Origin of the sequence: Pseudomonas piscis, from assembly GCF_009380155.1 — a bacterium.
Taxonomy (GTDB): domain Bacteria; phylum Pseudomonadota; class Gammaproteobacteria; order Pseudomonadales; family Pseudomonadaceae; genus Aquipseudomonas; species Aquipseudomonas piscis.
Map to the genome: position 1 here is coordinate 1,409,326 of NZ_WHUV01000002.1, position 57,245 is coordinate 1,466,570.

General features: G+C 63.6%; 49 protein-coding genes and 1 pseudogene (2 of these 50 only partly in view). 21 read left to right on the forward strand and 29 right to left on the reverse strand.

Features of this window, described 5'->3' with window-relative positions; genetic code table 11:
- From GDH07_RS16380 to GDH07_RS16405, 6 genes are all read right to left on the reverse strand, one after another.
- On the reverse strand, positions 1-499 hold the 5' portion of the coding sequence (locus GDH07_RS16380) for an EcsC family protein (protein WP_343038264.1). Its footprint begins 341 nt before the window's first position; 499 of the gene's 840 nt are visible here — the first part of the coding sequence; the start codon lies at positions 497-499; its stop codon lies beyond the left edge, outside the window.
- Between the two features lie 119 nt (positions 500-618).
- Positions 619-3,174 (reverse strand): valine--tRNA ligase, encoded by a 2,556-nt coding sequence (gene valS / locus GDH07_RS16385; RefSeq protein WP_152898197.1) that lies wholly within the window; start codon positions 3,172-3,174, stop codon positions 619-621.
- A gap of 75 nt (positions 3,175-3,249) precedes the next feature.
- Complete coding sequence (locus tag GDH07_RS16390; protein ID WP_343038265.1) at positions 3,250-3,537, reverse strand: barstar family protein; 288 nt, start codon at positions 3,535-3,537, stop codon at positions 3,250-3,252.
- A gap of 36 nt (positions 3,538-3,573) precedes the next feature.
- On the reverse strand, positions 3,574-4,425 hold the full coding sequence (locus GDH07_RS16395) for a hypothetical protein (RefSeq protein ID WP_152898198.1): 852 nt from the start codon (positions 4,423-4,425) through the stop codon (positions 3,574-3,576).
- Positions 4,426-4,569: 144 nt separating this feature from the next.
- Complete coding sequence (locus tag GDH07_RS16400; protein ID WP_152898199.1) at positions 4,570-5,352, reverse strand: alpha/beta fold hydrolase; 783 nt, start codon at positions 5,350-5,352, stop codon at positions 4,570-4,572.
- Positions 5,353-5,412: 60 nt separating this feature from the next.
- Positions 5,413-5,796 (reverse strand): PaaI family thioesterase, encoded by a 384-nt coding sequence (locus GDH07_RS16405; RefSeq protein ID WP_152898200.1) that lies wholly within the window; start codon positions 5,794-5,796, stop codon positions 5,413-5,415.
- 113 nt (positions 5,797-5,909) lie between these two features.
- Between GDH07_RS16405 and GDH07_RS16410 the strand changes: the two genes are divergently transcribed.
- Entirely contained in the window at positions 5,910-6,902 is a 993-nt protein-coding gene (locus GDH07_RS16410) for a GlxA family transcriptional regulator (protein ID WP_152898201.1), read from the forward strand.
- A gap of 4 nt (positions 6,903-6,906) precedes the next feature.
- Here GDH07_RS16410 and GDH07_RS16415 read toward each other — a convergent pair whose 3' ends face one another.
- Positions 6,907-8,103: an MFS transporter gene (locus GDH07_RS16415; protein ID WP_152898202.1), complete on the reverse strand. Its 1,197-nt coding sequence runs from the start codon at positions 8,101-8,103 to the stop codon at positions 6,907-6,909.
- A 245-nt stretch (positions 8,104-8,348) separates the two neighbouring features.
- Between GDH07_RS16415 and GDH07_RS16420 the strand changes: the two genes are divergently transcribed.
- From GDH07_RS16420 to GDH07_RS16435, 4 genes are all read left to right on the forward strand, one after another.
- Positions 8,349-9,239: a LysR family transcriptional regulator gene (locus GDH07_RS16420; protein ID WP_152898203.1), complete on the forward strand. Its 891-nt coding sequence runs from the start codon at positions 8,349-8,351 to the stop codon at positions 9,237-9,239.
- 61 nt (positions 9,240-9,300) lie between these two features.
- A complete protein-coding gene (locus tag GDH07_RS16425) occupies positions 9,301-9,828 on the forward strand; it encodes an AAA family ATPase (RefSeq protein WP_152898204.1) in 528 nt (175 codons plus the stop codon).
- 111 nt (positions 9,829-9,939) lie between these two features.
- Entirely contained in the window at positions 9,940-12,144 is a 2,205-nt protein-coding gene (locus tag GDH07_RS16430) for an OsmC domain/YcaO domain-containing protein (RefSeq protein ID WP_053136362.1), read from the forward strand.
- Positions 12,145-12,526: 382 nt separating this feature from the next.
- Positions 12,527-13,249, forward strand: a complete 723-nt coding sequence (locus GDH07_RS16435; RefSeq protein WP_022643722.1) for a FadR/GntR family transcriptional regulator — start codon at positions 12,527-12,529, stop codon at positions 13,247-13,249.
- A 48-nt stretch (positions 13,250-13,297) separates the two neighbouring features.
- Here the strand turns inward: GDH07_RS16435 and GDH07_RS16440 are convergent, their stop codons facing one another.
- Genes GDH07_RS16440 through GDH07_RS16470 form a run of 7 tightly spaced genes read right to left on the reverse strand, consistent with a single transcriptional unit; the run spans position 13,298 to position 18,559 of the window.
- The gene (locus tag GDH07_RS16440) at positions 13,298-14,122 is read right to left on the reverse strand and encodes a transporter substrate-binding domain-containing protein (protein ID WP_022643721.1); all 825 of its coding nucleotides are present in this window, start codon (positions 14,120-14,122) and stop codon (positions 13,298-13,300) included.
- Positions 14,123-14,182: 60 nt separating this feature from the next.
- Positions 14,183-15,190: a trans-3-hydroxy-L-proline dehydratase gene (gene lhpH, locus GDH07_RS16445; protein WP_152898205.1), complete on the reverse strand. Its 1,008-nt coding sequence runs from the start codon at positions 15,188-15,190 to the stop codon at positions 14,183-14,185.
- Positions 15,191-15,215: 25 nt separating this feature from the next.
- Entirely contained in the window at positions 15,216-16,169 is a 954-nt protein-coding gene (gene lhpI, locus GDH07_RS16450) for a bifunctional Delta(1)-pyrroline-2-carboxylate/Delta(1)-piperideine-2-carboxylate reductase (RefSeq protein WP_152898206.1), read from the reverse strand.
- Between the two features lie 23 nt (positions 16,170-16,192).
- The gene (locus GDH07_RS16455; RefSeq protein WP_031321487.1) at positions 16,193-16,921 is read right to left on the reverse strand and encodes an amino acid ABC transporter ATP-binding protein; all 729 of its coding nucleotides are present in this window, start codon (positions 16,919-16,921) and stop codon (positions 16,193-16,195) included.
- Between the two features lie 41 nt (positions 16,922-16,962).
- The gene (locus GDH07_RS16460; RefSeq protein ID WP_152898207.1) at positions 16,963-17,697 is read right to left on the reverse strand and encodes an amino acid ABC transporter permease; all 735 of its coding nucleotides are present in this window, start codon (positions 17,695-17,697) and stop codon (positions 16,963-16,965) included.
- A gap of 2 nt (positions 17,698-17,699) precedes the next feature.
- Positions 17,700-18,374 carry an amino acid ABC transporter permease gene (locus tag GDH07_RS16465; protein ID WP_152898208.1) on the reverse strand — a complete coding sequence of 225 codons (675 nt, stop codon included), beginning with the start codon at positions 18,372-18,374 and terminating at the stop codon, positions 17,700-17,702.
- A complete protein-coding gene (locus GDH07_RS16470) occupies positions 18,362-18,559 on the reverse strand; it encodes a hypothetical protein (protein WP_022644134.1) in 198 nt (65 codons plus the stop codon). Before GDH07_RS16470 ends, GDH07_RS16465 begins: the two co-directional genes overlap by 13 nt.
- A 441-nt stretch (positions 18,560-19,000) precedes the next feature.
- Between GDH07_RS16470 and GDH07_RS16475 the strand changes: the two genes are divergently transcribed.
- On the forward strand, positions 19,001-19,696 hold the full coding sequence (locus tag GDH07_RS16475; RefSeq protein WP_152898209.1) for a tRNA (adenine(22)-N(1))-methyltransferase: 696 nt from the start codon (positions 19,001-19,003) through the stop codon (positions 19,694-19,696).
- Positions 19,697-19,879: 183 nt separating this feature from the next.
- On the forward strand, positions 19,880-20,407 hold the full coding sequence (locus GDH07_RS16480) for a glyoxalase superfamily protein (protein ID WP_053136372.1): 528 nt from the start codon (positions 19,880-19,882) through the stop codon (positions 20,405-20,407).
- A gap of 70 nt (positions 20,408-20,477) precedes the next feature.
- Here the strand turns inward: GDH07_RS16480 and GDH07_RS16485 are convergent, their stop codons facing one another.
- From GDH07_RS16485 to GDH07_RS16515, 7 genes are all read right to left on the reverse strand, one after another.
- Entirely contained in the window at positions 20,478-22,610 is a 2,133-nt protein-coding gene (locus GDH07_RS16485) for a TonB-dependent receptor (RefSeq protein ID WP_152898332.1), read from the reverse strand.
- Positions 22,611-22,834: 224 nt separating this feature from the next.
- Positions 22,835-23,836: a siderophore ABC transporter substrate-binding protein gene (locus tag GDH07_RS16490; protein ID WP_152898210.1), complete on the reverse strand. Its 1,002-nt coding sequence runs from the start codon at positions 23,834-23,836 to the stop codon at positions 22,835-22,837.
- On the reverse strand, positions 23,833-24,609 hold the full coding sequence (locus GDH07_RS16495; protein ID WP_152898211.1) for an iron ABC transporter ATP-binding protein: 777 nt from the start codon (positions 24,607-24,609) through the stop codon (positions 23,833-23,835). Before GDH07_RS16495 ends, GDH07_RS16490 begins: the two co-directional genes overlap by 4 nt.
- Positions 24,606-25,550, reverse strand: a complete 945-nt coding sequence (locus GDH07_RS16500) for an iron chelate uptake ABC transporter family permease subunit (RefSeq protein WP_152898212.1) — start codon at positions 25,548-25,550, stop codon at positions 24,606-24,608. Before GDH07_RS16500 ends, GDH07_RS16495 begins: the two co-directional genes overlap by 4 nt.
- The gene (locus tag GDH07_RS16505) at positions 25,547-26,488 is read right to left on the reverse strand and encodes an ABC transporter permease (RefSeq protein ID WP_053136382.1); all 942 of its coding nucleotides are present in this window, start codon (positions 26,486-26,488) and stop codon (positions 25,547-25,549) included. Before GDH07_RS16505 ends, GDH07_RS16500 begins: the two co-directional genes overlap by 4 nt.
- Positions 26,488-28,239 (reverse strand): ABC transporter ATP-binding protein, encoded by a 1,752-nt coding sequence (locus GDH07_RS16510; protein WP_152898213.1) that lies wholly within the window; start codon positions 28,237-28,239, stop codon positions 26,488-26,490. The genes GDH07_RS16505 and GDH07_RS16510 overlap by 1 nt, the downstream gene beginning before the upstream one ends.
- A complete protein-coding gene (locus tag GDH07_RS16515; RefSeq protein WP_152898214.1) occupies positions 28,233-30,023 on the reverse strand; it encodes an ABC transporter ATP-binding protein in 1,791 nt (596 codons plus the stop codon). Before GDH07_RS16515 ends, GDH07_RS16510 begins: the two co-directional genes overlap by 7 nt.
- Positions 30,024-30,208: 185 nt before the next feature.
- On the opposite strand from GDH07_RS16515, the gene GDH07_RS16520 reads away from it, so the two are divergent.
- From GDH07_RS16520 to GDH07_RS32320, 5 genes are all read left to right on the forward strand, one after another.
- Entirely contained in the window at positions 30,209-30,832 is a 624-nt protein-coding gene (locus GDH07_RS16520) for a TetR/AcrR family transcriptional regulator (RefSeq protein ID WP_152898215.1), read from the forward strand.
- 48 nt (positions 30,833-30,880) lie between these two features.
- Positions 30,881-31,294, forward strand: coding sequence for a hypothetical protein (locus GDH07_RS16525; RefSeq protein WP_152898216.1), 414 nt, complete (start codon positions 30,881-30,883; stop codon positions 31,292-31,294).
- Between the two features lie 564 nt (positions 31,295-31,858).
- The gene (locus tag GDH07_RS16530; protein ID WP_152898217.1) at positions 31,859-32,725 is read left to right on the forward strand and encodes an oxidoreductase; all 867 of its coding nucleotides are present in this window, start codon (positions 31,859-31,861) and stop codon (positions 32,723-32,725) included.
- A 179-nt stretch (positions 32,726-32,904) separates the two neighbouring features.
- Positions 32,905-33,378, forward strand: a complete 474-nt coding sequence (locus GDH07_RS16535; RefSeq protein ID WP_053136398.1) for an RrF2 family transcriptional regulator — start codon at positions 32,905-32,907, stop codon at positions 33,376-33,378.
- Between the two features lie 229 nt (positions 33,379-33,607).
- Positions 33,608-34,102: an OsmC family protein gene (locus tag GDH07_RS32320; RefSeq protein ID WP_178124071.1), complete on the forward strand. Its 495-nt coding sequence runs from the start codon at positions 33,608-33,610 to the stop codon at positions 34,100-34,102.
- 262 nt (positions 34,103-34,364) lie between these two features.
- Here GDH07_RS32320 and GDH07_RS32860 read toward each other — a convergent pair whose 3' ends face one another.
- On the reverse strand, positions 34,365-35,228 hold the full coding sequence (locus GDH07_RS32860) for a methyl-accepting chemotaxis protein (RefSeq protein WP_425502122.1): 864 nt from the start codon (positions 35,226-35,228) through the stop codon (positions 34,365-34,367).
- A gap of 57 nt (positions 35,229-35,285) precedes the next feature.
- Positions 35,286-36,284: pseudogene (locus GDH07_RS32865) on the reverse strand (methyl-accepting chemotaxis protein); the annotation flags it as partial.
- Between the two features lie 667 nt (positions 36,285-36,951).
- Between GDH07_RS32865 and GDH07_RS16550 the strand changes: the two are divergent.
- The 5 genes from GDH07_RS16550 (at position 36,952) to GDH07_RS16570 (ending at position 43,296) form a co-directional block, all read left to right on the forward strand.
- Positions 36,952-38,466, forward strand: a complete 1,515-nt coding sequence (locus GDH07_RS16550; RefSeq protein WP_152898220.1) for an ABC transporter substrate-binding protein — start codon at positions 36,952-36,954, stop codon at positions 38,464-38,466.
- Positions 38,467-38,480: 14 nt separating this feature from the next.
- On the forward strand, positions 38,481-39,422 hold the full coding sequence (locus tag GDH07_RS16555) for an ABC transporter permease (RefSeq protein WP_152898221.1): 942 nt from the start codon (positions 38,481-38,483) through the stop codon (positions 39,420-39,422).
- Positions 39,419-40,273, forward strand: coding sequence for an ABC transporter permease (locus GDH07_RS16560; protein WP_152898222.1), 855 nt, complete (start codon positions 39,419-39,421; stop codon positions 40,271-40,273). Before GDH07_RS16555 ends, GDH07_RS16560 begins: the two co-directional genes overlap by 4 nt.
- A gap of 2 nt (positions 40,274-40,275) precedes the next feature.
- Complete coding sequence (locus GDH07_RS16565) at positions 40,276-41,904, forward strand: dipeptide ABC transporter ATP-binding protein (RefSeq protein ID WP_152898223.1); 1,629 nt, start codon at positions 40,276-40,278, stop codon at positions 41,902-41,904.
- Between the two features lie 108 nt (positions 41,905-42,012).
- On the forward strand, positions 42,013-43,296 hold the full coding sequence (locus GDH07_RS16570; RefSeq protein ID WP_152898224.1) for an OprD family porin: 1,284 nt from the start codon (positions 42,013-42,015) through the stop codon (positions 43,294-43,296).
- A gap of 140 nt (positions 43,297-43,436) precedes the next feature.
- Here the strand turns inward: GDH07_RS16570 and GDH07_RS16575 are convergent, their stop codons facing one another.
- On the reverse strand, positions 43,437-44,315 hold the full coding sequence (locus tag GDH07_RS16575) for a GntR family transcriptional regulator (protein ID WP_152898225.1): 879 nt from the start codon (positions 44,313-44,315) through the stop codon (positions 43,437-43,439).
- Between the two features lie 143 nt (positions 44,316-44,458).
- Here GDH07_RS16575 and GDH07_RS16580 point away from each other — a divergent pair, with 143 nt between their 5' ends.
- Positions 44,459-45,958, forward strand: a complete 1,500-nt coding sequence (locus tag GDH07_RS16580) for a serine hydrolase domain-containing protein (protein ID WP_152898226.1) — start codon at positions 44,459-44,461, stop codon at positions 45,956-45,958.
- Positions 45,959-46,208: 250 nt separating this feature from the next.
- Here the strand turns inward: GDH07_RS16580 and GDH07_RS16585 are convergent, their stop codons facing one another.
- From GDH07_RS16585 to GDH07_RS16605, 5 genes are all read right to left on the reverse strand, one after another.
- Positions 46,209-47,024: a heparin lyase I family protein gene (locus tag GDH07_RS16585; protein ID WP_152898227.1), complete on the reverse strand. Its 816-nt coding sequence runs from the start codon at positions 47,022-47,024 to the stop codon at positions 46,209-46,211.
- 353 nt (positions 47,025-47,377) lie between these two features.
- Positions 47,378-50,212 (reverse strand): TonB-dependent receptor, encoded by a 2,835-nt coding sequence (locus tag GDH07_RS16590; RefSeq protein ID WP_152898228.1) that lies wholly within the window; start codon positions 50,210-50,212, stop codon positions 47,378-47,380.
- A gap of 98 nt (positions 50,213-50,310) precedes the next feature.
- Positions 50,311-51,276 carry a DUF4880 domain-containing protein gene (locus GDH07_RS16595; protein ID WP_152898229.1) on the reverse strand — a complete coding sequence of 322 codons (966 nt, stop codon included), beginning with the start codon at positions 51,274-51,276 and terminating at the stop codon, positions 50,311-50,313.
- Positions 51,273-51,779: a sigma-70 family RNA polymerase sigma factor gene (locus GDH07_RS16600; protein ID WP_152898230.1), complete on the reverse strand. Its 507-nt coding sequence runs from the start codon at positions 51,777-51,779 to the stop codon at positions 51,273-51,275. The genes GDH07_RS16595 and GDH07_RS16600 overlap by 4 nt, the downstream gene beginning before the upstream one ends.
- A 205-nt stretch (positions 51,780-51,984) precedes the next feature.
- Complete coding sequence (locus GDH07_RS16605; RefSeq protein WP_022643714.1) at positions 51,985-52,425, reverse strand: Lrp/AsnC family transcriptional regulator; 441 nt, start codon at positions 52,423-52,425, stop codon at positions 51,985-51,987.
- 139 nt (positions 52,426-52,564) lie between these two features.
- Here GDH07_RS16605 and GDH07_RS16610 point away from each other — a divergent pair, with 139 nt between their 5' ends.
- From GDH07_RS16610 to GDH07_RS16620, 3 genes are all read left to right on the forward strand, one after another.
- Positions 52,565-55,612 carry an aminotransferase class III-fold pyridoxal phosphate-dependent enzyme gene (locus tag GDH07_RS16610; protein ID WP_152898231.1) on the forward strand — a complete coding sequence of 1,016 codons (3,048 nt, stop codon included), beginning with the start codon at positions 52,565-52,567 and terminating at the stop codon, positions 55,610-55,612.
- A gap of 208 nt (positions 55,613-55,820) precedes the next feature.
- Positions 55,821-56,609, forward strand: coding sequence for an ABC transporter substrate-binding protein (locus tag GDH07_RS16615; RefSeq protein WP_152898232.1), 789 nt, complete (start codon positions 55,821-55,823; stop codon positions 56,607-56,609).
- A 63-nt stretch (positions 56,610-56,672) separates the two neighbouring features.
- Positions 56,673-57,245 carry the 5' portion of an amino acid ABC transporter permease gene (locus GDH07_RS16620; RefSeq protein ID WP_152898233.1) on the forward strand. 75 nt of this gene lie beyond the right edge of the window, so the window shows 573 of its 648 coding nt (coding positions 1-573); the start codon lies at positions 56,673-56,675; the stop codon falls past the right edge of the window.

Genomic DNA, 57,245 nt, shown 5'->3' on the forward strand with positions numbered 1-57,245 from the left:
GGGTGGTGAAGCTGCGGGTCAGGTAGTAACCGGTTTCGCTGGCGTCGTCGGCCTCGCTGTTGCCGCCCATGGCGAACACTTCGATGCACGCCTGCTTGGTGGCGAAGTCCGTCAGGTCGAAACCTTCGCTGCGCGCCACATCGGCCACCGAGCGCATCATGATGGTGGTGGACACCGGTAGCTCGACGAACAGCGAAGCAAAACCGAAGGCGCCTCCCAAGGCCCCCGACGCGGCCGCATACAACTTGTGCAAGCGCGGCGAGGCCTGTTTCTTCGGCTGGTTGTCCAGGCTCCACAAGGCCGCATCGGCGGAACTGTGCAGTGCGGCCACCACCGCGCCGTTGATCTTCTGCGACACCACCGCCGGCAAGGCCTTGACCGCACTCTCGATGGGCGAACCCAGCAAGCCCGACAGGCGTGCGGTCAACGATGGCGACTCCAAGAGGCCCACGGCGCGCTTGAGGTCCCTGTAGTCTTGCAGGTTGTCTTGGATATTCACTGAAGCTTCCCTTGGCAGGCGCTGGTACGGGCGAGCATTTTGGCAGCATCGACCCGGGAAAATAAACCGCCCGCCCAGCGATGCAGGAACAGCGCCGGGCGGGCGGAAGTACAGGGGGGTCAATCCTGCAACCAGACCCGTACCTGCCGCTCGGGGCCTTCGATGAACAGCAAGTGCGCCACCTGGCCCGCTTCCAGCAGGTCCTGGCGGGCCTCCTGCAAACGCTCCAGGGACGGCGCCTGGTCCACCAGCTCGACCCGCGCCACCGGCGCCTTCATCGATTGCCGGGCATCGGACTTGGCCTTGCGGATCGCCGCCAGCGTCGCACTGACCGCCTCCAGCAACGACTCCACATCAGCCTCGACCGCACAGGTTTCAGGCCAGGACGCACGGTGCACCGAACCCGGCTGCCAGCAACGCCAGACCTCTTCGCAAACGAAAGGCAGGAACGGCGCGAACAGCCGCTGCAGGCTGCTCAAGGCTCGGGCCAGGGCGTTGCGCGCCGAGTGCCCTTCGGGCCGATAGGCGCGGCGCTTGACCAGTTCGACGTAGTCATCGCAGAACCACCAGAAGAATCCCTCGATGCGTACCAGGGCAGCGCTGTAGTCGTAGCCTTCCAATGCCTGCCGGGCCTGGCCGGCGACACTTCCCAGGCGTTGCAGCATGGCCTGGTCCAGCGCCTGCGATACCGGCCCGGCGGGGTCGCCGGGCAAGCCGAACACCAGCTTCGAGACATTGAACAGCTTGAGCGCCAGGCGCCGGCCGATCTTCATCTGCTGCTCTTCGAAGGCGGTATCGCTGCCCGGCCGCCCCAGGGCCGCCCAGTAGCGCACCGCGTCGCTGCCGTATTGCTCCAGCAGCGCCAGGGGGGTGACTACATTGCCCCGAGACTTGGACATCTTCTTGCGATCCGGATCGAGGATCCAGCCCGACAACGCCACATGGCGCCAGGGCACGGCGGCCTGCTCGAAGTGACTGCGAACCAGGGTCGAGAACAGCCAGGTGCGGATGATGTCGTGGCTCTGGGGCCGCAGGTCCATGGGAAAGACCTGCTCGAACAGGCCATCGCCCTCCTCCCAGCCCGCGGCGATCTGCGGGCTCAGGGAGCTGGTGGCCCAGGTATCCATGATGTCCCGCTCGCCGATGAAACCATGGGGCTGGCCGCGCTGGTCCGGCTCGTAACCCGGCGGGGTGTCCAGGGTCGGGTCCACCGGCAGCGAGTCTTCGCTGGCGGCGATCGGCCGGTCATGGTCCGGTTCGCCCCGGGCATCCAGGGGGTACCAGAACGGCAGCGGCACGCCGAAGATCCGTTGCCGGCTGATCAGCCAGTCGCCATTGAGGCCGCCAACCCAATGCTCGTAGCGGCTGCGCATGAATGGCGGATGCCAGGCCAGGGCCCGGCCACGCTCCAGCAGTTGCTGGCGCAGCTCGGCATCGCGCCCGCCATTGCGCAAGTACCACTGGCGGGTGGCGACGATCTCCAGCGGCTGGTCCCCTTTCTCGAAGAACTTCACGGCATGGCGGATCGGCCGTGGCTCACCGAGCAGGCCGCCGCACCCGCGCAGCAATGGCAACAACCGCTGGCGCGCCTGGGTCAGGCTGCAACCGGCCAGTGCGGCATAGGCCTGGCGTCCGGCGGGATCGGCCAGCCACTCAGGCGCCTGCGCCAGCAAGCGACCGTCGCGACCGATGATGCAACGGGTCGGCAGCTGCAATTCACGCCACCAGAGCACGTCCGTCAGGTCGCCGAAGGTGCAGACCATCGCCAGCCCCGTGCCCTTCTGCGGATCGGCCAGCGGGTGGGCGAGCAACGGCACCGGCACCTCGAACAGCGGCGAGCGCAATTGCTGCCCGAACTGCCCCTGGTAGCGTGGATCGTCGGGGTGCGCCACCAGCGCCACGCAAGCCGCCAGCAACTCCGGACGCGTGGTGGCGATGCGCAGCGCCTGGCCCCCGTCTCCCCGGAACACCAGGTCGTGCCAGGCTCCCGGCTGCTCGCGATCCTCAAGCTCGGCCTGGGCCACGGCGGTCTGGAAGGTCACGTCCCACAAGCATGGCGCCTGCTGGCTGTAGAGCTCGCCACGCTGGTAGTTGCGCAAGAGCGCGCGCTGGCTGACCCGCTGCGCCCGCTCATCGATGGTGGCGTAGGTCAGCCCCCAGTCCACCGACAACCCCAACTGCACGAACAGGTTGCGAAAGGCCTGCTCATCGATGGCGGTCAGGCGATGGCACAGCTCGACGAAATTGCGCCGGCTGATCGCGAGATACTCGCTGCGGCGCCGGGCTACCGTAGTCGGCGGCTGGAACTGCGGTTGGTACGTGGCATCCGGGTCACAGCGCACGCCGTAGTAGTTCTCTACGCGCCGTTCGGTGGGCAGGCCGTTGTCATCCCAACCCATGGGATAGAACACAGTCTTGCCGCACATACGCTGGAAGCGGGCGATGATATCGGTGTGGGTGTAGCTGAACACATGGCCGACGTGCAGCGAGCCGGAGGCCGTGGGTGGCGGTGTGTCGATGGAATAGACCGCGTCCCGTGGGGCATTGCGGTCGAAGGCGTAGGTGCCTTCTTCGAGCCAGCGCTGGGACCAGCGTGTCTCGAGATGTTCAAGCGAGGGGGTGGGGCAAATCGTCAGGCTTTCACGTTTAACGGTGACATAGCTTCCTCCTGTCATCGGCAGATGGCGCGCAGTGGTGCGCGCCGCAAGGCCGATTTATAGAGCAAGGACACGGATTAGTAAATCGCCCTTTCAAAGCCATTTCACCTGCGGCGCCCACTGCGGGTACTCCGCGCGCATGCGCTCCAGGCACTGGGCCAGCAGTCGGGCATCGTCGGGCAAGCGCTGGCTCAATGCCGACCCGCCGTGGAACGACAATTGCCGTGGCATCTCCACCAGCCCGGTGATCGCGTCCCAGAACGCATCCCAGTTGCAGCCGTACCAAGCGGGAAACCCCAGGGCGTCGCGCAGCAGGATATGCAATTCAGCCGAACTGCCCACCGCGCTCAAATCGATATCCAAGCGCTGCAAACCGGTCACCTCCAAGCGGCTCCTGGATTCAGGCACCCGCACCGATCACTGGCGGACATACTGCACCTGCTTGCCATCGAAGACGTAGCTGACGTCATCGGCATCATTCATCTTGCGCGTCTGGGTGTCACCCGCAGAGGTGGTGCCGCTGAACTTGACCAGCAAGCGCGGCATCGGCCCTTGGGCCGCCACGAAATTCAGCTCACCCTGGTTGGCGATGCAGGGGATCACCGTGCCGTCGTCGCAGGCCGCCGAGTTGTCCTCGCCGCTGAAGACCTGGCCCAGGTAGCTCCAGACCCAGCCGTCCTGGTCCGGGGTCTTGTTCGGGTTGAACACGAACACGGCATAACCACTGATGCCGTAGCCGCTGTCGAAGGTGGCCGTGGGCACCGCCAGCACCAGGCGGCCATCGTTGGTGCGGTACTCCAGGGCCTGGCGGCTGGTGTCCACTTCCTCGGGCTGCTCGCGGGCGCCGAAGAAGCCGATCTTGCGCTCGATGCTGCGAATATCGTAAGGCTGCTTCTGACCCGGGCGAGCCAGTTCGAAGGTCGCGTCCGCCAGCCGGACCTTGACGTCCGGGGCGATGAAGTCCTCACCTTCACGGGCCGCGCGGTCACGAGTGAACCAGGAGAACGTCGCGTAATAGTGCTTGCCGCCCAGGTCGATCTCGCGGCCATACCAGAAGTTGGACACCACGCCATCTTCCAGTTCGAAGGTTTCGGCCTGGTCATCGATCTGGACGTTGTTGATCACCGCCAGCACCGCGCCAGGCGGGATCAAGGGATCCTTGGCATAGCCGGCCAATGGCGCCGCGAGGGCTGCGGTGGCCAGGGCCAGGGCCGTCAGTGCCCGGCCCAGGCGGCCGGTCTTGTGCGCAGCGTCGAACCTGCTTTTCATGCGTTGAACATCCCTGTAGTGCCTTGCTGGACCGCCTGCCGAAGCGGCCTGCGGTATGGGGCTGGAATCATATAAGCAGGTTTTTGCCAGCCACAAGATGCTGGCACATGGCAATCGCGACGCCTGCTTGCGTCCAGGCGGACCTCAGGCCGCCAGGAAACCACCAACCTGCTCCAGCACCGCTTGCGGATACTGGCGATGGGGAACATGGCCGCACTCGGCGAACACCTGCACCTGGGCGACGACCGCCGCCCGCGCGGCGATGCGTTCCGGCTGCGCCAGCGAACCGTATTCGTCGTGATCACCATGCAGCACCAGCAGCGGGCAGCGTACCTGCGCCAACTGCGCGTCCAGGGTCCACTGGCCGAAGGCCGGGTCCAGCCAGGTGTCGGTCCAGGCCCGCAGGACCCAGGCGGCCTTGTCCCCGTGGTACTTGTGCAGGCGCGGCAGTTGTCCCGGCTCGGCGAACTGGCGTTGGGCCTGACGGATGCCATCCAGGGTCCGCTGTTCGACAAAAGCCTGGGCCGACTCGGTGACCAGCCCCATGCACTGTCGTGGATAGGCCCCGGCGCAGCCAACCGCCATGCCACCGCCGACACTGTGGCCGAACACCACGAACCGCTCGACACCCAAGGCCTGGCATACGACCTGGAAATCGCCATGGGCCTCATCCTCGATGAAGGTCGCTGCGGGCAAACCACTGCGGGCCGCCGAGCGCCCGAAGCCCAAACGGTCATAGGCGATCACCCGGCGCCCGCTGGCCTGGGCCAGGCACAGGGGAAAGTCCCGCCACAAGGCCACGCAACCCAGGGAATCGTGCAGCAGGACAATGGGCGGCAACTGCTCCTGGCCGTGGCTCCAGCATTGGGCGAACAGTTGCCCGTGGGGAGTGTCGATCCAGTGTTGCCGGGTACTGATGGGAGGCATGGCCGGTTCCGTGTGCATGGCGCCCAGCGCCGTTCAAGGGAGGTGCATCTTGCCCCAGGCTCATTGGCCGAGGCGATAGGCCGAAGCGCTGAACAGGGCGATGCGCAAACCCTGGTCGTCGGTCACCAGCACCTGGTAATGGGCGATGTTGCGACTGCCGCCCATCCAGGTGGCGGTGGCGGTCAGTTCGGCGCCACGGGCGCGGGCCATGTAGCGCATCTCGGCCTGCAGGCCGATGTACAACGCCTGCCCGGCATTGCATGCGGCGGCGAAGGCAATATCGGCCAGGGCGAAGATCAGCCCGCCATGGACACCGCCCAGGGCATTGAGATGCTCCGGCGCCAATCGCAGCCGGCATGCGGCCTGCTCGACACTCGCGTGCAGATGCTCGACGCCCAGCAGACCGGCAAAACGGTCCACTTGCCTGGTAGGGGTTGCTTGCATGTCTGGCTCCTGTTCCTGGTCTTCTTCAAGGCTGCCCATCCTAGCCTTGCACCTGGCCGATTTCGGTGTTCTAAAGGGCTGATCGATAGTCCGATCGGGCCATGGGGAGAGATATGAACGAGGTGGCGATACTGGCCTATGACGGCTGCTGGGGCATGGGGTTGTTCTCGGCGACGGATTTCTTTCGCATCGTCGCACTGCTGGAGCGCCATACCGGCCTGGCCCAGGGCTACCGGGTCCGGGTGCTGTCGGCGGACGGCGCGCGGATCGCGCTCGCCAGTGGCCATGTCATCCAGCCGGACGCTGCATTGGAGGAACTGGGCGCCGGCGACCTGATCGTCATCCCGCCCATCGAAGGGCCGCGCCTGGCGGCAGGCTTCAACCCCGATCCCCGAGCCCTGGAGTGGCTGGCCCGCAACCGCGAACAAAGGGCGCGAATCCTGGCCATGACCACGGGGGTCTGCTACCTGGCGGCAGCCGGGCTCGGTCAGGGGCTGCTGGCCACCCACTGGGCCTTCGTCCGGCCACTGAAGCTGCGCTATCCGGCCTGGGACTTCAGCGCCCACCCGTCCTTCCTCCAGGCACAGGGCATCTGGAGCAGCGGCTCCCTGGGCGGCGGCTTCGATGCCCTGCTGGAGATCCTGGCCCAGGATCGCGGCGACCGTTTCGCCCAGCTCTGCGCCACCCACTTGCTGGTGGCCGCGCCCGAGCGCCTGAGCCCGATCCTGCCGGGGCATCGCAACCATCGCGACCCGGCGATCTTCAAGGTGCAGGACTGGATCGAAAGCCACCACAGCCAAGCCGTCAGCATCGCCGACATGGCCCGCGAAGCCGGCCTCAGCGAGCGCACCCTCAAGCGCCGGTTCCAGCTGGCGACCCGCCTGCCACCCAATCTCTACCTGCAACGGGTGCGGGTCGACAAGGCCAAGAAACTGCTGCTGGCCAGCGACATGTCGGTCAAGGCGATCGCCTACGAAGTCGGCTACGAAAACGTCAGCTACTTCGTGCGGCTGTTCAAGACCCAAGTAGGCCAGACCCCGGCCCAGTGGCGCCAGGGCGTCGCGGAACGAGAGCGGCAGCCCAGGCCCTGGCCAGGCGACCACTAGCCCTTCAGCACTGCGAACGGCTGGTACGGGCTACGGTGCGTCCCGGCGCGACGGCCACCAGCCACCCCAGCAGCACCAGCCCGGCTGAGGCCAGCCCCGCCCCGGCCAGGCCCATGTGGGCAATGCCCAGCGACCCCAGGGTAACGCCCCCCAGCCACGCTCCCAGGGCGATTCCCAGGTTGAAACCGGCGATATTGAGCCCGGCCGCCACTGCATGGGCATGGGGTGCATGCCGCTCGGCGATGCCGATCAACCGAGCCTGCAAGGCCGGCACCGCGGCGTAGGTGAACAGCCCCAGCAAGGCCACGCAGAGGGCCATGCCCAGGGCCGAATGCGCCAGCCCCCAGAATCCCAGCCCGCACCCGGCGATGCCGGCGAGCACCATGAAGCTGGCCCGGTCGACACCCAGGCGATCGGTCAGCCGTCCTCCCAACAGGTTGCCGACTGCGGCGAGCACGCCATAACCGAGCATGAACAGGCCAACCGTGGCGATGCTGACCTGGGTCACCCCGGTCAACAGCGGCGCGATGTAGGTATAGGCGCTGAACGAGCCGGCATACCCCAGCACTGTCACCAGGGCCGCCACCAGCAAGGCTGGATGCAGCAATGCCCGAAGTGCCTGGACCACGGATTCGCCAGCGGCCTCTCCTGGGGTCCTGGCCGGCTCGACCATGCCCAGCAGCCCGAGGAAACCCAATGCACCGAACCCGGCAATCGCCCCCAGCACCGGCCGCCAGGACCACAGGCCGCCGAGGTAGGTACTGATGGGCACGCCAATGGCCATGGCCAGGGTGAACCCCGAGAACACCACCGCCACCGCACGCCCGGCCTGCTTCGGTCCGGCCAGGCGCGCGGCGGTGCTGGAAGCCACAGCCAGGAACAGGCCGTGGCCCATGCCCGCGACGAACCGCGCCGCCAACAGCGCCCACAGGCTGCTGGCGAGGGCGGCACCCAGGCTCCCGGCGCAGAACACCAGCACGGTGCCGAGCATCACCCGCTTGCGCGGCCAGCTTGCGGTCAGGGCCGTGAGGATCGGTGCGGCGCAGGTCGCGCCCAGGGCATACAGGGTGACCGTGCCACCGGCCTGCTCGAGCTTGAGGCCCAGGTCTTGGGCGATGACGTCGGTGAGACCGATGGGCACGAATTCGGCAAGCCCCAGGGCAAAGGCGCTGAGGCTGAAGATATAGACGATGAAGGGCATGGACACGCGCTCCGAAGAGTTGGAAAACCGGCCTGGGGCCAGGGATGCGCGCAATCGTAGAGAGGCCCTGTCATTTCGAAAAATTAACCTTTTGGCAGTCAGGCCAAAATATTTTTATGCCTCAAGCAGGCTTGCCACTATGCTGGCCAGCCCTTGGCCGGCCAGCCAACGCGCCGCCGGACGCTTGTCCACCAATCAACCGGGAACACTTCGCGAGGGCGCCCACCCGGGCGCGATACCGCTTCATGAGCCATCTGGACCACCTGCGTACCTTCATCGAGGCCTATCGCCTGCAATCCTTCTCCCGTGCCGCCCAGGCGCTGGGCATGACCCAGCCTGGCGCATCGCTGCACATCCAGGCGCTGGAAGCCTTCGTCGGCAAGCCACTATTCGTGCGGCGCTCGCGGGGCGTGACCGCGACCGAGGCCGCCGACGAGCTGGCCCGCGCCATCGGACCAATGCTCGACGGGCTGGAAATGCGCATGGCCTCCTACCGCCAGAGCGATGAACTGAGCGGTACCGTGCACATCGCCGGGCCTTCGGACTTCATCCACGGCAAGCTGGCCTCGGGACTCGCGCCCCTGCTGGAGCAGGGCTTGCAAATCCGCCTGCACACCGGCAACCGCGAGCGCATCTACAGCCTGCTGGACAGCTCGACCGCGGACCTGGCGATCACCGCCTCGCTGCCGGACGAACATGCCCACGGTTTCGCCCGGCTGCTGACCGAACGATTCCTCCTGGTGCTGGCCCCGGAGCTGGCCCGGAAACTGGGCAAGCGACCATCGGCCGAGGCACTGGCCGCTGTACCGCTGATTGCCTTCGACGAAGACCTGCCGTTGATCCGCCCGGTATGGACCGCGCTGTTCCAGTTCGCCCCGACCTTGCAGGCCGCACTGACCATCGCCGACCTGCGCATCATCCAGGACCTGGTGGTCCAGGGCCAAGGCTGGAGCGTGCTGCCCGACTACCAATGCCGCGAGGCCCTGGAAGCGGGTCGCCTGGTATCGCTGACGTCCCTGGCGCAGGCTCCCACCAACGAGCTGTACCTGGTCTGGAACAAGACCGCGATGCGCAGTCCGCGCCTGATCCACGTACGCGATTTCCTCCTCGGGCTGTTTGCCAACAGCGTGCATTAACCCCCTGCCCGGCCCCGGGAGCCGATGCTAGACTGCGCGGCTTTTTCCCTGGGGCCAGGTTATGCAACGCATCGTGATACTGGGCAACGCCGGGAGCGGCAAATCCACCCTGGCCCGGGAGCTGGGGCGCCGTCTCGCAGTGCCGGTGGTGCACCTGGACCGGCTGTTCTGGGAGCCCGGCTGGGTCGAGGCCGATACACAGGTGTTCCGCAGCCGGGTCCGCGAGGCCGTCGCCACGGATGCCTGGATCTGCGAAGGCAATTACTCGCGGCGCACCTTCGACCTGCGCCTGCCCCGCGCCGAGCTGGTGATCTGGCTCGACACCCCGCGCACCACCTGCCTGCGCCGGGTGTTCATGCGCAGCCTGCGCAACCGTCCACGCGCCGACCTGCCGGCAGGTTGCCACGAGCAACTGAACCTGGAGTTCCTCAAGTTCCTGGGTTTCGTGTGGCACTTCGACCAGCACAATCGCCCGGGCATCGAACAGGTCCGCCAGGCCGTGGCGCCCCAGGTGCCGGTGGTTCATCTGCGAGGCATGCGGGACATCGACAACTGGCTCGAGACGCTGCCGCCCCGCCTGCCGGACTGAGCGCGACAGCCTGGACCGGTCGGCGGCCATGGCGCAAAAGCGCAAGACTTCCGGGTGAAAAACCGGATAATGGCGGCCTTTTCGTCTTGCTCGTTATTCTGGTAGCCCCCCATGGAAATCAAGGTCAACTTTCTCGACAACCTCCGACTTGAAGCCAAGTTCGATGACTTCACGGTGGTGGCCGACCAGCCGATCCGCTACAAGGGCGACGGCTCGGCACCGGGTCCGTTCGACTATTTCCTGGCTTCCTCGGCGCTGTGCGCCGCCTACTTCGTGAAGCTGTACTGCCAGACCCGCGACATCCCCACCGACAACATCCGCCTGTCGCAGAACAACATCGTCGATCCGGAAAACCGCTACAACCAGATCTTCAAGATCCAGGTCGAGCTGCCCGCGGACATCTCCGAGAAGGATCGCCAGGGCATCCTGCGCTCCATCGATCGCTGCACGGTGAAGAAGGTGGTACAGACCGGCCCCGAGTTCGTGATCGAGGAAGTGGAGAACCTGGACGCCGATGCCCAGGCCCTGTTGATGCCGAGCCTGGATGCCGGCACCAGCACCCGCATCCCCGGCAAGGACCTGCCGCTGGAGCAGACCATCGCCAACATGTCGGCGATCCTCGCGGACCTGGGGATGAAGATCGAGATCGCTTCCTGGCGCAACATCGTGCCCAACGTCTGGTCGCTGCATATCCGCGACGCGCAGTCGCCGATGTGCTTCACCAACGGCAAGGGCTCGACCAAGGAAAGCGCCCTGGCCTCGGCCCTGGGCGAATTCATCGAGCGCCTGAACTGCAACTTCTTCTACAACGACCAGTTCTGGGGCCAGGAGATCGCCAACGCCGAGTTCGTCCACTACCCCGACGAGCGCTGGTTCCAGCCAGGGCGCAAGGATGCCCTGCCCAAGGAAATCCTCGACGAGTACTGCCTCGGGATCTACAACCCCGACGGCGAGCTGCGCGGCTCGCACCTGTACGACACCAACTCCGGCAACATCGAGCGCGGCATCTGCTCGTTGCCCTTCGTGCGCCAGTCGGATGGCGAAGTGGTGTACTTCCCCTCCAACCTGATCGAAAACCTCTACCTCTCCAACGGCATGAGCGCCGGCAACACCCTGGCCGAGGCCCAGGTGCAGTGCCTGTCGGAAATCTTCGAACGGGCGGTCAAGCGCGAGATCCTCGAAGGCGAGCTCGCCCTGCCGGACGTGCCCCAGGAAGTGCTGGCCAAGTACCCGGGCATCCTGGCGGGTATCCAGGGCCTGGAGGAGCAAGGCTTCCCGGTGCTGGTCAAGGACGCTTCCCTGGGCGGTGAATTCCCGGTGATGTGCGTGACCCTGATGAACCCGCGCACCGGTGGCGTGTTCGCCTCCTTCGGCGCCCACCCGAGCCTCGAAGTGGCGCTGGAACGCAGCCTCACCGAACTGCTCCAGGGCCGCAGCTTCGAGGGCCTGAACGACCTGCCGCAGCCGACCTTCGAGAGCCAGGCGCTGATGGAGCCGAACAACTTCGTCGAGCACTTCATCGATTCCAGCGGCGTGGTGTCGTGGCGCTTCTTCAGCGCCAAGGCCGACTTCGAGTTCGTCGAGTGGGACTTCTCCAGCCAGGGCGCCGACTCCAACGCCGAGGAAGCCGCGACCCTGTTCGGCATCCTCGAAGGCCTGGGCAAGGAAAGCTACATGGCGGTGTATGAGCACCTGGGCGCCACCGCCTGCCGGATCCTGGTGCCGGACTACTCGGAAATCTACCCGGTGGACGACCTGATCTGGGACAACACCAACAAGGCGCTGTTCTTCCGCGAAGACATCCTCAACCTGCACAGCCTGGACGAAGACGGCCTGCGCGACCTGGTGGAACGCCTGGAGCAAAGCGAGCTGGACGACTACACCGACATCACCACCCTGATCGGCATCGAGTTCGACGACAACACCGCCTGGGGCCAGTTGACCATCCTCGAGCTGAAGCTGCTGATCCACGTGGCCCTGGGCCAGTTCGACCCGGCCAAGGAACTGGTGGAGATGTTCCTGCAGTACAACGACAACACCGTCGAGCGCGGCCTGTTCTACCAGGCCATGAACGCGGTGCTGGAAGTGCAACTGGACGACGAGCTGGAGCTGGCGGACTACGAAGCCAACTTGCGCCGCATGTTCGGCAACGAGCGCATGGACGCGGTGATCGGCTCGGTACAGGGCAGCGTGCGCTTCCATGGCCTGACGCCTACCAGCATGCAACTGGAGGGTCTGGACCGGCACCTGCGGTTGATCGACAGCTACAAGAAGCTGCACGCGGCACGGGCCAGAATGGCTGGCCTGGCCAGCTGAGGGCTTCGGCAGGAAAGCACCTTCGCAGGCTGTGGGAAAACTACTGCGTTTGGCAATACTGCGTTAAAAACAGGCTCAGAGCGCTCATTTACAGCCAGTAAACTCCGCTTCCTCGCCTGTTTTTGCCTTGTCTTGCCTTCACTCGCGATGTTTTCACACCGCCTGTTCGGGTGCTTTTTTTGTTTCAGCCCCCGGATTGCGAATCTGCCCCATGTTCGCCACGGCTGAGCAACAATCTGATCAGGCAGCCGCTGCCATCCGATAACAGCAACGGAAAATGCCGTCCCCCTGTTTCCCGTCTTCACGAGCTGTACCATGGGCTCCTGACATTCACGACCTGCCAAACCCAAGCCGACGGCTAGCGCCCCGAGAGACCGCCACCATGCAAGCAGACTTTCGCCCCAAGCAGATCTACGAGCAGGTTGCCGACCAGATCCGCGCCGGCATCCTCAGCGGCCAGTATGCCCACGGCTCGCGCCTGCCCTCCGAGCGTGACCTGGCACAGCGGCTGAAGGTGAGCCGGCCCGCCGTACGCGAAGCGATCGGTGCCTTGCAGAACGAAGGCATGGTGACCACCCGCCATGGCTCAGGCACCTACGTCGCCGATTGCCCGCTGCAGGTGAACGAAGCGGCACCGGACTATGCCGGGCTGCCGCCGGTGGATGCCGACTTCAGCCCCATCAGCACCCTCGAAGTACGCTTGCTGATCGAACCGGCGATAGCCCGCCTGGCCGCCCGCCGTGCCCAGCGCGACCCATTGGCCGAGCGCTACCTGGAACAGATGATCGATGTGAAGGACATCGGCGATCCGCTGCAACAAGCGCGCTGGAGCGAAGCCGACCGGCTGTTCCACCGCCAGCTCGCGATGATGACCGGCGATATCCTGATTGCCCGGATCGCCGAGGAAATCAACAAGACCATGGAGCAACCGTTGTGGAACCGCCTGCGGGACGACGGGATCTACGACCCCGAACGCATCCAGCTGTATGCGGCGGAACACCGCCTGATCTACGAGGCGATCATCAGCGGCGACGAAGATGCCGCCGCTTTCTACGTCGAAGGCCACCTCAAGCGGGTGCGCCGCGATATCAGCTCGCGGGAATGAACGAGGGGCCGGCATGGACGTGCCATGCCGGCCCCTCACACGCTGCGTTCAACGAATCGGCTGGACCTTGAAGGAGCGCTGCATCCGATAGAGGGTCTGGGCTCCCAGCCACTTGTCGAAGATGGCCTGCATCGCCCCTTCGGCCTCCAGCTCGCGCAACGCCGAGTTCACCGCGACGAGCATGTCCGGCTCGTCTCGACGTATGCCCAGGCCCCAGACTTCCCGGCCGATGGCCGGTTGCAGGATGCTGTACTGCCCGGCCTTGTCACCCAGGCGGTTGAGCAACTTGTGCAGGACCTCCTGCGAAGTGCTGAAACCCGTGACCTTGCCCTGGAGCAATGCGGTGAAGGCGCTGGACACATCCTCGAAGCCGACCGCCGTAGCGCCCGGCAAGGCCTGCCTGATATAGGCCTCGCTGATGCTGCCCTTGACGTAGCTGATGCGCTTGCCATCCAGCTCGCCGAGGGCGGTGATGCCCCGACCGGCCCTGACCGCCAGCACGTTCTCGCTCACATAGTAGGCATCGGAAAATGCCACCTGCTCGGCGCGTAGCGGCGTATGGGCTAGCCCCGCGCCGAGCACATCCATGTGGCCCTGTTGCAACTCGGCGATACGAGCCTCGATGGATACCGGCTTGATCTCGACCTTCGCTCCCAGCTTGCCGGCCACCGCCTGGCAAACGTCTACGTCATAACCGACCACCGAGCGCGTCTTCACGTCCGTGTAGCCGAATGGCTCGAAGATATCCAGTACGCCGCAGACCAGCACTGCGCGAGCCTTGACCTCGTCCAGTTGCGCGGCCTGGACGCCAGCCGCCCCCAGCAACAGGCAAGTGGCAATGGCAGAACCCCACGATGAAAAACTGCGTTTCATATCTGTGTCCCCAGGAAAAATAGGCATGGCAATGATGTGCGCGCAGCAGCTAACGCCGCGCTAGCGGACCAGGAAACCGTGCCGCTGCGGGTCACGCTCATCGATGATCCAGTTGCAGAACCCACAGATGTAGGCCGTGCCCGAGACTTCCGGAATAACCGCCTGGAACTCCCCCACCCGGGTTTCTTCGATGACCCTGGCACTGAACACCGACCCTATTACCGACTCGTTGACCAGCACCTGGTCCCGGTCGATCTGCCCCCGCAGGTAAAGCTGGGCGATCCGGCCGCTGGTACCCGAACCGGTGGGTGAGCGGTCCACCTCGCGGTCGGCGAAGATGCAGCAGTTGGCCTGGGTCGATCCGGGCAGGCGCGGCTCACCGTCGATGATGGTGCCGTAGATGTGGTTGATCTCGGGAATCTCGGGATGTACCACCGGGAACGCGGCATTGGCCGCGCGCTTCACCTCGGCCCCGAACTTCTTCAACTCCTCCACCGCCGACTCGCGGATCGGCAGGCCATGGGGCGCACCGCTGGTATAGAAATAGAAAGCCCCACCGTAGGCGATATCGCCGGTAACCGGACCGTAGCTCGGGGTCTGGACCGTCACGTCGCGACGGTAGATGAACGACGGCACGTTGATGAAGCGCACGCTACCGGCATGCTGGCCATCCCACTCGACGAAGGCTTCGATGAAACCGCAGGGAGCATCGATGCCGACCCGGGTGCGTGGCGACGTCCGCTCGACCCAGCCCAGCTCCACGGCGGCGGTAGCCAGGGCGATGGTGCCGTGGCCGCAGTGGTCGCTGTAGCCTTCGTTGTGCAGGAAGATGATGCCGAAGTCCGCCGTGGGCGAGACCGGCTCGGTGAGGTAGCCGCCATACATGTCGGCATGGCCGCGCGGCTCGAACATCAGGGCCTGGCGGATATCGTCCGCATGCTCCCGTAGCCAGGCACGACGCTCGATGATGGTCTTGCCGGGCAACCTGGGCAGGCCGCAGGTCACGATTCGAAACGGCTCGCCGCCGGTATGGACTTCCACGGTGTTGATGCTGCGGGTGATACGCATGGTCGATTCCCCTTGGACAATGGATTCAGGCGCGCTCGGCCATGAGGTTGGCGAGGGCTACACGGGCAGCCGCCAGGTCCCAGGCGGCGGTACCGACACTCTTGACCACCACCGGACGCCCAGGCTCGACGGCGCCATCCAGCGCACTGGCCAGGGACTTGACCTGGGACCAGTCCACCGCCGCACGCAGCAGGTCCCCGGCCTCGTGGCGAGCACCGGCCGGGTCGTCGGCATAGATCAGGCTGCCGTCGAGCAGGGCCTTGCCCAGCTCGGCCATTTCCGGCTTGAAGGCGCCGACCCCGACGACCAGGCACCCGACCCGGGCCGGTTGGTTGTAAACCGGCTCGAGGCTGGTGGTCAGGGTGATGACTGCATCGACCTCCGGCATGTCGCCATCCAACGGCTGCAACTGGCCATGCCACTGGCGATTGGCTTCGCAGAACTGCGTGGCGGACGCGAGGTCCAGGCCCCGTACCCAGATCCTGGCCTGGGGATACAGCGCGTTGATGGCCTGGACATGAAACCGCGACTGGGCACCGGTGCCGAAGATCAGGATCCGCTGCACAGGCTGGGGCAGGAAGGTGCGCAGGGCCAGCAGGGTGACGGCGGCGGTGCGGCGCCCAGTCACTTCCGGGCCGTCCAGCAGGCACAGCAGCCTGCCGGTGGCGGCATCGCATACCGTGACATTGCCATGCAAGGTGGGCAGATGGCGCCGGGCATTGGCCTGCTGCACGTTCACCAGCTTGTGGATCGCGATGTCCGGCGCGGTGGCCGGCATGCTGAGCAGCACCCCGCCCTCGCCCAGGGGCACCACCATGCGCTCCGGGCTCAAGATCGAACCGGCCGCCAGTTCCCGCACCGCCCGCCCAAGGGCCTCGACCAACTGCTCGAAGCCCAGCAAGGCGGCGGTCCTGGCCGGGTCGCAGACGATGATTCCCGGAGGGTTCGCCAGCATGGCGGCAATGGATGGATCGTTCATTCTGTTGCTCCTCTGTGGATGACTCAGCGGCGACCTATGTCGCAAAGGAACTGCTGCGCCCGGGGATGCCTGGGCGTGTTGAAGAACTCGCCGGGAGGTGCCACCTCCAGCAGGCGGCCCTGGTCCATGAACCACACCACGTCGCTCACCTCCCGGGCGAAGTGCATCTCGTGGGTCACGCAGACCATGGTCATGCCCTCGGCCGCCAGGGCCTTCATCACTGCCAGCACCTCGCCGACCATTTCCGGGTCCAGGGCGCTGGTGGGCTCATCGAACAGCATCACCGGTGGCTGCATGGCCAATGCCCGGGCGATGGCCACGCGCTGTTGCTGGCCACCCGACAGCTGGTTCGGATAGGCCTCGGCCTTGTGCCCCAGGCCGACCTTGTCCAGCAGGCCCAGGGCCAGTTCGCGGGTCGGCGCCGCTGCCGCCTTGCGTACCCACAGTGGCCCGCAGGTGACGTTCTCCAGGACGGACAGGTGGGGAAACAGGTTGAACTGCTGGAACACGAAGCCGATGTGGCTGCGCATGGCATTCACATCCACCTGCCGGCCCTGGACGTCCTGGCCATTGACATGGATGGTCCCCGAGCCGATGGCCTCCAGGCGGTTCATGGTGCGGATCAAGGTGGACTTGCCCGAACCGGACGGCCCGCACAGCACCACCACCTGGCCCTTCTTCACCTGGGCGCTGATGTCCGTGAGCACCTGGTGCTCGCCGTACCACTTGTTCACCTTGTCCAGGGCGATGATGACGCTGGAAGCTGCCAGGGCAGCGTTGTGGTTGTGCATGATCAATACCCCTGGGCCGGAGCCGGGCGTGGTTGGTGGGAAGTGGCGGGTATCCGCCCGTTGTTGCGGGCAAGGCGCGCCTCCAGCAGGCGGGCGGCCTGGGTCAGGGCGAAACAGATGGCGAAATAGGCCAGCGACAGCACCAGGAACACGCTGAAGGGCTCGGTGAGCATCGTGCTGTTGACCTGGTTGGCGGCGTAGGTCAGCTCGTTGACGCCGATCACGTAGCCCAGCGAGGTGTCCTTGATGGTGGTGACGAACTGGCCAACCATGCTCGGCAGCATGTTCCCCAGGGCCTGGGGCAGGATCACCCTGCGGGTCCGGGTCCAGTAGCCCATGCCCAGTGCCGCGGCGGCCTCGCCCTGCCCCTTGGGCAGCGATTCGATGCCCGCCCTGACGATTTCCGCCAGGTACACCGCCTGGAACACCACCAGCGTCACCGCCATGGTGGTGAAACCGGCAACCGGTCGCCCGAGGATGATCGGCACCACGAAATAGGCCCCGAAGATCAGCATCACCAACGGAATGCTACGCAGCAGGTAGCCGACGCCCATGGCCGGATAGCGCAGTACCTTCGCGGGGCTGAGCTGGGCCAGGGCCAGCAGTACGCTCAACGGGAACGCCAGGCCGATACCGATGATCGACAGCAGCAGCGTGGCGACGATGCCGCCCAGCGGGCCATTGGGGTAGGACCCCAGCAGGAACAGCAACCAGTACTCCTGGATGATCTCCAGCATGCTCAGCGCCCCCTGATCCGCAGGTGCCGGCCCAGCCAGCCACCGGCCAGCAACAGGCTCAGCGCCACCGCCACATACAGCACGGTACTGAGCCCATAGGTGGCGAAGATGCGGAAGGTGCCGCTGGCCACCTCCTTGGTGACGTAGGTCAGCTCCATCACCCCGATGACCATGGCCAGGCTGGTGGTCTTCATCAGCATCACGGTGTTGCTCAGCAAAGGGGCGATCGCCACTCGCAGCGCCTGGGGCAGGATCACCCGACGCAGGGCGCCGGCCCGACCCAGGCCCAGGGCCTGCGCCGCTTCCTGCTGCCCCGCAGCGATGCTGCGCAGGCCGCTGCGGATGTCCTCGGCGAAGTAGGCGCCGTAGTACAGCCCGATGGCGATCAGCGCGAATACCAGCTCGCCGTGATGCTCGTTCAACCACCCCTGGAGAGTCTCGGGCAGCAGGCTGCTCACGCCGAAGTACCACAGGAACAGATGCACCAGGGGTGGGACGTTGCGCTGGTACTCGATGAACGCCATAACCCAGAGGCCGACGAAGCGCCCCCCGGCCAGGCGCAGCAACGTCACCAGCAGGCCGACGGCAAAGGCCAGCAGCCAGCTGCCCAGCGCCAGCATCAGGGTCACCAGCAGTCCCCTGGCCAGGACCTGCCCATATTCGTTCAGGAAGTCCATGCCAGGCTCCCGTTGCGTACGCCACCCGAGCCTGGTTTGGTGGGCTCGGCATCCGGCCAGGCATGCGAGCATGGCAGCCCCGCCCAACCCAGGCCGTGCCCTCGCGGATCGTCCCGTGGCGGCAGGTAGCGCCGCCGGAACACCGCCAGGGCCTTGAGGTATCGTTTTTTGTTGTTCTTGTTCATCGCTGCTCTCCTGCTTGCCCTGGCAACCCGATTGGTGGTTCCAGCGAATACCTGGCGCTGGACCGGCAGATTCCCGGGTGGGTCTAGGTCATGCCTGGACGGTCAAACTGGTTAAAAAGAAACCATTAACTGGTCAATTTCCGATCCAGACTGCTGCATTCTCAAGCAAAGCCCCGGGAAAAAAGATCAGAAACTTCCCAAATCCCGTTAAGATCCGGTCAGTCAAAGGCCGTAAAAGCGACGTATGTCCCTGGCTGCAAGGTGAACCCGGAGAAGCAACTGGTAATCAACAATGACCAAATGATCGCCTGGCGTGGTACCGCCCCCATCCGCAGCCAGTGGGCCTGATCGCCAGCATTTGAAATACGCGGCGGCGCCCGACAGAATCGCCCCCCGATCCGGCCCGAGATGTGACGGACCCACGCAAGAAAGAGGTTGCAGTTGAACGAACAGACATTGTCCATGCGCCTGGAGCGCGTCGCGGCCCAGGTACCGGCAGGGGCGCGCCTGGCCGATATCGGCTCGGACCACGGCTACCTGCCGCTGGCGTTGCTGAGCCGTGGCGCCATCGAGAGGGCAGTGGCTGGCGAGGTGGCGCTGACGCCCTTCCACTTCGCCCAACGCAGCGCTCGTGCCAGTGGTTTCGGCCAGCGCATCAGCGTGCGCCTGGCCAATGGCCTGGCGGCGATCGAGCCGGGGGACGGGATCACCGCCATCAGCTTCTGCGGCATGGGCGGCGAAACCATCCGCGACATCCTCGAGGCCGGCAAGGCGCGCCTCGATGGCCGCGAGCGCCTGGTCATGCAGCCCAACGGTGGCGAGCAGCCGCTGCGTCAATGGCTGATGGACAACGGCTACGCCATCCTCTTCGAAGAGGTGCTGCGCGAGAACCGCTTCGACTACGAGATCATCGTCGCCGAGCGCGGCGCCAGCCCAAGCTACAGCGCCGAGCAGCTGTACTTCGGCCCGCTGCAGATGCAGGAGCGCAGCCCGGCATTCCTGGCCAAGTGGCAGCGCAAGTTGCGCCAGAAGCACAAGATCCTGGCCCACTTCGCCCGGGCGCAGCAGGCGGTGCCCGAGGAGAAACTCCAGGACACCCAGCGCAAGGCCCGCTGGATCAGCGAGCTGCTGGCCTGAGTCCGCAGCGCCGCTTTCACTGGTAAAACCCGCTGTGTATCATCGGCCCAGGTCGATGCTACCTGCCGCTCGCATCCGCAAGGAATGGTGAAAGCATCGCTGTCCCCCCTACCCTGTCGTCACTCTTGACAGTCGAGGCCCGGCAACGCGAGCACCCCTGCACCTCGGCGAACAGGAGCAACGATGATCACTCTCGAACACGCCAAGCAAATGGCCAAGCGCCTGCGCACCGCGCTCGCTTCCCACGACCAGTCGATAAGCCACGCCACCGCGCTGGAAAGCGTGGCCCGGCAACTGGGCTACAAGGACTGGAACACCGCCGCCGCAGCCCTGCCTCAGGAACAACCCCAGGGGATCAGCTTCGACAAGGCCATCCCGATCCTGCGGATGTTCGACGAAGCCAAGGCTCGCGAGTTCTACCTCGATTTCCTGGGGTTCACCGTGGAGTTCGAACACCGCTTCGAAGCCGACCTGCCGCTGTACCTGGGCATCAGCCGCAATGGCCTGCAACTGCATCTGTCCGAGCACCATGGCGATGCCAGCCCCGGGGCGACGATTTTCGTGCCGATGCACAACATCGAACAACTGCGCGATGAACTGCAAGCCAAGCGCTACGGCTACGGCCGCCCCGATATCGTCGAAGAAGACTGGGGCAAGACCCTGGAAGTCTACGACCCCTTCGGCAATCGCATCCGCTTCTGCCAGGGCTGATCCTGCGCCAAAACGATCCGCTCCACGGGCAGGCCCAGTGCCTGCCCGTGGACGCTCATGGGCTAGGGTTTCAGAAGTCCACCGAGGCGGACAGCTCGAAGGTGCGTGGTGCACCCAGGCCCAGGCTGGTGGTCAGTGGCATTCCCCAGTAGGCCTTGTTGGTGAGGTTGCTGACGTTGCCCCGCAGGGTCACCGGGCGGTTGGCGACCTGAGTGGCGTAGCGGGCGCCCACGTCGAACAGGGTGTAGCCGGGAATCGACTGCTGGTTGTCGGCGCTGATGTACTGCTTGGACAGCGCCGTGGCGTTGGCGGTCAGCGTCAGGCCCTGCAGCACCGGGGTATCCCATTCCACGCCGAGCTTGCCTTGCAGTTCGGGATAGCCAGTGGCGTTCTTGCCGTCGTTGCGGCCGCCCTCGGTCTTGGTCAGCTTGGGGTCGACATGGGCGACGCCGCCCATCAACCGCACGTCATCCAGCGGCGCCCCGAAGAAGCCCCACTCCACCCCGCGGTTACGCTGTTCGCCCCCCATGGAGTAGATGTTGGTGGCCGGATCGGTGTAGCTGCCCGGACGGGTGATCTCGTACAACGCCAGGGTATGGGTGAAGGAGCCCAGGTCGAGCTTCAGGCCGACTTCCTTCTGCTTGGTCTTGTAGGGCGCGAAGATCGCGCCGGCGTTGGCTGCGGTCAGCGGCGCCGTGCCGCCTTTGCTCAGGCCCTCGATGTAGTTGGCATACAGCGACAGGTCGTCGGTGGCCTTGAACAGCACCGCGGCCGCCGGGGTGGTGGCGCTTTCGTCATAGCGCGAGGTGCGCTTGCCGGTGCTGACGCTGAAGGTATCGCTGAGCACCTCCTGGCGGCGCACGCCCAGGGTCAGTTGCAGGCGATCATCCAGCACCGACAAGGTATCGGCCACGCCGTAGCTGCGCAGGCGGCTCTCGCTGTGCATGATCAGCGGCCAACTGGTGGGCGCCTTGGGACCCCAGGTCGGGTGGTAGATATTGGTGGTCCAGTCGGCACCGGGCACCGAGCGACGCCCCCAATCCTTCTTCTTGTCCGAGTACTGGGTAGCGTTCAACGACCACTGGTGCTTGATCTCGCCCGTCTGGAACTGGCCCTTGAGGCCGGTTTCTGCCGAGACCTTGCGCACCTGGAACTTCAACTGGCCCATGCTGCTGCGCAGGTCGCCGGCATCGTTGATCACCGTGGCGATCATGGCGCCGTTGTAGGCGTAGTCGCTCTTGCTGCTGCCTACCGCGGCGTAGGCGGTCAGTTGTTCACTGAGGTCGAACTCGCCACGCAGGATCGCGCCCTTGTCCTTGCTTTCCACCGTCGCCCAGTCGGGGTTGAGCAGCGAACCGGCCTTGGGCGGTCTGGGCACCGCAACCCCGGCAGCCAGGCCCATCCCACGGTTCTGGCCAGTGATGCGCTGGTCGGCGTCGTACAGGTCAAGGGACAACCGCGCACGCTCGCCCCGCCAGTCCAGGGCCAATGACGCCAGGTCGGCTTTCTGCTTCTGGTGGTCGGTGGCCGCATCGCCTTCGCGGTGGACGCCGTTGAAACGCACGCCGAACTGCTGGTCTTGGCCAAAGCGCCGGCCCATGTCCAGGTGCCCCCCGAGCTGCGAGTCGGACATGTAGCTGCCGGTCAGGCGTGTCAGCGGTTCGTTGCCAGCACGCTTGGGCACCAGGTTGACCGTGCCGCCCACCGAGCCGCCTGGCGGCATGCCGTTGAGCAACGCCGAGGGACCCTTGAGCACTTCGATGCGCTCGTACATTTCAGGGGACACGCGATAGAACGGCGCCATGCCGAACAACCCGTCGACGGTCACGTCGCTGATGTCCGAGGCGAAGCCACGAATCGAGTAGTTCTCGCTGAAGGTGCCGGTCAAGCCGTTGCTGAACACTGCCGGATCGGTGGCGGCGATCACATCGGTGATGCTCTTGGCCTGGCGGTCCTCGATGTATTTCTCGGTGTAGCTGATGGTGCTGAACGGGGTCTCCATGAAGTCCTTGTTGCCCAGCAAGCCGAGCTTGCCCCCCGAGGCCACCTGCTCCCCCGCGTAGGCCGGTGGCAGGCTGGAGACGGCTTCGCCCTGGATCGTGGTGGCGGGCAACGCCAGTGCCCGGTCCTGGGTCGCTTCGGCCGGCTCGCGAACCTCTGCGCCCGCCGGCGCCGCCAGCGTGGCCAGGACCCCCAGGGCCAGCCCTGCCAGCCCGCGGTGGACGCCGACGGCCAGGGGTTTGACGACCAAAGCCTGGGAAAGGTGTGCATTGCGATGGAAAGAATGACGGTGAGTCACGCTACAGCTCCGTTGAAGTGAAAAGGCGGTGTTTTTCTGATTAGTTGGCTTGATTCGAATGCAAGAGCTAAGGCTGTTGATAATCACTTGCTACCACGCAAATGCCGCGAACAGCCCTTAGCTCGAAGTCAGGGCTGATAACCCTTGATGACGTCGTCGATCATCAGCTTCACCGAGGTCGGGCTGGCGGCGGTGACGTACCAGGCCTGGGCATCGGCAAAGACCACACGGCCGTTCTTCCAGGCGTTGGTCTGGCGCAGCAGCGGGTTGTCCAGGCTCTGGGCATCCAGGGCCGGGCGCCCTTCCATCACGGCGGTGCGGTCCACCACGTAGAGGATGTCGGGGTTGGCCTGCTGGATGAATTCGCTGGAGATCGGCTGGCCATGCAGGCCGGTCTCGCCCTCGGGGCTGGCCGGTTTCACCCCCAGCGCATCGAAGATGAAGCCATAGCGCGAATGCGCGCCGAAGGAGCTGAAGGCGCCGTTGTTATGCAGCACGATCAAGGCGCGCTCAGGGCGGCCTGCCGTGACCTGCCGGGCCTGCTGCACCTTGGCCTCCAGTTGCGCGGCCTGCTCCCGGGCCTGTTGCTGCTTGCCGAAGATCTCGCCGAGGCTCGCCAGGTGCTCCTTGATGACCTCGATATGCCGGCCCTGGCTGTCGCGGTAATCCACATCGAAATGCACCGTGGGCGCGATTGCGCTCAGCTCCTGGTAGTGGCTGGCCTGCAGTGAGGTGATCAGGATCAGGTCCGGCTTCACGGCATAGATCCGCTCCAGGTTGGGCTGGACGATCGCCCCCAGGTCCTCGACCTGGGCCGCCTGCTTGTACCGGTCCAGGAAGTGCGGGATGAAATCCTTGGGCATGCCGGCCACGGGAATGCCCAGCTGGTCGAGGAAATCCACTTCGTTCATGTCCAGGGCCACCGTGCGCTGGGGCAGTCGCTCCACCAGCGTGGTGCCCAGCTGGTGCCGGACCGTGACCGGGGTGTAGGCCGGGGCCTGGTTGGCAGCAGCCGCAGCCTGGCCCGTTGCGGGCGAGGTGGCGGTTTTATCCTGGCAGCCCTGCCCGGCCAGGATCGCGGCCACCAACAGGGCCAACGTCCCATACCTGCTTGTGTGATGTCGGGTCATTTCAGTTCTCTTGCGGGGTTGAAGTAGTTGCACAGGTAGCCGCGGGCGTCATGGCTGATGCTGAAATCCAGCCCGTAGAGCTCTCGCAGCCGCTCTTCGGTCAGCACCTGGGCGACGCTGCCGGCGGCGTGCACGGCGCCCTGTTTCATCGCCACGATGTGGTCCGAGTAGTTGGCGGCGAAGTTGATGTCGTGCACCACCAGCACCACCGTGCGCCCCTGTTCGTCGCACAGCCGGCGCAGGGCGCGCATGATCTGCACCGCATGCTTGATGTCGAGGTTGTTCAGCGGCTCGTCCAACAGCAGGTAGTCGGTCTGCTGGGCGATGGTCATGGCCAGGAATGCCATCTGCCGCTGGCCACCGCTGAGCTCATCGAGGAAGGCCGCGCGCAGCTCCTGCAGCGAGAGGAAGGCAATGGCCTCGTCGATCGCCTGCTGGTCGGCCCGGGTCAGGGCGCCGCGGCTGTAGGGAAAGCGCCCGAAGGCCACCAGTTCCTCGACCGTCAGGCGCAGGTTGAAGTCCGGCGCCTGGCGCAGGGTGGCCACTGTGCGGGCGTAGTCGCCGATGGCCATGCCACGGGTATCGCGGCCCGCCACCAGGATGCTGCCGCGAGTCGGTTCCAGCAGCCGCGCGATCATCATCAACAGGGTCGACTTGCCCGCGCCGTTGGGACCGATCAGCGAGGTCAGGCGACGGGCCGGGAACTGCACGTTGACCTCGTGCAGCACAGTCTTGGTGCCGTAGCTCTTGTGAAGGTCGTGGACAGTGATCATGCAGCTCCTCGGGTACGCAGCATCAGGGCCAGGAAGTAAGCGCCACACAACAGGTTGACCAGCAGGCCCACGGTGGTCTTGTAGTTGAACAGGTGCTCGACCAGCAGCTGGGCGAGCAGGAACAGGCCCACGGCGATGGCGCAGCCCAGGGGCAGCGTGACCCGGTGGCGGAAGGTCCCGGCCAGGGCATAGGCGATGTTCGCCACGAATACCCCCATGAAGGCCACGGGCCCCAGCAGGCTGGTGGACACCGCCACCAGGCCGGCGATCAGCGCCAGTTGCAGGCGCACGCAGCGTTGGTAGTCGACCCCCAGGGAGATCGCCTGGTCGCGCCCCAGCGCCAGCACATCGAGGGTCGCCAGGGTCTTGCGCCCTACCAGGCACAGCCCCGCCACCAGCAACCCGGCGTACAGCAACTGCTGGGGCTGCACCCGGTTGAACGAGGCCTGGCTGAACCCCAGCAGCATGGAGAACTCCCCAGGGCTGGCCTGGTACTGGACGAACTGGGTGAAGGTGCCGATGACCATGGTCAGCACCAGCCCCACCAGCAGCAGGAAGAACAGGTCGCGCCGGCCATCGCCGAACAGCCAGCGGTGCAGCGCCCAGGAGTAGGCCAGCATCAGCAGCACCGACAACCCGAAGTTGCCATGGGCGCCCAGCACCAGCAGGCCGGACATGCCCAGCACCGCCACCAATACCGCCTGCAACAGCAGGTACACCGCCTCGTAGCCCATGATCGCCGGGGTCAGGATGCGGTTGCAGGTCAAGGTCTGGAAGGCGATCGACGACCAGGCGACGCACACCCCGCCGATCACCATCGCCCCCAGCCGGACCAGGCGCCTGGGGATCACCTGGGCAAAATCCAGCCCCGAGCCCAGCAACAGGAACAGCAGCGCCAGGGCGCACACCGCGAGCCACACCCCATAGTGCGAAGGCTTCATCGGCGCCCCCGTACCAGCAGGATCAGGAACAGCACGCCGCCGAGGCATCCGGCCGTCAGGCCGATGGGCACTTCGTAGGGGTAGATGACCAGGCGCCCCACCAGGTCGCAGACCAGCAGCAGCGATGCGCCGCCCAGGGCCACCAGCGGCAGGGTCCGGCCCAGCTGGTCACCGTGGCGCAGGGCGACCAGCTGCGGGATCACCAGGCCGACGAAGGGAATCGAGCCCACGGTGATCACCGTGGCCGATACAGTCACGGCCACCAGCAGCAACCCCAGGGCCACCGTCGCCGGATAATTCAGGCCCAGGCTCGCGGCCATGCCCTCGCCCATGCCGAGCACGGTGAAACGCTGGGCATACAGATAGGCCAGGGCCACGATCGGCAAGATCAGGTAGATGATTTCGTAGTGGCCCTGGACCACCCGGGAGAAGTCCCCGAGCAACCAGCCCTGCATGCTTTGCAGCACGTTATGGCGATAGGCGTAGGACTCGGCGAGGGCGCTCAGCACGCCGCCGTACATCAGGCCGATCACCGGCACCAATGCTGCGCTGCGCAACGGTACGCGGCGGATGATCAGGACGAACGCCAGGCTCGCGGCGAAGCACACCCCCAGGGCGAACAGCATGCGTCCCAGGGTGCCGGCGCCCGGCAGCAGCACCAGCGACAACAGGATGCCCAGCTTGGCCGCATCCAGGCCGCCGGTGGTGGCCGGTTCGACGAACTTGTTGCGCACGATGTGCTGCAGGATCACCCCGCACACCGCCAGCCCCACACCGCTGAGCACCAGCGCCATCAACCGTGGCAGGCGGCTGGCGGTGAGGGTCAGCCAGGCATCGCCGGCCCCGGACAACAGCTGCCCCAGGGAGAACTGCCGGGCGCCCACCAGCAACGAGGCGCCGCAGAGGATGACGAAGGCCCCCAGCCAGCTGGCGCGCATCAGCGGGACGCTCCGATCCGCCAGCCCTGGGCGGCGCCACGCTGGTCGAGCAAACGCGCGTAGTACCCCGGCCTGGCACGCAGCTCATCCGGCGTTCCCTGCTCCACCACCCGGCCCTGGTCCAGCACTACGATCTGGTCGGCCATGGCCACCGTCGACAGCTGGTGGGCAATGACCACCAGCGTGCACTGGCCGCGCAACCTGGCCAGGGCCTGGGCGATGACCGCCTGGTTTTCGGCATCCAGGGCCGCGGTGGCTTCGTCCACCAGGAGGATCGGCGCCTGCTTGAGCAGCGCCCGGGCAATGGCGATGCGCTGGCGCTCGCCTCCCGACAAGCGCGCCCCGCCCTCGCCCACCTGGGTGTCGATACCCTGGGCCAGGCGTTCGATAATCTCCACCACGCCGGCCTGACGCGCGGCCTCCATGACCTGGGCGGCGCTGGCCTCGGGGTCGCCCAGGCGGATGTTGTCGGCAATGCTGCCTTGGAACAGGTAGGAATCCTGGAAGATCTGGCTGATGTGCCCGGCCAGTTGCGCCTCGGACATCTGCCGCACATCCACGCCACCGACCCGCACGCTGCCCTGGTCGACCTCGAAGAACCGCGCGATCAGCCTGGCCAGGGTGGTCTTGCCCGAACCCGACGCGCCGATCAACGCAGTCATGCTGCCCGGCGCCAGGCGCAGGCTGACGTCCCGCAGGACCTCGGGCTGCCCGGGGCCATAGGTGAAGCTCACGCCTTGCAGTTCGACCGAGGCATCGCCCGGCGCCTGGGGCGACTGGGCCTGAGCCAGAGGCGGCACGGCGAGGATCTGGCTGGCCTCTTCGAGCTGGCCCAGGGCCCCGCGCAGGGTCTCGCCATAGCTGGCCAGCTCCAGCAGCGGATCGACGAAGCGGCTGACCACTACCAGGGTCACCGCCAGGGCGATGGCCGGGCCGACTTCCAGGCCCAGGCCCAACAGACGTTCGAGCCACAGGCCGGCACTCACCAGCAAGGCGGCGAAGATGCCCTGGACCACCCAAGTGTTGAGCACCGAGGATAATGACGACAGGTAGATCAAGCGCCCGGCGGACTGGCGCTGCTGGTCGATGGCCTGGCGCAGCAAGCGCGTGCCGCCCTGCTCGCCGTTGAACGCACGCAGCACCGACTGGGCCTGGGCGAACTCCACCATGCGCTGGCTGGTCTTGGCGAAATGCGCATGGAAAGCGCGATCGGCGCGGCGCCCCAGGCGGGTCGAAAACGACACCGCGAGCGCCAGCAGCGGCAAGGCCAGGAGGGCCAGCAATCCGGTCGGCCAGTGCAACACGCCCAGGGCGACGACCATCGCCAAGGGGGTCATCGCGGCACTGATCAGGGGCGTGAACACATGGGCCGGCAACTGCGCGATGGCCATCATGCCCTGGGTGATGACGTGACCCAGCCGCGCGTTGTGCTCGGGCGTGAACCAGCCCACCGGCAGCCGGGCGATATGCTCGCCCATGCGCAAGCGCACGCCTTGCAGGACGGCGACGCCCACCGCGACCCCGGCGCGCTCCACCTGGCGCCGCCAGAGCCAGCACAGCAGCACGCCGGCCAGCAACAACGCCAGCCAGGCACTGGTGCCTCGGGTATCACCGGCCAGCAAGCGGCCGAGCAACGGCACCAGGGCGGTGATCGTCAGGCCGCTGAGCAGGCCATAGCCCACCGCCATCCAGGCATAGCGACGCAATACCGGGACATCCTCGCCCAGCAGTTGGATGAAGGTCTTCAGCATGGTTGTGCTACCTGTTCCTTGCGGTTGTCGCCATAGCCACCGAGCCTCCAGAGCCGTGCGTACAGCCCTCCTTGCTCGAGCAACTGGGAGTGCCGGCCCTGTTCACGGACCCGGCCGTTGTCGAGCACCACGATGCGCTCGGCGTGCATCACGGTGTCCAGTCGATGGGCGATCACCAGCAGGGTGCGGCCCTGGGAGAAACGCGCCAGTGCTTCCTGGATCGCCACCTGGCTTTCGGCATCCGCCGCGGCCGTGGCTTCGTCGAGCACCAGCACCGGCGGATCGAGCAGCACGGCCCGGGCGATGCTCAGGCGTTGCTGCTCGCCCCCGGAAAAATGCGCGTCCTCGCCCACCACCGAGTCATAGCCCCGTGGCAAGCGCAGGATTTGCTCATGGATATTGGCCAGGCGCGCGGCCGCTTCGATCTCCTGGCGGCTGGCCAAGGGTTTGCCCAGGGCGATGTTCTCGCCGACGCTGGCGTGGATCAGGCGCACGTCCTGCAATACGAAGCCGATATGGCGGTAGAGGCTGGCGCTGTCGAGTTGGCGCAGGTCGACGCCCCCCAGGGTGATGCGCCCGGCGCTGGGGTCGAAGAAACGCAGCAGCAGGCGCGCCAGGGTCGACTTGCCGGCCCCGGAAGGCCCGACGATGGCGGTGGTGGTACCAGGTTCGAGCACCAGGTCGATGTCCGCCAGCACCGGATGCTCGGGGTCGTAGCCATAGCTCACCCGCTCCAGGCGCAGTTCATTGCCCTGGGGCTGTTGCCCGGTACCGGGGGCTGGCTGCTCCAGCACCGGAGTCTGCAGCAAGGCCTGCACCCGCTGGGCCGCGCCGGTGGCACTGCCCAGGTCGTGGAGGATGTAGTGCAGCAACAATACCGGCGCGCACAATCCCGGGGTCACCAGGGCGAAGGGCAGCACGTCCAGCGGCGTGGCCCAGCCCTGGCTCACGAACAAGGTGCCGCAGGCCAGCACCACCCCCAGTACCGAGACCGGGGCGACCAGCGCGTTGGCGTTGGCCATGGCCGCCACCAGCGGCCGGGTGAAGGCGATGAAGGTTTGGGCGAAGGCGTCGATCGCCTCGCGGTAGCGCCCATGGGCCTGGCCGCTGCTGCCGAAGGCCTTGATCACCGGGATGCCGTTGACGAACTCGACCACCGCATTGTCGATGCGCCCAAGGCCAGTGACGATCTCCTGCATGTTGGCGCCGCTGGACTTCATGGCCCGGCCCAGGAACACGAAGAACCCGGGGAACGGCAGCAGCGAGAGCAGCGCCAGGCGCCAGTCCATGGCGAACAGGTAGATCACCCCGATCAGCAGCGCGCCACCGGCACGGCCCAAGGTGGTGAAGAAATGCGCGGTCAGGTTGTGCAGCGTGCCGATGTCGTCCTGCATCGCCCGCTTGACCTCCCCCGAGGCGCGCTCGGTGAACCAGCCCAGCGGCACCAGGGCCAGGCGCTGGACGATCGCCAGGCGCAATTGATGGGTGATCCGGTTGTCGGCCAGGTGTGCCTGCAACTCGCCAGCGCAGAGCAGCGCCATGCCGCAGAACAGGCTCGCCACGCCCACCAGCAACAGCCAGCCAATATCGCCGGCCACATGGGTGGCATCGCCCAGGGCTAGCCTGGCGATGCGTTCGATAACGGCCAAGGGAACCAGGGTCAGCATCGATCCACTGGCGGACAGGGCCGCCGCCGTGATCAGCCGACCGCGCACGGGAGTCAAGACCTGGCTGATCGGACCCTGGGCCTTGGAGTGGGCCGAGGTCGCGTCATGGGTGCTCATAGATGAAGTTTTCCAGACATTCGAAGACCGGCCTGCTCCGCGAACGGAGCCGGGAAAACCCTGGCCGGGGATAGCTCATGGATGGATCTGAGAATCAGAACCATTTAGTTGCATGACTATAAACTAATTTGCCAAAACCAGACAAGGCAGCTAAAAGTCATGCCTCATCGAGCCAGGACCTCTCCATGGAACCGCCACAGAAAACCCCGGCGCGCGGACGCCCGCGCACCATCACCCGGGAACGGATCGCCGATGCCGGCATCGGTATCGGCCTGTCGAACATCACTTTCGTCGGCGTCGCAGCCGCCCTGGGCGTCAGCCACATGGCGCTGTACAAGCACATCGCGGGACTCGATGCGCTCAAGAGCCTGATCGCCGAGGAGCTGTTCCAGCGCTGGCAGATCCCCCGGGCCAACGCCGAACAGCGCAACAGCCTCAAGGACTACCTGATCCTGTTCGCCACCTCGGCCCGGGAGTTCGTCAAGGCGCATCCGGGGCTGACGCCCTACATGATCCGCCGGCTGGCGGCGACCCAGCCGATGCTGGACAAGATCATCGAGCACCAGCTGCATATCGCCCAGGCCTACGACATCGCGCCGCAGCAGGCCCGCTGGTTGCTGGCCACGGTGGCGTTCCACTGCTTCGCCGTGGCCGATACGGTCTATGCAGTGTCAGGCCAAGAGCCAGAACTGGAGGCTGATCGCCTGGCGGAAGTGGCGGAGATGGAGGCCGAACTGATCCAGGGCATGCATGCGCTGATCGTCGGCGCCCTGGCCCTGCTCGAGGAAGGCCTGATTCCAGGTTCCTGAGCCAACTACCCGGCCCCCCCAGCGGCCTACCGGAACAAGGACCGGAACATGCTGTTTCACGATTTCGTGCTAGGACATATCGAGGTGCAAGTACAGGGCCGCGCCCACGACCTGCACAACTTCTACCAGGCCGAGCATATCCGGTACGACGTCACGAGCCGCACCCTGGCCCTGCACTTTCGCCGATGGCCAGAACCCTGGGTGCCTCCCGAGGAGCCCGAGGCGATCGACCTGCTCTTCAGCGGCGTGAGCTACTTCTCGGCCGATGGCCGTGATTGCGCCAGGGGCCCGGAGGACGATCGTTGCCTGCACGCCATCGGCGTGGTGCCGCAGGATGCCGCCACCGGTGAGTTCTACCTCAGCGACGACTTTCCCGCCGATCACCACCTGGTGATCGAGTTCCAGTCGGGGCTGATCCTGCGCCTGCAGGCAGAAGAGGCGCGGTGCAGCTTGCTGCCCTGATCATCCGCAAGGCATTGCCACCGACTATCCAGGGCTAGCCACCGGCCGAGATGCTCGCTGCCGCAGCCGGGCTTGGCCGGTGGCTGGCCCGCATTGGTAGCGACCAGGATCGACAACGACTCCAGGCACCCATGATCCGGCGCGCCCTGTCACTTGGCAGTCCAGTCGCCTCCTGTCTTGGTGCCAGCCCCTGGTCTAGCAGGCGATGGGTTCTGCGCTTCGCCCAGGGCCGATGAATGATCAGGTAGAAGGCTGCGCTGCTCGCCCCCCTAACCAACGCTCCCCCTCCCCTGAAGAGGCGAGTTTTCTGCTCGCGACCATATGCACTTAAAACTATTGCAGATGGCTCGAATCATCTGCAAGAATAAAAACTGCAGTATCCGCAAGTGCCTCTGTAGTCACCGCAAGTTCGGAGGATGGGCGCATCACCCATCCGGCAGGCCCGAGCAGCGTCGCGGTGAACCCAGGATCGCAAGCGCCTATTGCTCGAACGCCGGCATCGAGCCGGCAAGACCAATCGCAACTGCCGTGACCGATATCACCAGCGGCTTAAGGAGATTTGCAATGACCGATACAGATGCTCGCGTCTGGTTCATCACCGGGGCTTCATCGGGGCTGGGCGAAGCGCTCGCGCGCCATGTGTTGTCACGGGGCCATCGTGCGGTAGTCACCGCGCGCGATAGCGCACGGCTACAGCACCTGGTCAGTCAATTCGGCGAGGACCAGGTATTGGCACTCACACTCGAAGTGACACGCCCAGCCGACATCGACGCCGGCGTGGCCGCGGCGATCGAGCGCTTCGGGCGAATCGACGTGCTGGTGAACAATGCCGGCACCATCCTCTTCGGGATGATCGAAGACGGCGACATTGCCGGCGCACGCGCATTGTTCAATACCAATGTCTGGGGTCTGACCGCGATGACGCGCGCGGTGCTTCCGGGCATGCGGGCACGTCGCTCGGGCACCATCGTCAATATCTCCTCGAAAGCCGGGATCGCAGGTTTCGCCACGACCGGTTTCTATTCGGCCTCGAAGTTCGCCGTCGAGGGCCTGTCCGAAGCGCTGGCGCAAGAAGTGGCGCCACTGGGAATCAAAGTCCTGATCGCAGCACCCGGTGCTTTCCCTACCGGTATCAGCGACGCCCCCCTCGCAAGCTTTGCAGCCTCGGCAACCAATGAGGACTACCGCGCAATGAAAGAAGAAACCGTCAACTACATTCAGCAAGCTGGCGATACCGCGCCCGGCGACCCGGCGCGCATCGCAGCGGCGATCTTCAAGGCAGTCCAGTCCGATAACCCTCCACTGCGCCTGCTCCTGGGCAGCGATACCCTCGAACTGGCACGTGGCAAGATCGAGCAACTCGACAAGACCATCGATACCTGGGAGGTCGTGAGCCGTTCGGCTGATGCCATCAAAAAGCAGGCTATCTAGAGCCTGCAACCTGCTGCTGTATCCAGGTTCAAGCCCTGGCGAAATTCGGCTCCCCTTCTTCTTGAACGAACGAGGGGGAACCCCACAGCGGCGTCCTGCGGCCAGTGCATGGAGTTTCCCATCTATGGAGAGTTACTGCAGCGTTGCAATAGAATGTCGTTTTCGTCACGGCCCACCCCATGATTGATCTTCGCTTTTCCAGCTCGCTGCAAATCATGCTGTCACTCGCCCAGGCCGAGCGAATGGGGATTACCCGGGTCACGTCCAGCGATCTTGCCACCAGCCTTGGCACCAATCCGAGCTTCTTGCGGCAGATGCTCGTGCCGTTGACACAAGGTGGGCTCATCAGCTCGACGATGGGCCAACATGGCGGTTCACGGTTGAACCGGCCGGCCGAGGAGATTTCCCTGCGCGATATCCTGCAGGCCGCGATCTCGGGAAAATCGATATTCAAGGCGCGGTGCGACTACCCCACCCAGTGCCTGGTGAGCTGGAATTTCGACAGCTACTTCACCCGGCTCGCACATGATATCGATGAGACGGTATTGCAACGGCTCGGGCAGCAGACATTGGCTGAGGCCCTCGGCGAAATCGACGCGATCGACCAGGCGCGGCCTGATCCGTCCAAGACCTGTAGCGATCGCGCCACCTGACAGGCGACCTGGCGAGACCATGGCCGCCCGGATAAAGACCCAATCGCTCCCGCAGGCACAAGTTCTCAGGGCCCTGATCGGATACCCCTGGCGATACACCAGAAGACAGCCCGCAAGCGCGTGCACTGCGCCTGTTTATCCCGGCTTCGCTTCGGCAACGGGGTTGCACAACATTTGTGCAACAGCTAAAAACCCAGCTCGCGAACCTGAGAACACAAAGGAACTGTGCATGTCCGAACATCTGCAATCACTCTTTCTCTCGAGCCAGAATTTTTTCCAGGCCAACCCGGGCAAGGCCATGGCGACCTTCTCGGTGACCAGCAGCGGCGACGGTGCGCTGCATCGTCAGGTGAAAATCCGCGAGTTCGTCCTGGATGTCGATGAACCGCAAAACCTGGGGGGAACGAACAAGGGGCCCAACCCCGTGGAGATCGCCCTCGCCTCCCTGGCGACCTGCCAGGAAATCAGCTACCACCTGCATGCCGCCGCCCTGGGGATACCGCTCAAGGAAGTGAGCGTCACCCTTGAAGGAACCCTTGATCTCAGAGGTTTTTTCGCCGCCGCCGATGAGGCCCGTCCAGGCTTCACCAATATCCGGGGGACGGTCAAATTCGATAGCTCGGCGAGCAAGGAAGACCTGCTGGCGCTAAAGGAAAGCGTCGATCGCCATTGTCCCGTCATGGATCTGTTCAAGAACCGGACTCCAGTCGAAATCGCCTTCTAGATCCCAGAATATGGTGGGCCAGTCCGCATGGCTCACCATCGCCCCAGAAGCGTGGGTGAGCCTGTTCGATAGTTGAATAAGCACTCCCAGGCCTTCCATCATGCTTCTATCTTGTGAAGGGTGATTCAATCTCGATAGCAGTAGCCCAGTGCATGTGCATACTGGCGGATCGAGGTTCTCGAGCGACCATCGGTGCTGTTCCAGAACCCTCGGATGGCTCAAGCGACTGCAGGCATACAGGCGCTGGCCATCGGCACAAGAATCAAACGCGGAATCGGCTGACCATCATTTGCAATTGACCACCCAAACGAGCCAGTTCGACGCTGGAGGCAGCGGTTTGCTCGCTGGCGGCGGCAGTTTGCTCCGACACATCGCGCACGTTGATGATGTTGCGGCTGATCTGCTCGGCCACGGCGCTCTGCTCTTCGGCTGCGGCGGCGATCTGCTGGTTCATCGACTGGATGCTGGACACCGTGCGGGTAATGGTTCCCAGGGAGGCGCCGGCCTTGCGCGTCAGCTCGACGCTGTTGTCGGTCAGTACCCGGCTGTTGTGCATCACCGCCGCCACTTGCTGGGTGCCGTTCTGCAGGCCGGCCACCAGTTCTTCGATCTCTTCGGTGGACTTCTGGGTACGTTGGGCCAGGCCCCGGACCTCGTCTGCCACCACCGCGAACCCACGACCGGCTTCACCGGCGCGGGCGGCCTCGATGGCAGCATTCAGGGCCAGCAAGTTGGTCTGTTCGGCCACCGTCTTGATCACGTCCATGACGCTGCCGATCTTGTCGCTCTCTTGTTGCAACACGGTCATGGCCTCGGTAGACCGTACGACCTCACTGGCCAGGCGCTCGATCTGTTCGATGGCCTGGGCCACCACCTTGTCGCCTTCGCGGCCCTCGCCATCGGCTGCTGCGGCAGCCTGGGAGGCCGACTCGGCGTTGCGCGCGACTTCCTGCACGGTGGCGGTCATCTCGTGCATGGCGGTGGCCACCTGGTCGGTCTCGACTTTCTGGCTGTTGACCCCGGCGCTGGTCTGCTCGGTCACCGCCGACAATTGCTCGGCGGCGCTGGCGATCTGGGTCACGCCATCGCGAATGCCACCGATCAACTCACGCAGAGTGACATCCATCCGAACGATGCCTTGCTGCAATTGGCCTAGCTCATCGCGCCGCGTGACATGCAAGTCTTCGGTCAGGTCGCCAGAGGCGATGCGCTCGACGGCAGCCAGGGTGTCGCGCAGCGGATGGGTGATCTGGCGGGTGATGATCAGCGCGGCCAGCCCGCCCATCAGCAGTGCCAGCAGCGTACTGATCAGTTGCAGGTAGTGGGCCCTGCTGCTGTCGGCATCTCGCCGATCGAGCTGGATCTGGTACAGGGCAGCGCTACGACTGGTGAAGTCAACGCTCTGGTCTGTCATTTCCTTGCGAGCCTGCACGGTCTCGGAAAAAGCCGCCGTGAACGCCCGCAGCGAACTGCGATAGCCAGTCAAGGCAGTGGTCAGGCGTTGCAGGGTAGCGCCCTGGGTGTGGCCGAAGTGGGTGTTCAACTGCTCCAGCTCGGCAATCGCGGCATCGAGCCGGGCCACGGCCAGGCGCTCGGTATCCGGGTTGCTGGTGCTGACGTAGCCACGCACTTCATAGCGCGCCAGCTGAAGCGCCTCCTTGAGCTGGGCGATGGCCTGGAACTGCGCGAAGCGCTGGTCGCTCGGCGGCATCTGCTCGACCCACCGGCTGATCTCGCCGATCAAGGCATTGGCGGCGGCTCCTTGCTGGTCCATGGCCTGGCGCGCAGACCTGCTTGTGCGGTAGGCGCTGCGCATCTTGTCCAACGATTCCTGGTAGGCCGCAATGGTCACGCCCAGGCCCTGCAATAGCTTGATGTTTTCCGGACTTTCGAATGTGCCCAGGAGGGTTCTTTGCTGGTCACTGAAACCCTCCAGGGCGACCTGGACGTGCTGCGCGGCGGTCTCGTCGCCATTGGTCAACATGTACTGCAAGCGCGTGACCCGCAGCTTGGTCAGGCCGATGTTGAGCTGGGTGATGTCGTTCATCCAGTTGCTGCGATCGATCAATCGGTCCTGGCTGGACCAACTGGTCAGTGCCAGGAAGACGGTCAGGACCAGGACCAGGCCGAAGCCCAGGCCCAACTTGAGGTTGACGCTGATATTGGCGAACCAGCTGTTCATTGAGTTCCTCCAGGAACGTAGCGTTTCTTGATCTCGAACAGGGAGATCGTTGCTCTAGGTGATCGGCAGGCTGTCTTATGGAGAATCACGGATGCGCCATGGCAAGGACTCGGCAACATTGCATCGACGAAGTGTCAGGCACACAGCAAAAGAGAATGAGATTTAATCTCATTAATAACCATGCAGCAACATTCCTCGCAGAACGCCCGCGCCAAGGTTCAATACAAAATGATTACCAATGATTTCCGTCTGGATATGGCCACCCACCGCCCTGGTTCTGCAAATCAAAGGCCGTAGCACAGAGGCACAGAGGCTTGAACGACAAACCGCGAGTGCTGCCTGCCGTCCCCAGCCACTCCCCCCCTTCTATCGAACGAGCACCTCGCCCACATCCGGCCGATGTTGCAAGAGCAGCATTCAAGGAACGCTTTTGTGTCGATAAATGTTTTTTTGCTCATAAAAAAACATTTAAAAGCAGAATGCTCTCTGGCATATTGATCGTGCAGCACAAAAAAAACAAAACCTGAGACGCTGACTCCGATCAGGCCATAACAATAACAATCCGATACAGGCTGAGGCCCAGCCTCGCTCTGGCCAGCCTTTTCAGCAAAGGAGAACCCCTCCCGTGAATCGCTTACTCCATGGAGCGTTAGGCACGACTCTCGTCTTGGGCGCCAGCCTTGCACAGGCCGAAACCACCTTGCGCGTTGGCTTGAACGCCGATATCCGCAGCACCGAGCCAGGCGTCAATCGCGACGAAAACACCGATACCGTCATGCTGCATGTCGTCGAAGGCCTGGTGGCTCATCGCGAGGACTCCTCGGTGGGGCCGCTGTTGGCACGTGAAGTTCTGCTATCCAGCGACGGCATGACCTACACCTTCAAATTGCGCGACAAGGTGCGTTTTCAGAACGGCGAGACCTTGACCTCCAAAGAGGTCAAATGGACTTGGGAACGCTATCTGAACCCCAGAAACCAGTGGCGCTGCCTGGCCGAGTTCGATGGGCGAGGTGGAGCGAAAATCACTGGAATCGAAACACCAGACCCTCTCACCGTCGTGTTCCATCTCGATCAACCCAGCGGCTTGTTCCTCACTTCGATGGCGCGCCCCGATTGTGCCGGCAGCGGCATCCTGCATCCCGATTCGCTGGCGGCAGATGGCACCTGGAGGCAGCCCATTGGCACCGGCCCGTTCAGCCTCACCGAATGGAAACCCGGGCAGTACACCCTGCTCTCGCGCTTCAAGAACTACAGCCTGCGCGACGAAGCCGGACCGGATGGCTTCACCGGAAAAAAACAGGCTTTGGTGGACGAAGTACGCTTCATGGTGATCCCCGATCCGTCTTCGGCCAAAGCCGCGTTGATGTCGAACAATATCGACCTGCTGCCCAATGTCAGTGCCAGCGATGCTCAGGAACTGAAGGCCACGCCTGGCGTACAGATCTCGTCCAGCCCGATCATGGCGATCTGTGGATTGCTGTTTCAAACCAAGGACCCACTGCTCAAGGACGTGCGCATCCGCAAGGCCATCGCCTACTCCCTGGACTATGGACAGATGGTCGATGCCCTCTCCAACGGTGCTTCGGAGCCCAACAACTCGGCGATTTCGCAAACCAGTCCCTTCTATAGCGCCACCGCCAAGCAAGGCTACCGCTACGATCCGCAGGAAGCCCGACGCTTGCTGAAAGAAGCCGGCTATCACGGCCAGCCGATCAAGATGTTCGTCAACAAACGCTATATGCAGATGTTCGACATGGGCCTGCTAAGCCAGGCGATGGCCGCATCCAGCGGTTTGAACATCCAGATGGAAACCCTGGAATGGGGTACCCAGTTGGAGCGCTATCAGAGCGGCAATTACCAGATGATGGCGTTCTCCTACTCATCACGCCTGGACCCGGCCACCAGCTTCGATTCGCTGATGGGCGATAAGACCAAGGAGCCGCGCAAGGTCTGGGATAACCCCCAGGCCCAGGCGGTGCTGCGTGATGCGGTACGGCAGAGCGACACGGCCAAGCGCCAGGAGCTCTTCGACCAACTGCACCGGATGATGATTGACGATACCCCCCTGGTGATCATCTACAACGGCATGGTTTCCGCAGCGCTGCGAGACAGCGTCAAGGGCTTCCATTCATGGCCGGTTTCGTCACCACGGGTGTGGGGCGTCAGCCTCGCGACTCACTAAGGCAGGGCCTGATCATGTTGCGTTTTATCCTGCATAAACTCGGGATGGCGATCCCTACCCTATTGCTGATCTCGGTGATGGTGTTCTCGTTGATCCGCCTGATTCCGGGGGACCCGGCGCTGCTGATGCTGGGCGATATGGCCGACCCCCAGAGCCTGGCGGACATGCGGCGTACCCTGGGCCTTGACCACTCGCTGGCAACGCAGTTCTTGATCTGGTTCAAGGCCGTGCTGAACCTTGATCTCGGCTTTTCCATCAGCACCAAGGAAGCTGTACTGCCCCTGATTCTTGATCGCTTCAGTGTCAGCGCGACCATCGTGATCGTGGCGGTGTTGTTGGCCACGCTGATTGCAGTACCGGTTGGCGTGATTGCAGCCTGGAAGCAGAACACCGCGCTCGACCTGGGTTTGATATCCGTTGCCACCTTGCTGCTTTCGATCCCCAGTTTCTGGCTCGGATTGCTTTTACTGCATGCCTTCGGCATCGAGCTGGGCTGGTTGCCGGTTGTGGGCTACGTCAGTTTCGCCCAGGCGCCCTGGCAAGCCATCAGCTACATCGTGCTACCTGTGGTGACCCTGACCCTGGTCGAGGTCGGCGCGATTACGCGCATGGCCCGAGCCAGCACCATCGAAGTACTGCGCCTGGAATACATCGCCCATGCACGAGCCAAGGGCTTGTCGGAACGCAGCGTGCTCTGGAAGCACGCCTTGCCCAACGCATTCGCCCCTACCTGGACCTTGGTGGGGTTGATCCTCGGCAACCTGCTGGGAGGTATCGCGGTGCTGGAAACCGTGTTCACCCTGCCGGGCATCGGACGCTTGATGGTGGATGCGATCTTCGCTCGTGACTACCCGGTGCTGCAGGGCTGCTTGCTGCTGATCACCTTCATCTACGTGCTGGTCAACCTGTGCGTCGACCTGCTCTATCCACTGTTCGACCCAAGGGTGAAGCTATGAACCCGAGTATCGCCATGCCCCCACCCGCCAAGCGCCGGCGCGCCTGGTTACCAGCCAACGCGCTGATTGGCGGGGGACTCTTGCTGACGCTGGTTGCTCTGGCGCTGCTGGGATTGCTGTGGTCGCCATTCGATCCGTTGAAAATCAACCTGGCAGTACGCCTCCAGGAGCCTACAGCCACTCACTGGCTTGGCACCGACGAATTTGGCCGGGATGCATTCAGCCGCTTGTTGATCGGGGCCCGGACGAGCCTCTGGGTCAGCTTGTTGACGGTCAGCGTCGCGGTACTGATGGGGACCATGATTGGCATGGCCGCCGGTTATCTGCGCGGCTGGACCGATCGGATACTGATGATGTTCAACGATGCACTGCTGGCGTTTCCGGGCATCCTCATGGCCCTGGGCATCATGGCCATCATCGGCGCCAGCAAGTACGGCATCGTCATGGCCTTGGGCATCGCCTACACCCCCTCGGTGGTGCGGGTGGTACGCGGCACGGTGCTGTCCTTGCGCGAGCTGGAATACATCGAAGCCTCACGAGTGATCGGCAATTCCGAGCTGTACACGATGCTCAGGCACATTGCACCGAACTGCCTGGCGCCATTGTGCGTGCTGGCCACCAGCATGTTCGGTTGGGCGTTGCTCTCTGAAAGCTCACTGAGCTTCCTCGGCCTGGGCGTACCACCGCCCGAGGCGACCTGGGGCAACATGCTGGCCAGCAGTCGCCCCTACATGGCCTCGGCACCATGGCTGGGCATCTTCCCCGGATTGTTTATCTGCCTCACGTTACTGGCGATCAACCTGTTTGGCGATGCGCTGCGTGATCACCTCGACCCCCGGATGAGGAAATGAACATGTCTTGCAATCCTGTTTTGTTGAACGTGGAACATCTGCAGATTCGTGTGGGTGAGTACGGTGCGCTGGCGGTGGATGACCTGAGCTTCAGCATCGCGCCGGGTGAAATCGTCGCCCTGGTGGGCGAATCCGGTAGCGGCAAGACCATGGCCGCTCGCGCCGCCATCGGTTTGTTGCCGGCGCCGATGCAGGTGTGCGGCGGGCGCATGGATTTTCAGGGGCGTGACCTGGTCAACGTCAGTACCGAGGAGTTGCGGGCCATTCGCGGCGCAAGCATCGGCATGGTATTCCAGGAGCCGATGGTATCCCTCAACCCGGCCTTGAAGATCGGGCAGCAAATGAGTGAAGCGCTCAAGTTGCATACCGACCTGGACGCAACGCAAATCCGCGAACGTTGCCTGACCATGCTGCGCCGTATTGGCATCAAGTCTGCCGAGCGCTGCCTGGAATCCTATCCGCACCAGTTCTCGGGTGGCATGCGCCAGCGGATCATGCTCGCCTCGGTAATGCTGTTGCGTCCGGCGTTGCTGATCGCCGACGAACCGACCACCGCCCTGGACTGCCTGGCCCAGCTGGACGTGCTCGAGCTGATGCTTGAACTGACACGCGAGCAAGGAACCGCGATCCTGTTCATCAGCCATGACCTGTCCCTGGTGGCGCGCTATGCGCACAAAGTCGTGGTCATGCGCCACGGCAAAGCGGTGGAGCAAGGCAGCATCGAGGATATCCTGCTCGCCCCCAAGGCCGAGTACACCCACCAGCTACTGGAGGCCTTGCCGCAGCGCGGCCCACTCCCCGCATTACCGCCAGGCAACGCACCGTTGGTGGAAGTCGATCAGGTAAGCATCGAGCATGCGGTGCCCAATTCCTTTTGGCGCAAGCGCCAGCAAAACCCTGTAGTGCATTCTGCCAGCCTGGTGATTGCCCCCGGCGAAACCCTGGCGCTGGTGGGTGGTAGCGGATCCGGTAAAACCACCCTGGGCCGCTCGCTGGTAGGACTGATCAAGCCCTATGCCGGGACGATCCGCTTCAAGGGAGTGGACATCCTCAAGGCCGCCAACCGCACCCATCGCCTGCAATGCCAGATGATCTTTCAAGACCCATATTCGTCCTTGAATCCGCGAATGAAGATCGGGGAAATCCTGGCAGAACCACTACGCCACGAGCCCGGACTGAATGCCGCTCAATGCCGCGAACGGGTAACCCAGACTCTCAAGGACATCGGCCTGGCGGAACAGTTTGTCGATCGATTCCCCCACCAGTTGTCCGGCGGCCAGCGCCAGCGAGTGGCAATCGGTCGCGCCCTGGTACGCCATCCACAATTGGTGATCGCTGATGAACCTATATCCGCCCTGGACATGACTATCCAGAAACAGATCCTGGAACTATTCGAACGCCTGCAAGCGCAATACGGTTTCGCCTGCCTGTTCATCTCCCATGATTTGGCAGCAGTGGAGCGTATTGCGCACCGGGTGGCAGTGATGTCCCAGGGCAATGTGGTGGAAGTCGGTACGCGCGAGCAGATTTTCGATGATCCACGCCACCCCTACACCCGAAAGCTGCTAGCGGCTGCCAGTCCCCTGGAAAAGTTGCCGGGCGGCGGTTATCGCATAAGACCGGGTCTTTGATTCCCTGATTCAACTTGATGCGCAGATCCAAAGTCTGCGCAACAGGGGAAGTCATGCCGGAAAAACAATAAAACCTATTCAGCCATTAACAGTGTCAGAGCCAATAACATGAATAACAATTATTTCAAGCTGATCTTGAAAGGCTTTGGTTTGATGAGCGGCAGCATGCTGGGCATATCCGCCCATGCGGACTTCATAAAAGACAGCAAGGCGGATTTAGAACTAAAGAACTACTACTTCAACAGGGACTTCCGTGAAAGTGCGGGCCAATCCAAGCGCGAAGAATGGGCCCAGGGATTCATCCTCGATGTCAAATCAGGGTTTACCGAAGGCACCGTGGGCCTGGGTCTCGATGTAGTTGGCATGCTCGGCTTGAAGCTCGACTCCAGCCCGGACCGGTCCGGCTCGGGCCTGCTATCTCGGGATAACGACGCCTCGTCAAACCAGCCAAGTTACTCCAGGCGTGCCCACAATGAATATTCCAAGTTCGGTGTAACGGGCAAGCTGCGCTTTGCCGATACTGAACTGCGCATTGGCCATCTGCTACCCGAACTTCCTACCTTGCAGCCGAACGCAAGTCGGTTATTTCCGCAGACTTTTCGCGGCACTCAAGTTACTTCGGCAGACATCAAAGGTTTGGCCTTGATCGGTGGCCAACTCGACCAGACCAAACAACGCGAATCCACTGACTACGAAGACATGGCCCTGACTAGCCAGAACGGCGCTTATAAAAGCACAGCCCGGAGCGATCGTTTTCGCTTTGCCGGCGGCGATTACAAGCTGACCCCGAACATGAGCATTGGGTATCACTTTGCACAGTTGGAAGACATCTACGAACAGCACTTCATCGGTTTGAAAAACAGTTTTCCCGTGGGCGATGCGCTGTTCAAGACCGACATTCGCTACTTCGCGGCCGACAAGTCAGGCGCAGGCCTGGCAGGAAACGTCGATAACCGTGCCCTGAGTACTCGCGCAGCCTTTACCTACAAGGGGCACAGCTTTGGCGCGGGGTATCAGAAGCAATATGGGAGCACTCCGTTCACCTACATCAACGGAAGCAACACCTTTCTATTTTCCGAATATCAGTTGAGCAACTTCTCGCAGACCGGCGAACGAGTCTGGCATGCACGCTATGACTTTGATTTTTCCGCGCTGGGGATACAAGGGCTGACATTCTCGGCCCGATGGGCGAAAGGAGACCAGGCAGAAATCAAGGGTTTTGCCGGAGAGGGGCGTGAGTGGGAGCGAGATGTCGATCTTGGCTACGTGTTCCAGTCAGGAACGCTCAAAGGGCTGTCGCTACGCTTGCGGAACGCCCTGAGCAAAGCCAACTACTTTCGAGACATGAATGAAAACAGGCTGATTGTTGGCTACACGGTAGCGCTTTGGTAATGGCTGGGCTCAAGAAGCTGACCGACATCGATGGCAGCCCTGCCTGCCATTGCTGCCAGGGGTATGGAGACCCCCTCGGGCCAAGAGGATTCGCGCCAACGACCAGCCTGCTGCCAGAGCAAATCCACCATGGCGCCGTATCACTTCTTGCCATGCACATAGTTCAACTTGCTGGCTACATCCAGGTGTCGGTGCAACAAAGTCGAGGCCCACTCGTTATCGCCCTGCTCCAAAGCATCCAGGATCGCCAGATGTTCACAGCAGGAGACTCTAACCCGCTCGACGTTGTTTACGGTATGGAACTCGGTAAGTCTCCTCAGACGGTTCTGTTGTTGAACCGCCTGCAGGATGTAGCTATTGCCGGAAGCTGCCGCCAACAGTTCATGGAACTCAGCGTTGTACTCGATGAACCTTTGGCCATCGATTTTGCCTTCCATCAATTCCACTTGGCGTTCACGACAACGGCGGAACTGCTCGGGGCTCATCTTGAAGGTCGGCTCCAACAGGCCGGCAGGCTCCAGCAACATGCGAAAACGATAACTCTCGAAACGGTTCTTGGGACTGTTCAGAGTTGGCAGGAACTGCCAGCCATGTCCGTGTTTGCGTTGCATCACCCCCTCATCGGACAGCCGCAACAGGCAACGACGCAACACACTTTTACTAACGCCATAGCGACGCAACAGGTCGCTTTCGGAAACCTGGTCGGACACCACCTGGTTCAGGCGGTCGTCGATCAGCCGAACGTACAACTGTTCTTCTTCATTGCGCAGTTCATTGAACTGTTCAGCCAAGTCGCGCGCAGTTTGCAGCGGTACGCGAAAACCCTGTTGTGGCAGCGGTTCTATGGCCTTTTGTTCGGCCAGGTAGGCCAACGCGGAGCGGATCGGCGAACGCGATACCCCCAGGCGCTGGGCCAGCTCCACTTCTTTGAGATGCATTCCTGGCTGCAACTCCCCACAGGCGATGGCTGACAGGATCTGACTCGCAACCTTGGTCTGCAAAGAAGTGAGTTGGGACATGGCACTAGATCGCTCCATTGAAAGGGGAGCGCAAAGAATACCCGGGGAGAAAAAACTATAGAACTCGTAAATACACCGAAGCCATGAAAAACCAGCAGATACATGCACTATTCAATCAACAAAAACATTAACAAGGAGTCACCATGACATACGTCCCATTACCCAGGGCCCTGCCGGATGAATCTGGAGTCGATCCGGCCGGCATTGTCGACTTTCTTCAATCCGTTACGCGTGACGGCCTTGAACTGCATAGTTTCATGCTCTATCACCGCGGCGCGGTGGTGGCCGAGGCGTTCTGGCACCCCTATTCGGCGCACCGGATGCACGCACAGCATTCGGCCACCAAGAGCTGGACCGCGACAGCCATCGGATTGTTGATCGATGATGGCCGCCTTGCCCTGGACACCAAGGTGGTCAGTTTCTTCTCCGAGTTGTGTCCCCAGCCCATCAGCGCCAACCTGGCTGCGATGACAGTGGAAGATCTGCTGACCATGCGTACCGGGCACAAGCGCGGAATCTCCGGCGGGGACTGGCGCAACTTGCAAACCAGCTGGGTTGAAGCCTTCCTCAATGAACCGGTGGATGAGCCGCCAGGGCATTCATTCATCTATAGCAGCGCCTCGAGCTTCATGCTGTCGGCCATAGTCAGCAAAGTCACCGGCCAAACCATGCATGCCTTCTTGCAGGAACGGGTATTTGACTATCTCGGTTTGCACAACCTGGACTGGGACTTCGCTCCCGGCGGCATCAACTCCGGCGGCAATGGACTGAGTTGCACCAGCGAGGACTCGTTGAAGTTCGGTGTACTGCATCTGAATCTCGGTCAGTGGCAGGGGCGCCAGTTGTTGTCTGCGCAGTGGGTTGCCGCAGCGACACGCAACCAGGTTCAGGATGTATGGATGGGCGAGTTCGACGGCAAGCAATACCTGCCGCGCGACAAGAGCAAGAACAACGAAGCCCAGCGAGAGGGCTATGGCTACCAATGGTGGACGACCGAACACGGTGGCTACTACGCGTCCGGAGTGTTCGGCCAGCAATGCATTGTGCTGCCGGATCAGGACACGGTGATCGTCTTCACCTGTGGCCTGCGCCTGGGAGAAAAACGCCTGCACCAAGCCCTGTGGGAACATCTGTTTCCGGCGTTGGGGCGTAGGGCCAGCACTCCCCAAGCCAGCCAGGCCCAACTGGATGCCCTGATCGCGAGCCTGCGCCTGCCCACCTTGCAAGGCTTGAAGGATTCGCCCGCCAGCTCCGCGCTACAAGGCCGATTCGTCATGGAGGCAAACACCGATCACGTGAGTGAACTGGCTTTTGAATTCCAAGGCGATCACTGCGACTTCACCTTGGTGGATCACCGGGGCACGCATCACGTGCGCGCAGGCTTGCAACGACCCATCGAGTCGATAACCAGCATCACTGGCCACTACCTGCACCACCAGTACCAAGCTGAGCACACCCCAGTCATTGCCCAGGCCTGCTGGACTCCCGAAGGTGAGCTATGCATGGACTGGCGTTTTGTCGAGACCGCGTTCACTGACCGGATCACCTGTCGAATGGACAACGGAGTCCTGCGCTTTGACCGCGGAGTAAACACCAACGCCGGCGATCTGCAACGTCCAACCTTGTTCGGATCGCGAATATAGCTGCAAGGCATGCGTTCGATGATGCGCAGGTTCTACTGCCATTGACTGCACTCGCTGGGCAGAAGCTTCAAGGAAGGCATCAGGCGATGCCTCCCGCGATGTCCAACATCCATTCGGCACGATGCTCAACAGGACGAGCACGGGGATCATGTGCGCAACCGGCTCCTGTTGCGCACAGCCTGTGAACGCGAAACCAGGCGCCAGCCCTGCAAATGCCTTGAATGTTGACCAGCCCTGCAGCTGCCCTTGACTACCCCAGCAGAAGGGCCGCAACCCAATGAGGGGGTACGTTCAACCTGGTCACCACCAGGTTTTTCTGGAACACCACCAGTGGATTGCCGCGGGCCGGGCTGATGCGCTCCGCCTCTCTCCAACTTGGCTTGTAGATCCCCATTTGAAAGCAAGGCGGCCACTCCTGGTGATAGTTGTTGTCACCTTCGATGCGCAGCACCCTTTCACCATTGAGGGTCAGCACGATCAGCCCTGGCGTGATCGTTTCGCCCTGCTCATCGCGCCGCGACCAGGTGATATCGAAGACCCAGTCATTCCAGCGGTCGTAGATCAGGGGAACCCTGATGGGATGAATCTCCAACGGGTTTCTACGTGGGTCCTTGTCGAGCATCTTGTATAGGTGCAACTGCCAATGCGGTTGCAAGCCATGCACCGCCAAGGCGATTGGCGGATGCAGGTTCCTGGGTTTTCCGTCGGAGCCCACCAGAGCGTGCCCCAGCCATCGCGTGATGATTGCGTCTTGTCTGAACCTGGGCCAGGTGGAGGGGATGTAGTGCGAGACGGCATAGCGATAGCGCCCCCACTGAAACAGTTTGTGCTGGATCTCGGTACCAAACGACCGGCCATCGTCCGGCACCACGAAGCGCGCCACGAACTGCTCCGCACCTGCTGGATCGGCGACCAGCGCCACACTGCTCTGGCCTGGGGAGTCAAGGAGCATGGAGCTCCAGGCCCGCCCGCCAGCATTGGTGTTGGGCCTGCCCACGCTGATCTCGCCGTTCCCGAAGTCATCACGGAACACCACGCAACCTCCTGGTTGAGTATCTGTACGCATCGCCAACGTCTCCCTTGTTTAGGATCAACAACACGAGCCTGTTCAGTGCGCTGAAAGCTCCATGCACTGAACGCCACGAAGAAATACCTGCCCTGTGCGAGGGGACCGCCCTACCCTGCGCGTCATACCAAGCCGGACGGGGACGCAAGCCACACGAGCAGGCTCGACCTCCCGGCCCCTCTCGCTAGCGTGCTTCCTCGTCGTCAGGCCGATGACCACAAGTCCGGCAAGACGAGGGCTGCGCAGGTCGCCAGGCCCACCATGGGGCCCGGCCCTGCTGGCCCATCTCTACATCCAGGATCCGCTGGTGAATCTTGTGACCCGCGCCGATCACAGGAGAGCGTTGCCGGCCTTCAGAACTTCGTTTGCATGCCCATCCGCAGGGTACGGCCCGGCGCGGGCATGAAGCTTTGCGCCAGCGGGTCGAGGTAGTAGCGATCGGTGAGGTTCTGCAACGAAACGTTGAAGCTGGTGTGATCCTGCAACTGATAGTTGAGGAACAAATCCACCAGGGCTACTTCGCGATAGTTCAACTGTGGAGTGGTCGCACCGGTCTGCCAGGGCTTGTCAGCGGTAACAGTAGGGCCCGAGGTATAGGTGATGCGGGTGCCGAGGGTCAGACTCTGATCGAAGAAACGCAAGCCGGTGGTCAGGTTGCCGGCGAACCGTGGCGGATTCTGGGTATTGGTGTAGGAACCCATGAAGCTGCCCGGGGTACAGTTCGGGGTGTCAGCGGTTTTCTGGTAGGGGTTGGCGGTGGCACGCAACGTGGCGGCGAATTGCGAGTCGCAGGTTTCGGTCTTCAGGTAATAGGTGGACGACAGATCGGCGAAGACCCGGCCAGCGTCATAGCGGGTTTGCAACTCCAGGCCGCTGGTCTTGAAGCTGTCGGTGTTGCTGAAGCGCATCAGCCCCCACAGGCCCGGGCTTGGGTCGTAGTAGCGAGTGATGTAGTTCTTGATGGTGTTGTTGAAGTAGGCAAGCTTGAACGCCGCCGAGTCACCGTCCACCAGCAAGTCCTTCTGCAGGGTGCTGGCGCCGATTTCCCAGTTGCTCGAACGTTCGGGCTTGAGATTCTTGCCCGGCATGGTCTGCAACACTCCCTGACTGGTCTCGAACAACGAAGGCATGCGCATGCCCTGGGTGTACGAGGCATAGATGAAGGTATCGGGCGCCACCTCCAGGTTCACCCCGAAGGCCGGGGCGAAGGCGCTGCCGCTATTGCGATCCTTACCGGAGTAGTCATAGCCGGTGACCACCCGGCCTACTTGAGAGTCGCCGACTTCTGTTTCAGTCGCACCGTATTGGTTATAGGGCGTGCCCTCGAACGGATAGTTGGTATTGGTGAACACCGTGCCGTTGTTCAACCGTGGATCGGTGGCATCGGTGTACTGGCCGTTCTGATCGGGGAACCACATCAGGTAGCCATAGCTGCCGGGCTTGGTGACCGTCACATACTTGTGCTCGCGCTCCTCGCGACGGGCGCTGGCCCGGGGAATCTCATCCTTGGTGCGGTAGTAGGTGTAGCGTCCGCCGCCCCACAGGGCCAGACTTTCCACTGGCTTGTACTCCAGCTTGCCATTGAGGCTGAACTCTTGCCGTGAACCTTCGCGCAACATGCGATTGGCGTTGATATCGTCCTGGGTGGTGACCACGCCTTTCTGCGGTTTCAGGTCTTCGACCTGGAACGAACCGCCCAGGTCCAGTTTCAAGTCACCGTAGGCGGTCTTGAAGCGCGAACTGTTGCTCAGATCGCCGCCAACGCGTTGGTTGGCCTGGCGACTCCAGCTGCGGTCCGACCGATAGGCCTGGGACGCCGGGGCCGCCACCGAGGTCAGCTGGCTGGTCTGTGCGTCGGTCATCCACAGGCCGGCAGTCAGGTCCACCAGGGGGTTGTTATCAGGCAGGTAGTTGTACCGTGCGGTATAGCTATCGATCTTCGTGTGACCCAGCGGGTATTGGTAGATACCACCGGTGCCGAAACGAAAGATGTCCGAGGGCATGATTTCGCCAATACGCCCGTCATAACGACGGTAGCCCAGCTCGAAGGTATGACCGTCCGCCGGACGCAGAGTGGTCTTTAGCAGGTACGACTCGGTCCGCGATGAGGAGTTGAGCACCTCCTCGCCGGCGTTGTAGGTCTTGGCCACGCTGCTCTCTTCATCGCCGTCGCGGTCGTATACGCGATAACGCTCCTGGCCCTTCTTGCCGGCAAAATAGTTGCCCTGGTTGCGCTTGGCATAGGCGGCCACCACATCGAACAGGTCATGACGATAGGCGAACGCGGCACTGCCTGCCTCCGCCTCGGAACCGAACAAGCCGCCCCGGCTCTGGTGCGGCTCGGAGTACAGGTCCTGGGTCTTGGAATGACCATCGCGCGAGGCTGGCGCAACGCCGTTGTTCCACAGGTCGCCCTTCAAGCGCAGGCCGACATCCTTACCCTCACGCAAGATGTCGTCGACGCCGATGGTGCGCATCTTCACCGTACCGCCGATGGCGCTGGAGGTCAGGCTCGGGCCCTTGTCGATGGCAATGTCGCTGATCAGGTCTGGATCGATGTAGCTGCGCTGCTGGGTGCCGGCGTAGCCGCGATAGACATCCAGCGCCTGCTGCGAACCATCCACTGTCACCGCCACCCGGCTCTGGCCCTGGATACCGCGGATGTTCACGTCCAGGCCACCGCCATTGCGGCTGTCACCCACTTGTACACCCGGCTGGCCTTTAAGCATGTCGCCCACCGAAACCACGCCGAAGCGCTGCATGTCTTCACTGGAGATGTACACCGACGAACGCGGTGCCCGATATACCTCTTCCTGGTCGGGGTTCTCGCCCTTGACCTTCTGCACCGGCAAGGCCACCGACTCTTGGCGCAGACGCAAGGCATAAGCACCATCGGGCTGGCGTTGATAACCCAGGCCGGTACCGTCCAACAGCTGGCTCAAGCCGTTCTCGGTCGTAAACTCACCTTGCAGGCCCCGACTACTCTTGCCGGCGGTGAGCAAGGCATTGCCTGCCAGGCCGATCCCCGCTTGCGCTCCGAAGCGCGCCAGGACCTGGTCCAGCGGACCGGCATCGATCTGGTACTGGCGCTCGCCGACAGCGAACGCCAGCTCGCTGCCCAGTGGCTGCAAGCTGAGAAAAAGCAAGGCAAAGGTGCGGGTGCGCAAGGCACGGGCGGGGCATGTCATGCAAGACTCCTAGGGGGTTGGCACCCACCTGTCCCGGTGGGTAATACCTGGAGGCCCAACCAGCCCGGCAAAAACTGCGCAGGAGAAGAAAAATATTTTCAAGCGGGCACCAAGGTCACCCAGTAACGGGTCCGCCGCTCGATGCGCACCGGCAGCGTGCGGGCCAGCAGCGTCAGGGCCGCATCGGTATCGTCCAGCTGGAAACTGCCGGTCACCCGCAGGGCCGCCACCGTCTCGCTGCAGCGCAGAATGCCCGGGCGGTACCGCGCAAGCTCCATCAGCAGACGGTCCAGGCGCATGCGTTCGGCAGGCAGGATGCCGCGCAGCCAGGCCTGGGCCAGGAAGGTATCGACAGGGCTTGGCGCACCGACCCCACGGCTGTCGACCCGGGCCCGCCAGCCGGCCGCCAGGCTCAAGGAACCTGCGCTCTGCCGAGCATTGACCTGCACCTGCCCGCGCAACACCGTCACCAGGGTGCCCAGGTGGTCATGGCGCACCAGCAAATGAGCGCCATGGCCGTACAGCAGTGCATCGGGGGTCAGCATTTGCAAGGCCGGGGACGGGCCATGCAGGTCCAGCGCCAGCTCTCCCTCGACCAACTGCAGACTGCGCCGTTGCGCATTGAACTCCAGGTTTGCCGCGCTGGCAGTGTTCAGCCACAGGGAGCTGCCATCGGCCAGGATCCAATGCCGACGCTCGCCGACGCCGGTGCGATAGCTGGCCAGGGCCGAACGCACCAGGGTCGAATCCGCGCCCTTCCAGGACAATCCCCCCAACACCCCGAAAGCCAGCAGGCACTTGAGCAACTGCCGGCGGCGCCGCGGATCGACTCCTGCGGCCTCCAGGGCCTGGCGCGCGGTGGCGTCGGCCAACAGCCCGGCTCCCGGCTGCAACAGCAGCGGCAAACTGCTGACCCGCTGCCAGGCCCGCTCATGCTCGGCACTGGCTTGCCGCCAATGCTCCAGGGCCTGCCACTCGCGGGGCCCCATCAGCCCGGATTGCGAACGCACCAGCCAGTCGATGGCGCTGTCGCGCACCCGTGGATCGAGCACCATGCCACTCATTCGAAACGGCTCGCGTAACAGACACTGAAGGCCTTGCCCATGGCCCGCTGCACCTGGGCCACGCTCAGGTTCAACTGCATGGCGATCTGCGGGTAGGTCAAGCCATCGAGCTGGGACAAGAAGAAGATCCGCCGTACCTGTACCGACAAACCCACCAGCAGCGAATCCAGTTCCAGCAGGGTTTCGATCATCAAGTAGCGCTCTTCCGCCGATGGTTCCTCGAGCAACGGCCGTGCCGCCAGGGCCTCCAGGTAAGCCCGTTCGATCGCCTGGCGCCGCCAGCGGTTGATCAACAAACCGTTGGCGATGGTGGCGAGGAATGCCATGGGCTGGCGCAACTCACGCACATCATCCTGGGAACGCAGTACGCGGATGAAGGTGTCATGGGCCAGGTCCTCGGCATCGGCACTGTGGCCCAGGCGCCGATGCAACCAGCCGCGCAGCCAGCCATGATGGTTCACATACAACTGAGCAACGGGCGAGGCAATGCTGTTGTCACGCATGAGATATCCGCACCAATGATAACGATTATCATTTTAATGTACGAAAATCGAAATTGTATAGCTCGAAATCTCCTGGACGCCTTGTCGGCAGCGGCCTATGGCTCATGGATCTGCAACTGATGTCAGACCACAGAAGCACCTTAAAATATGCTCGGAGACTGGTAAGGCATGGTCCGCCCACCCACCAGTCTTGCCCTGCAGTGAGTCAGGTTGGCTGCCGATCGATATCACGGCGCAGCACCACCGCCGTGGTGATGTCCTCGACCGATTCGTGAGTAGCGACGGCATCCCGGACCCGGTTCAGGTCATCGATGGTTCGCGCCTCGATCTCGATCACCAGGTCGAGCTGGCCACTGACCGAGGAGACCCGGCGCACCTGCGAGTGCTGCGCCAGGACGTCGAGCAAACCCATGGCTGGCGTGCGCTTGAGGCTCACCAGCAAGATGGCGCGAATCACATGGGCATCGATTTCGCCGATATCGGCCCGGTAGCCCCTGATCACGCCACTGCGCTCCAGGTTGATGACCCGCTCGCTGGTCGCACTTCTTGAAAGGCCGATTCGCGCGGCCAGGGCCTTCAAGGCAATCCGCGCCTCCTTGGACAGGATTTCGAGTATTTCGCGATCTTTTGCATCGAGGTCGCGCATTGCAACTCCTCAAGTCCGCTACCGATTTTGTGCCGGTCGATTCCGACAATATGCCGGCCAGGGCCGACCGCATACCTACTGCCCGCCCAGGCCGCGCATGCCAAGCTAACTGAAAAAAACAGCTTGGAAAACCGCCGCCATGACCGACCTTCGCCACCCCGCCCCGCAGTTCTCCAGCAGCACCGTCGAAAAGCTGGCCGAGCAGTTGTTCAATGTCACCGGCACGGCCACGCCCCTGGCTAGCGAACGTGACTGCAACTTCCGCTTGCAGACGGGCACCGACGCGGGATGGATCCTGAAAGTGGTCAATTCCAGCGAGCCGCGCACCGAAAGCGAGCTGCAGACCGCCATCCTCGACCACCTCGCCAACAGTGATCCCGAACTTGCCGTACCCCAGCTCAAGACCAGCCTTGCAGGCGACTTCCTCGCCTCTGCGCTGGCCCCTTCCGGCGAGACCCATGCGGTCCGCCTGGTCAGCTGGCTGCACGGCACACCCCTGGCCGAGGTCAAGCGCACGCCCGGGCTGATGCGCAGCCTGGGCCAGGCGTTCGGCAACCTGGATCGCGCACTGCAAGGCTTCATGCATCCGGGCGCAGTCCGTGATCTGGACTGGGACCTGCGCCATGCCGCACGCTCCAGGTCACGCCTGCACTTCGTCAAGGACCCCGGCAAAAGAGCCATCCTCGAGCGCTTCATCGATGCTTTCCAAAGCACGGTGCAGCCGAAGCTCGCACGCTTGCGCACCCAGGTCATCCACAACGACGGCAACGACTGGAACATCCTCGTCGACCCACAGAACCACCAGCAGGTCGCGGGCATCATCGACTTTGGCGATGCGCTGCATACGGTGCTCATCGCCGAAGTCGCCATCGCCTGCGCCTACGCCATCCTCGACATGGAAGACCCTATCGGCGCGGCCGCGGCCCTCACTGCCGGCTTCCACGAGCGCTTCCCCCTGCAACCGCAAGAGCTGGATGTGCTGTTCAACCTGATCGCCATGCGCCTGGTCATCAGCGTCACCTTGTCGGCATCGCGGCAAGAGCAGGCCCAGGACAACCCCTACCTGGCGATCAGCGAAGCCCCGGCCTGGCGCCTGCTGGAAAGGCTGGATCGCATGCACCCGCGACTGGCGACGGCGATCCTGCGCAAGGCTTGTGGCCATGACGCCATGGAGGGCGCCGGCGAGGTGCGCCGCTGGGTCATGGACAACCGCAAGTCGTTCGCGGATATCGTACGGCCAGCGGCAGCGACCCTGAACAAGGTCATAGTGCCGTTCGCGGACGCCTCCCATGCGATGACGATCGCCTCGGCCGCCCAACGTCCGGCGGAGGCGACCCAGTGGTGGAACGATTTCTCTGCCCGGCACAAAGTCCCCCTCGGCATCGGCCCCTGGGGCGAAGAACGGACCATCTACACCGACGTGGCATTCGTCTCGCGCTTCATCGAAGGGCAACGCCGGATCATCCACCTCGGCGTGGACCTGATCATGCCCGCAGGTACCCCGCTGTACACCCCGGTGGCCGGCGTGGTGCGCAGCGTCGAGGTCGAATCCGAACCCCTTGGCTATGGCGGCTTGATCATGCTCGAGCACGCGCCGCAGGGCTGCCCGCCCTTCCTGACCCTGTGGGGCCACCTGGCCCACGAAGCCCTGGAGCGCCTGAAGCCCGGCGATCACCTGGAAGCCGGCGCACTGCTGGGCTACATGGGCGCGGACACGGAAAACGGCGGCTGGCTGCCCCACCTGCACCTGCAGATGTCCACCGACACCCAGCTGCAAGCCAGCGAGTTCATCGGCGTTGGCGAGCGGGCCTACCTGGATGTGTGGGCCGACCTGTTCCCCGACGCCTCGGAGCTGGCCGGCATCCCCGCGGAAACCTACAGCCAGGAAGGCCGGAGCAAGGCCCAGATCGTGGCCCGGCGCAAGGAGCTACTGCTGCCCAACCTGTCGATTTCCTATACGGACCCGATCAAGTTCGTGCGTGGCGACGGAGTCTGGCTGATCGATAACTTCGGCCGGGCCTACCTGGACTGCTTCAACAACGTCTGCCACCTGGGCCACAGCCACCCGGACGTGGTGCAAGCAATGGCGCGCCAGGCAGCGCGGCTGAACACCAACACCCGCTACCTGCACGACACTATCGTGGAGTATGCAGAGCGGCTCACCGCCACTTTGCCCGAAGGGCTGACGGTCGCCTCCTTCGGTTGCTCGGGCAGCGAGGCCAACAGCCTGATGCTGCGCATGGCGCGCAATCACACCGGGCGCGACGAAGCCATCGTGCTGGACTGGGCCTACCACGGGACGACCCAGGAGCTGATCGACCTCAGCCCCTACAAGTACAAGCGCAAGGCCGGCAAGGGCCGCGCAGCACACGTGTTCGAGGCCAGCGTCCCGGATGCCTACCGCGCCGCCGACGACTGGCCGTTCGAGGAACTGGGCCAGCGCTTCGCACAGAGCGTGGCCGACCAGATCCAGAGCATGCGCAAGCAGGGGCGCGCGCCGGCGTTCTTTCTCGCGGAGTCCATTCCCAGTGTCGCCGGGCAGCTGTTCTTCCCGGAAAACTACTTGCGGGAGGTCTATGCCATGGTTCGCGCCGCAGGCGGCCTGTGCCTGGCCGACGAAGTCCAGGTCGGTTTTGGCCGAGTGGGCAGCCACTGGTGGGCCTTCGAGACCCAGGGGGTGGTGCCCGATGCGGTGTCCATGGGCAAGCCCATCGGCAACGGCCATCCGCTGTCGGCGGTGGTCACCACGCGGGAGCTGGCCGACAGCTTCGACAACGGCATGGAGTACTTCAACACCTTCGCCGGCAGCCCGGTCTCGTGCGCCGTGGGGCTCAGCGTGCTGGAGGTGATCGAGCGCGACAACCTGAAGCTCAACGCCCTGACCATCGGCAATTACCTGCTCGCAGGCTTTGGCCGGCTGCAACAACGCTACGAGGCCATTGGCGATGTGCGCGGGCTGGGGCTGTTCCTGGGGATCGAACTGGTGACCGATCGCAAGAGCAAGTTCCCCGCCACCGAGCTGGCCCGGAAGGTCGCCGATGGCGCCCGGGAGCGCGGCATCCTGATCGGCACCGAAGGCCCCTACGACAACGTGCTGAAAATGCGCCCGTCGATGATCTTCAGCCAGAAGAACGCCGACTTCCTGCTGGAGGTCCTGGACGACAGCTTCCGGGCGGCGCTGCAATAAGCCGCCAGCAACGGCACGGCAGAAACTGCACTCATGGGCCGGCGCGGTCCGCACGCGACGCCGGCATAGTGCCGGCCAATTCCGGCAATGTGCCCGGCAAGTGAACACCTTGCCTGGTGCTTTCCAGGGTGGCCTGTGCAAAGCTTTTTGCGAGGCCTGGGTGAAGAGCCCGATAAAACAAATAAAAATTCTTCAAAGGTGCCATCCAATGCTAGCCAGAACGCTCAAGGGTCTGTTGTTCGCATCCACCGTGGCAGCCACAGCGCTGCTCTGTCCCACTGCCGCCCAGGCCGATGACCTGCAGACGATCCAGCAAGCCAGGGAAATCCGCATCGCCATGAGCGGCCAGTATTCCCCCTTCAGCTTCGCCAACGAGCAGAACCAGATCGTCGGCTTCGACGCCTCCATCAGCGAGGCCCTGGCTGAGCGGCTGGGGGTGAAAGTGACCATCATCACCACGCCGTTCGACGGGATCATCGCCGGGCTGCTGGCCAAGAAATACGACGCCATCATCGCCTCCATGACCATTACCCCGGAGCGCCTGAGGGCCGTGGACTTCGCCGGCCCCTACTACCACGCCGGGCGCACGATAGTGGTCAAGGATGACTCGGCGATCCACAGCCTGGACCAGCTCAAGGATGTAACGGTCGGCGTGACCCTGGGCGATGCCCACGACAAATGGGCCAGGGCCCGCGGCAACCTGAAGGTGAAGACCTACAAGGGCCTTCCCGAGATGCTGGTCGACCTGGAGGCCGGGCGGATCGACGCGATCGTGATGGACAGCGTCCCGGTGCTGGTGGCCGTCAAGGAAACCGGGCAGAAAGTGCGCATCATCACGCCCCCGGACAGCGATGGCGGCCTCGAAGGCATGGGCATCGCGCTGCGCAAGAACAACCCCGAACTCAAGGCTGCGCTGCAAAAGGCACTGGACAACATGCTCGCCGACGGCAGCTACGAAAAGATCTCGATGCAGTGGATCGGCAAGGATATTCGCTGACACCCTCGTCGCCTGGCTCGACCCGGCGTCGAGCCCGTCCACCTGATTTTTCCGAGCCTTCCCATGGACCTGACTCTCATCCAACGCACGCTGCCGTTCTTCCTGGAGGCAGCGTGGATCACGGTGCAAGTGTCGCTGCTGGCACTGGTGCTCGGCTTGCTGGTTTCCATCGTCCTGGTGGCGGCGCGCCTGTGCAGCAGCTTCATCCTGCGCTGCCTGGCCAGGCTCTACATCAGCGTGTTTCGCGGCACGCCCTGCCTGGTGCAGCTGTTCCTCATCTATTTTGGCGGCCCGCAAATCGGCCTGGAGCTGGAGCCGTTCTCGGCCGGGGTCCTCGGCCTGGGCCTGAACATCGCGGCCTACATGGCCGAATCCATTCGAGGCGCTATTGCCAACGTCGATCCCGGCCAGGAGGAAGCGGCTCGCTCCATTGGTTTCAGCAAGGGCCAGACCCTCTGGCTGATCACCCTGCCGCAAACGGCAAAGCTGATGATCAGGCCCCTGGGCGTGAATGCCGTGGCATTGATCAAGGGCTCGGCACTGGTGTCGACGATCTCCGTGGTCGAGCTGTCCTATACCGCGCAGCGGTTCATCAGCTCGACCTATAAACCCTTCGAGATCTTCATGGTATCGGCG

Bases quoted from the DNA above. Each gene is read 5' to 3' on its own strand.
- valS (WP_152898197.1), bottom strand. From the start codon at position 3,174: ATGACAGGAGGAAGCTATGTCACCGTTAAACGTGAAAGCCTGACGATT.
- GDH07_RS16395 (WP_152898198.1), bottom strand. From the start codon at position 4,425: ATGAAAAGCAGGTTCGACGCTGCGCACAAGACCGGCCGCCTGGGCCGG.
- GDH07_RS16400 (WP_152898199.1), bottom strand. From the start codon at position 5,352: ATGCCTCCCATCAGTACCCGGCAACACTGGATCGACACTCCCCACGGG.
- GDH07_RS16405 (WP_152898200.1), bottom strand. From the start codon at position 5,796: ATGCAAGCAACCCCTACCAGGCAAGTGGACCGTTTTGCCGGTCTGCTG.
- GDH07_RS16410 (WP_152898201.1), top strand. From the start codon at position 5,910: ATGAACGAGGTGGCGATACTGGCCTATGACGGCTGCTGGGGCATGGGG.
- GDH07_RS16415 (WP_152898202.1), bottom strand. From the start codon at position 8,103: ATGCCCTTCATCGTCTATATCTTCAGCCTCAGCGCCTTTGCCCTGGGG.
- GDH07_RS16420 (WP_152898203.1), top strand. From the start codon at position 8,349: ATGAGCCATCTGGACCACCTGCGTACCTTCATCGAGGCCTATCGCCTG.
- GDH07_RS16425 (WP_152898204.1), top strand. From the start codon at position 9,301: ATGCAACGCATCGTGATACTGGGCAACGCCGGGAGCGGCAAATCCACC.
- GDH07_RS16430 (WP_053136362.1), top strand. From the start codon at position 9,940: ATGGAAATCAAGGTCAACTTTCTCGACAACCTCCGACTTGAAGCCAAG.
- GDH07_RS16435 (WP_022643722.1), top strand. From the start codon at position 12,527: ATGCAAGCAGACTTTCGCCCCAAGCAGATCTACGAGCAGGTTGCCGAC.
- GDH07_RS16440 (WP_022643721.1), bottom strand. From the start codon at position 14,122: ATGAAACGCAGTTTTTCATCGTGGGGTTCTGCCATTGCCACTTGCCTG.
- lhpH (WP_152898205.1), bottom strand. From the start codon at position 15,190: ATGCGTATCACCCGCAGCATCAACACCGTGGAAGTCCATACCGGCGGC.
- lhpI (WP_152898206.1), bottom strand. From the start codon at position 16,169: ATGAACGATCCATCCATTGCCGCCATGCTGGCGAACCCTCCGGGAATC.
- GDH07_RS16460 (WP_152898207.1), bottom strand. From the start codon at position 17,697: ATGCTGGAGATCATCCAGGAGTACTGGTTGCTGTTCCTGCTGGGGTCC.
- GDH07_RS16465 (WP_152898208.1), bottom strand. From the start codon at position 18,374: ATGGACTTCCTGAACGAATATGGGCAGGTCCTGGCCAGGGGACTGCTG.
- GDH07_RS16470 (WP_022644134.1), bottom strand. From the start codon at position 18,559: ATGAACAAGAACAACAAAAAACGATACCTCAAGGCCCTGGCGGTGTTC.
- GDH07_RS16480 (WP_053136372.1), top strand. From the start codon at position 19,880: ATGATCACTCTCGAACACGCCAAGCAAATGGCCAAGCGCCTGCGCACC.
- GDH07_RS16490 (WP_152898210.1), bottom strand. From the start codon at position 23,836: ATGACCCGACATCACACAAGCAGGTATGGGACGTTGGCCCTGTTGGTG.
- GDH07_RS16495 (WP_152898211.1), bottom strand. From the start codon at position 24,609: ATGATCACTGTCCACGACCTTCACAAGAGCTACGGCACCAAGACTGTG.
- GDH07_RS16500 (WP_152898212.1), bottom strand. From the start codon at position 25,550: ATGAAGCCTTCGCACTATGGGGTGTGGCTCGCGGTGTGCGCCCTGGCG.
- GDH07_RS16505 (WP_053136382.1), bottom strand. From the start codon at position 26,488: ATGCGCGCCAGCTGGCTGGGGGCCTTCGTCATCCTCTGCGGCGCCTCG.
- GDH07_RS16510 (WP_152898213.1), bottom strand. From the start codon at position 28,239: ATGCTGAAGACCTTCATCCAACTGCTGGGCGAGGATGTCCCGGTATTG.
- GDH07_RS16515 (WP_152898214.1), bottom strand. From the start codon at position 30,023: ATGAGCACCCATGACGCGACCTCGGCCCACTCCAAGGCCCAGGGTCCG.
- GDH07_RS16520 (WP_152898215.1), top strand. From the start codon at position 30,209: ATGGAACCGCCACAGAAAACCCCGGCGCGCGGACGCCCGCGCACCATC.
- GDH07_RS16525 (WP_152898216.1), top strand. From the start codon at position 30,881: ATGCTGTTTCACGATTTCGTGCTAGGACATATCGAGGTGCAAGTACAG.
- GDH07_RS16530 (WP_152898217.1), top strand. From the start codon at position 31,859: ATGACCGATACAGATGCTCGCGTCTGGTTCATCACCGGGGCTTCATCG.
- GDH07_RS16535 (WP_053136398.1), top strand. From the start codon at position 32,905: ATGATTGATCTTCGCTTTTCCAGCTCGCTGCAAATCATGCTGTCACTC.
- GDH07_RS32320 (WP_178124071.1), top strand. From the start codon at position 33,608: ATGTCCGAACATCTGCAATCACTCTTTCTCTCGAGCCAGAATTTTTTC.
- GDH07_RS32860 (WP_425502122.1), bottom strand. From the start codon at position 35,228: ATGGATGTCACTCTGCGTGAGTTGATCGGTGGCATTCGCGATGGCGTG.
- GDH07_RS16555 (WP_152898221.1), top strand. From the start codon at position 38,481: ATGTTGCGTTTTATCCTGCATAAACTCGGGATGGCGATCCCTACCCTA.
- GDH07_RS16560 (WP_152898222.1), top strand. From the start codon at position 39,419: ATGAACCCGAGTATCGCCATGCCCCCACCCGCCAAGCGCCGGCGCGCC.
- GDH07_RS16565 (WP_152898223.1), top strand. From the start codon at position 40,276: ATGTCTTGCAATCCTGTTTTGTTGAACGTGGAACATCTGCAGATTCGT.
- GDH07_RS16570 (WP_152898224.1), top strand. From the start codon at position 42,013: ATGAATAACAATTATTTCAAGCTGATCTTGAAAGGCTTTGGTTTGATG.
- GDH07_RS16575 (WP_152898225.1), bottom strand. From the start codon at position 44,315: ATGTCCCAACTCACTTCTTTGCAGACCAAGGTTGCGAGTCAGATCCTG.
- GDH07_RS16580 (WP_152898226.1), top strand. From the start codon at position 44,459: ATGACATACGTCCCATTACCCAGGGCCCTGCCGGATGAATCTGGAGTC.
- GDH07_RS16585 (WP_152898227.1), bottom strand. From the start codon at position 47,024: ATGCGTACAGATACTCAACCAGGAGGTTGCGTGGTGTTCCGTGATGAC.
- GDH07_RS16590 (WP_152898228.1), bottom strand. From the start codon at position 50,212: ATGACATGCCCCGCCCGTGCCTTGCGCACCCGCACCTTTGCCTTGCTT.
- GDH07_RS16595 (WP_152898229.1), bottom strand. From the start codon at position 51,276: ATGAGTGGCATGGTGCTCGATCCACGGGTGCGCGACAGCGCCATCGAC.
- GDH07_RS16600 (WP_152898230.1), bottom strand. From the start codon at position 51,779: ATGCGTGACAACAGCATTGCCTCGCCCGTTGCTCAGTTGTATGTGAAC.
- GDH07_RS16605 (WP_022643714.1), bottom strand. From the start codon at position 52,425: ATGCGCGACCTCGATGCAAAAGATCGCGAAATACTCGAAATCCTGTCC.
- GDH07_RS16610 (WP_152898231.1), top strand. From the start codon at position 52,565: ATGACCGACCTTCGCCACCCCGCCCCGCAGTTCTCCAGCAGCACCGTC.
- GDH07_RS16615 (WP_152898232.1), top strand. From the start codon at position 55,821: ATGCTAGCCAGAACGCTCAAGGGTCTGTTGTTCGCATCCACCGTGGCA.